Here is a 57,281-nt window from a genome sequence, read left to right on the forward strand (position 1 = left end):
GCAAGTCGACGTCGCGGCCGGACATGGTGACGAAGCGGTCGCGCACGCAGGCGAGATCGCCGCCCACCATGGCGAACAGGTAGGCGGGCTTGGGGAACGGGTCGTGCCAGACGGCGAAATGCCGATTTGTGCCGGGGATTTCGCCCGTCTCGACGAGGTTGCCGTTGCCGAGCAGCACCGGGGCGAGCGCCCGGTCGGCCTCGAGCCGGGTCGTGTAGACGGCCAGTACGTCGGGCCGATCGAGGAAGTAGGTGATCCGCCGGAAGCCTTCCGCCTCGCACTGGGTGCACCAGGTGCCGTTCGTACGATAAAGGCCCATCAGCTTGGTGTTGGCCTCGGCGTCGATCTGCGTCTCGATCTCGAGGGTGAAGGGACCGGCCGGCGGCGTATGCAGCAGGAACTGGCTGGCGGTGGCGGCGTAGGCCTCGGCGGGCAGGGCAGCGCCATCGACGGACACCCCGACCAGCGTGAGCTCGTCGCCGTCGAGCAGGAGAGGCGCCCCGTCCGGCGTACCGTCGCGCCGGCGAACGGCCAGACGGCTCTTGACGCGCGTCGCGTGCGGCGCGAAGGCGACGTCCAGCTCCACCGTGTCGATGGCGTAGGCCGTGGGCCGGTAGTCTGCGAGGCGGACAGGGTTGCCCTCGTGGCGCGTCATCGTCGATCCTGCTGCAAGTGTCGAGGCATCACGGTTCGGGGCATCGTCAGGTCCCGCCCTGGTGAGATGTAGTCCGGCGGACCGCGGATCGCCAGCGCCGCGCCGTCGGTTCGCCTTGCTGCCGCCCGGAAGGGCGTCCAGCAGAGGCGACAAGGGCGGGCGGCATCGGGCCGTGCCTGGAAGAGGGGACGTGCGGGTGGCTGGAACGGCAAAGGCGGTGGCGGAGCGCCGGCGGCGGTTCCGGATTCCGATGGTCCTGCTGCTCGGGCTCGCCTATGGCGGCCTCATGCTCGTCGCGCTCGCCTTCGTGCTGGGGCTCACGGCGTTCTCCAACTATTCCAATACGTTCGCTCTTCTGAACGAGAACTCCATCCTGACGATGCGCGCTCTCAGCGAGCGCATCGAGGCGCATATGCGGCCGGGCGAAGATGCGGTTCGCGAGATTGCCGAACTCCATGCCAACGGCACTCTGCCTCTCGACGAGTTGCAGGATCGCTTCGCCGTGGCGGCAGGCGTGCTGGCGACGTCCGATGTCTTCGACGCGCTCGTCTTCTACGACCGCGAGTTCCGCTATGACGGCATGTACCGTGACGGCGAGGGCCAACTCCACAAGATCGAGACCGACGACGTCAAGCAGGTGGACGTCCGCCGGGCCCTCGAGAACCTCAATCCAGAGCAGAGGAGCTTCTGGGGCACGCCCGTCTTCGTGGAGAACGACAGCTTCATCAATGTCGGCGCGCCGCTGGTCCGCAATGGCGTGATCACCGGCTACATCGTTGCCGCCGTCAGCACGGCCATGCTCTCCGAGGCCGTCCGCGACGTCTCGGCGGAGGGCGACGGAACAAACTTCATCCTCTACGGCCCGGACGCCGTGTTCGCGCACTCGCGCGGCCGGGCGCTCGGCCTGCAGCAGAAGCTCGGCGCGGACGAGACGGTGGTGCCACTCGCGGAAGCCGGCGACCCTGTGCTGGCCAAGCTCGGCGAGCGCGACCTCTTCGAGAACTTCGAGAAAGCGGCGGCGGTCGGCGTCGAGGTCGGCGCGGTCGAGCTCGACGACGGCCGCGACTACGTCGTGACGACCAAGGAGATGCGGCAGTTCGGGCCAGTGCCGTGGATCGTCGGGCGCTACCAGCCGCAGGAGGAAGTGATCGCCGAGATCCGCCGCCTCTACGGCTCGATCGCCATTGGCATTCTCTCCATCGCGGTCGCGGTGGTGATCGCGGTGCTGATCGCCCGCCGGATCGCCCGCTCGCTCGACCGGCTGCACGAAGTCGCCGGCCACATCGAGCGCTTCGAGATCGACGAGGCACCGGAACTGCCGCGCAGCCGCATCCAGGAACTCGACGACGTCTCCACGGCGGTCAATGGCATGCTGGCAGCACTGAAGGCCTTCGCCGTATATGTGCCGCGCAGCCTCGTGCGGCGGCTGGTGCGGCTCGGCTTCCAGGAGGCGACGCGCCTGCAGGAGCGCCAGGGGACGATCCTGTTCACCGACATCATCGGCTTCACAGCCCTGTCTGAGACGATGTCGGCTGAGGAGGTCGCCGGCCTCCTCAACGAGCACTTCTCGCTGATCGTGCGCTGCGTCGAAGACCAGCAGGGCACGGTCGACAAGTTCATGGGCGACGGCCTGATGGCCGTGTGGGTGGGCGACGACGCCGAGGAGGGCGCGGCGTGCGCGGCGCGGGCGGCGATCGCCATGGCTGAGTGCGTCGGCCGCGAGGCGGCGAAGGCGCGGGCGGCCGGGCGCGCGCCGCTGCGCATCCGCATCGGCCTGCACTTCGGGCCGGTGATCGTCGGCAATCTCGGGGCCGCCGACCGCGTCAACTACACCATCATCGGCGACACCGTGAACGTCGCGTCGCGCCTCGAAGCCCTCGGCAAGGTGGTGGCGCCCGAAGAGGACGCCGTCATTCTCGCCAGCGCCGAGGCGGTCGACGTGCTGACCGCTGTCGATCCGACCGTGAGGTGGACGGACGTCGGCACGACGGTACTGCGCGGCCGCTCGGGCGCCGTCGACGTGCGCCGCATCCTGCCGCCCGATACCGGGGCGCCGCCCGGTGCGATCGCCGCCGAGTAGGTCGGAAAGCACCCGTAGTCTCTCGGAGCTTGCGCCCTGTGGCTGTCACGATAGGAATAGGCCGTCTAGAGTAGCTTCGCAGCCGGTTGCGGCATGCGAGGGAGGGGCCTGTTTGGTGAACGTCCTGTCGATCGAGGGTCTGACGGTCGAGTTCGGCGGCGACGACGGCATCGTCCGGGCGGTGGACGACGTCTCCTTCGTCGTGCCGGCGTCGCGCACGGTCGCCCTGGTCGGCGAGTCGGGCTCGGGAAAGTCGGTGATCTCGCAGGCGATCATGGGTCTCCTGCCCAGCAAGGCCCGCATCGTCGGTGGCCGCATCCAGTTCCGCGATCCCGAGGGAGGGGAGCCGGTCGACATCGCCGGCCTCGACCGGACCGGCAGCGCCATGCGCGCCATCCGCGGCAATCGCATCGCCATCATCTTCCAGGAGCCGATGACGTCGCTGTCGCCGCTGCACACGATCGGCGACCAGATCGGCGAATCGGCGCGCCTGCACCGCGGCGTCGGGCGCGACGAGGCGCGCAACCTCACGCTCGACATGCTGCGCCTCGTGCAGTTTCCGAACCCGGGCCGCGCCGTCGACGCCTATCCGTTCGAGCTCTCCGGCGGCCTGCGCCAGCGCGCGATGATCGCGATGGCCCTGCTGTGCCGGCCGGCGCTGCTCATCGCCGATGAGCCGACGACGGCGCTGGACGTGACGATCCAGGCCGAAATCCTCAAGCTCATCAAGGATCTGCAGTCCGAGCTTGCGATGTCGGTGCTGATGGTGACGCACGACTTCGGCGTCGTCGCCAACATCGCCGACGAGGTCGTCGTGATCTATCACGGCCGCATCAAGGAATCGGGCCCGGTCGACGAGATCTTCCGCAACCCCCAGCACGACTATCTGAAGGCGCTCCTGCGCGCGGTGCCGCGCTTCCACATGGAGCCGGGCGAGAAGCTGGTGCCGATCCGGCCGATCGAGCCGCAGGCCGGCGGCTTCCTGCATGCGCACCGTGAGCCCGTCCCCGCCACTGCCGGGCCGATCCTGCAGGTCGAGGCGGTGACGAAGGCGTTCGGCCAGCGGCGCGGCACAAAGCCGGCGGAACTGCCGCGCGCGATGGACAATGTCAGCTTTTCGGTCAAGCGCGGCGAGTGCCTCGGCCTCGTCGGCGAGTCTGGCTCCGGCAAGACGACGACGGCGCTCGCCATCCTGCGCGCCGTTTCCATCGATTCCGGGCGCATCCTGTTCGACGACGGTCGCGGGCCGATCGATGTCAGCACGCTGAGGGGCGCCGACCTGCTCGCCTACCGGCGCAAGGTGCAACTGATCTTCCAGGACCCGTTCTCCTCGCTCAATCCGCGCATGTCGGTGAACGAGATCATCTCCGAGCCCTTCGTCATCCACCGCATCTGCGGTGAGGAGGAGCAGGCGCAGCGGGTGCGCGAGCTGATGCGGCTGGTCGGGCTCGATCCGCGCATGCTGCGGCGCTACCCGCATTCCTTCTCCGGCGGACAGCGCCAGCGCATCGGCATCGCCCGCGCCCTGGCGCTGCGGCCGGAACTGATCCTCTGCGACGAGCCGGTGTCGGCCCTCGACGTCTCGGTGCAGGCGCAGATCCTCAACCTTCTCAAGGATCTGCAGCGTGAGCTGCAGCTCACCTACCTGTTCGTCAGCCACAATCTGGCGGTCGTCGACTACATGGCCGACCGCGTGGCCGTGATGTGCCGCGGCCGCCTCGTCGAGCTCGCCGAGACGCGGGCGCTGGTCTCCGACCCGATCCATCCCTACACGCGCGCCCTGCTGACGGCCGTGCCGGAGGCGAGCCTCGACAACCGGCTCGACTTCGCGGCGCTGTCGGCCTCGCGTGCATCCGAACCGGCGGAATGGCCCGAGCCGTTCCGCGTCCTGCCCGGCGTTCGTCCCGACCTCGTCGAGATGCGGCCGGGCCACTTCGTCTGTGCCCCGGGTCTGGCCGTGGGCGCACCGGTCAGGGAGGCCGTGTGATGGTGGTTCGTGCTTTGGCCGCGGCGGCGCTGGCGTTGCTGTTCGCCGGTCCGGCGGCCGCGCTCGATTATGTCGAGACCCCGAGCCTGGAAGGCAAGGGACTTCCTCCGATCTCGGAGCGTCTGCCGCAGGTCCCGCTCGTCGTGGATCTCGAGGCGCAGGGCCGCAAGGTCGGCCACCCCGGCGGCGCCATCCAGACTCTCATCGGCCGCGCCAAGGATGCGCGCCTGATCAACGTCTGGGGCTACGCCCGCCTCGTTGGCTACAACGACAAGTTCGAGCTGAGGCCCGACATCCTCGAGGCTGTCGATGTCGAGGATGGTCGGATCTTCACGCTGCGGCTGCGCAAGGGCCACAAGTGGTCGGACGGTCAGCCGTTCACCAGCGAGGACATCCGCTACTGGTGGCAGGACATCGCTACCAACACCGACCTGTCGCCCTCGGGACCCGAGCCGTTCATGCTCGTGAACGGCGAGATGCCGACGTTCGAGGTGGTCGACACCGAGACGGTGAAGTTCACCTGGCCGGCGCCGAACCCGCTGTTCCTGCCGGCGCTCGCCGCCGCCGCCGACCCGTTCATCTATCGCCCGGCCCACTATCTGAAGCAGTTCCACCAGAAGTACGGCGAGGAGGGCAAGATCGCCGCGCTCGTGCAGGAGAAGCAGGTGCGCAACTGGGCGCAGCTGCACAACCAGCTCGACGAGATGTACAACGCCACCAACCCCGACCTGCCGTCGCTGCAGCCGTGGGTGCCGTCGAAGGGGGCGAGCGACCGGCGGCTGGTGATGCGGCGCAACCCGTACTTCCACCGCGTCGACACGGCCGGGCACCAGCTGCCCTACGCCGACGAGGTCGTCATGACGGTCGCCGACGGCAAGCTGATCGCCGCGAAGGCGCAGGCGGGCGAGGTCGACCTGCAGGCCCGCAATCTCGGCTTCTCGGACATCACCGTGCTGAAGAAGGGCCAGGCGAACGCCAAGTACCACACCCTGCTGTGGCCGAGCGCCAAGGCCAACCAGATCGCGATCTATCCGAACCTGACGGTCAAGGACCCGACCTGGCGCACGCTGCTGCGCGACGTCCGCTTCCGCCGCGCGCTGTCGCTCGGCATCGACCGCGACATGATCAACCGGACGCTGTTCTTCGGCTTCGGCGTGCCGAGCAACAATGCGGTGCTGGCGCAGAGCGAGCTCTTCCGCGAGGACTACCGCACCAAGTGGGCGGGCTACGACGTCGAGCAGGCGAACGCCCTCCTCGACGAGATCGGCCTGACGCAGCGGCGCAGCGACGGCATTCGGCTGATGCCGGACGGCCGCCCGCTCGAGATCATCGTCGAGACCTCCGGCGAGAGCCAGGAGGAGAGCGACGCGCTGCAGCTAGTGGCCGAGACGTGGCGCGAGATAGGCGTCGCCGCCTTCGAGAAGGCCTCGGACCGCGACAACGTCCGCAACCGGGCGCTCGGCGGCGATCTCGTGATGACGGTGTTCTCGGGCTACGACAACGGCGTCGCCACCGCAGACATGTCGCCGGCCGAGCGGGTGCCGTCGGACTCGGCCTTCCTGATCGGAATGGCCTGGGGCGCCTATGTCGACAGCAAGGGCACCAATGGCGAGAAGATCGACTACGAGCCGGCCCAGAAGCTGATGGACGCCTACAAGTCGTGGCTCGGCGCGGTTGCCGAGGCTGACCGTGACGCGGCCTGGCACGCGATCCTCGACACCCACGTCGACCAGGTGCTGACCATCGGCCTCGTCGCCGAGGTGCGCCAGCCGATCGTCGTCAAGGACAAGCTGCAGAACGTCCCGACCGACGGCGTCTGGGGCTGGGACCCGGGTGCCAATTTCGGCGTCTACGGCATGGACACCTTCTTCTTCGATGAAGCCGGCACGAACCGGAGCTGAAAGGGATGCTCCTTTTCATCGTCCGGCGCGTGCTCGGGATGATCCCGACCCTGTTCGTCATCGCCTTCCTGACGTTCTTCATCATCGAGCTGCCGCCGGGCGACTACCTGACCAACCAGATCGCGCAGCTGAAGGCCTCCGGCGAGGCCTCGGCGGCCGCGAAGATCGAGTTTCTGCGCTCGCAGTTCGCCCTCGACCGGCCGTTCCTGGAGCGCTTCGGCATCTGGGTCGGCATCTGGCCAGGTCCCGACGGCTTCAACGGGCTGCTGCAGGGCTACTGGGGCTGGTCGTTCGAGTACGAGAAGCCGGTCGCCGAGGTGGTCGGCCCGACGCTGCCGCTCACCATCGTGCTGAATGTCGCGACCGTCATTTTCGTCTACGTCGTGTCGTTCCCGATCGGCATCTACTCGGCGACACGGCAGTACAGCTGGGGTGACTACGGCTTCACCATCCTCGGCTATCTCGGCCTCGCGATCCCGAACTTCCTGCTCGGACTGATCCTGCTCTACCTGTCGAACCGCTGGTTCGGGCTGTCGATCGGTGGCCTGATGGATCCGAAGTACATCGACGCGCCGTGGTCTCTCGACAAGCTCGGCTCGATCCTCGCCCACCTGATCGTGCCGACCATCGTCATCGGCACGGCCGGTACGGCGGGCATGATCCGGCGCCTCAGGGCGAACCTTCTCGATGAATTGCACAAGCAATACGTCGTGACGGGGCGCGCCAAGGGCCTGCCGGAGCGGCGCCTGCTGCTGAAATATCCCCTGCGGATGGCGCTCAATCCGTTCATCGCCGACATCGGCAACCTGATCCCGTCGCTCGTCTCCGGCTCGGTCATCGTCTCGGTGGTGTTGAACCTGCCGACGGTCGGCCCGGTGCTGCTCGACGCGCTGCGCTCGCAGGACCAGTTCCTGTCGGGCTTCATTCTCCTGTTCGTGGCGGTGCTGACGCTCGTGGGCATGCTGGTTTCCGATCTCCTCCTCGCCGTCGTCGATCCGCGCATCCGCTTCGGGCGGCGGGGGACGGCGTGAGCGCCGAGCCGCCCCGCACGGGGCACTATGTCGATAAGGAGCCGTTCGACGCCTACGAGGCGGAGGCGCTCACGGCCGAGCAGGAGCGCTACTTCCAGGCGTCGCAGTGGCGCATCATCTGGATGCGCTTCCGCCGGCACAAGCTGGCGGTGATCTCGCTGTTCGTGCTCGGGCTGTTCTATCTGACGGTGCCGTTTGCCGAGATCATCGCGCCCTACGATCCGAACACCCGCTCGAACCAGCACCTGCACGCGCCGCCGCAGCTCATCCACCTCTTCCACGAGGGCGAGTTCGTCGGGCCGTTCGTCTACGGCATGAAGGCCGAGGTGAACCTCGAGGACATGCGCTGGGTCTACGAGGACGACCCGACCAAGGTCGAGCGGCTGCGCTTCTTCTGCCTCGGTGACGACTACGACTTCTGGGGCCTGATCCCCGGCCGCTTCCACCTCGTGTGCCCGGCGGAGGGCGGTACCTTCTTCCTGTTCGGCACCGACCGGCTCGGCCGGGACGTGCTCTCCGGCATCATCTACGGCTCGCGCATCTCGCTCACCGTCGGCCTGATCGGCGTCGCCATCTCGATCATCCTCGGCATGGTGCTCGGCGGCCTCGCCGGCTACTTCGGTGGCATCATCGACACGGTCGTCCAGCGGACGATCGAGATCCTGCGCTCGCTGCCGGAACTTCCGTTGTGGATGGCCTTGTCGGCGGCGCTGCCGGTGACGTGGAGCCCGGTGCTGATCTATCTCGGCATCACCGTGATCCTCGGGCTCCTCGACTGGCCGGGCCTCGCCCGTGCCGTTCGCTCGAAGCTGCTGGCGCTGCGCGAAGAGGACTACGCGCGGGCGGCGGTGCTGATGGGGGCCTCGCCGGGACGCATCATCGGCAAGCACCTGCTGCCGGGCTTCACCAGCCACATCATCGCCAGCGCCACTTTGTCGATCCCGGGCATGATCCTCGGCGAGACCGCGCTGTCGTTCCTCGGCCTCGGCATGCGACGCCCGGCGGTGAGCTGGGGCGTGCTCCTCAACGAGGCGCAGAACATCACGGTGGTGACGGTCTATCCGTGGCTGATGGCGCCGGTGATCCCGGTGATCATCGTCATCCTCGCCTTCAACTTCCTCGGCGACGGCCTGCGCGACGCGGCCGACCCCTACAAGTAGGCGCTGCCTAGACGCCCTCGGCTCAGCCGGGGCCGTCGAAGCCGAACAGCGCCGGTGGTGACGGCCAGCGCACGGCCGGATGACCGGCCGTCGTTGCGAGGAAGGCCTCGAGGAAGGCCCACACCGGCTCGTCGTGCGAGAGGTGGTGGCTGAGAACGCCGATCGGCACGTCGGCGGCCTCGCCCGTGCGGGCGGCGACCTGCTCGTCGAACAGCATCAGCATCCGCTCGTCGCCCATGTAGCTGCGCGTCGTCTTCCAGACGATCGGGTCGAGGTGGGGGTCCAGCCGGTGGCCGGCGCGCTCGAGCGATGTGAAGGTCGACAGGCCGGGCAGTCCGACCTCGCCGCGCCGACGCGCGACCTCGGCGTCCACCCGGTTCCACGGCGGCGTCAGCACCGGCAGGAATCGCTGGCCGAACAGGGCCGCGAGTTTCGAACGGCCTTCGGTCAACTCACCCAACACCGTCTCGACCGGGCGCGCGCCGCCGAGTTCGGCGGCGCGGGCGCCGGTTGGCTCATGGTTGGCGTGGCGCCAGCCGTGCTGAACGACGGTGACATGGACTGCGTCCGGCCGCGCGAGCCGTTCCGCCAGCGAAGGCTGCGCCGGCTCCGGGATGACGGCTAGGACGAGCGGTAGCTGCAGGCGGTCGGACAGGGCGATCAGGCGGTCGAGCGCGGGCTCGGGGAGGGCGGCGTCGTCGTCACGCCACCACAGCGAGATCGTACGGCCAGCCGCGGCGAGCGCGTCGAGCCGGCCGCGCAGGCCTTCGCCCAGGGTCGGTGCGTCAAGGTTCATCTCGCCCTCTCCGTTGGGCCGCATCGATGAGGATCGCGGCACTGCGCGTCGCCCCCGCGAGGTCGGCCTCCAGGCCGGCCGGCGGCCGCGTGAGGCAGCGATCGCACGCGGCGGCGAGGCTCTCCGGCGTGAGCGCCTCGGGGTCTACCACCTCGGCGACGCCCCGGCTCGCGAGGCTCGCCGCCCGCTGTCGCTGCTCGGTCTCAGACCCTTCCGCGAAGGGCACCAGTACCGCCGGTACGCGTGCGGCGAGAATGTCGAGGACGGTGTTGTAGCCCGCCTGGCTGACGGAGAGGCGGGCACGTTTGAGGAGGCCGGGAAAATCCGGCCGCGCCGGCTCGACGACGACGCCGTCGCCCGCCTGTGCGGCGAGCGCCGCGAGCGCCGCGAGCGTTGCCGCATCGTGGGTGCGACCGACCAGCAAGCGCCAGCAGGCGCCGCCGGCGAGCTTCGACAGGGGGCGCGCCGCCAGGGCCGCCCGCAGCAGTTCGGCACCGACCGGCCCGCCGCCGCACGAGACGACGACCTCGTCCTCGCCGTCACCGGCTGGTGGCAGCAGCCCGCTCGGCTCGTGCACGAAGCCGGTGTAGCAGACGAGATCGGCGATCTCCGCCTCGAAGGGGAAGCTGTCGGAGAGCCGCACGAGCCGCGGGTCGGCGTGGACGAGGACGAGGTCGAACAGCCGGCGTGCCGTCTCGGCCATCGCCTGCTCCTTGGCGGCGTCCTCCTTGCGCACCAGGATGTCGCGGACCGAGGCGGCGATCAGCGGCCGCGACGCGCGGTCCCGCGCGGCCTGCAGCATCGGCTCGAGTTCGAAGGCGAGCATCCGCCGGCCGAACGGGAAGGTCTCGGTGAGGATGATGTCGGGCGCCACCTCCGTCAGGAGGGCGAGCAGCTGATGTCGGCGCTCCTGCCGCCAGCCGTCGTCGATCGGTGCGCCGCTTTCCTGCAGCAGCGTCCGGAAGCTCGCGTCGGCGGCGTGCGCCGGCGGCAACTCGGCGACGGTGAGGCCCGACGTGTCGAGCGTCGGCGGCAGGCGGTTTCCGGCGACCAGCACCACCTCGACACCGGCGGCGACGAGGGCGCGGCCGAGCGCGGCGGCGCGCACGGCGTGACCCGTGCCGAGCAGGTGGTGGACATGGATCAGCGCGCGCATATGGCACGCTCCTGCCGGCTCTGCATCGCCGCGGCGAAGATCGCGTCGAGGCGTCGCGCCGCCACCGGCAGATCGTGGTGGGCTGCGATGTGGGTGGCCGCCGCGGCGCCCATGCGCGCGCGCGCCAACGGATCGGCGAGCAGCGCGGCGACGCACCCGGCGAAAGCGGTGGCGTCGCCCTCCGGGGCGAGCAGGCCGGTCTCGCCCTCGCGGACGATCTCCGGCACGCCGCCGCGGCGGGCGCCGACCACCGGCAGCCCGGCTGCCTGCGCCTCCAGGAAGACGAAGCCGTAGGCCTCGTTGATCGCCGGCCAGACGAGGACGTCGGCGCCCGCGTACACCGCCGGCATCGCCTCACTCGCCCTGGCCCCGAGGATGGAGACGCGGTCGGCACCAAGGCCGCGGGCGGCGAAGGCGGCCTCGACCTCCGGCCGGGCCGGTCCGTCACCGACGATCGACAGCCGCCAGGGCTGGTCGGCGAGACGGGCGAGGGCGTCGGCGAGGACGGCGTAGGAGCGCGCCTTGTCGCCTGGCCGCATCATGCCGACGGCGAGCAGCTGCACTGCACCTGTCGACGGCGAGCGGCCCGCTGCCGCCCGGAACGGTGCCGCGTCGAGGAACGGCGCCAGCCGGTGCAGGCGCGCTTCGGGCACCACGGCGGCGAGGCCCTCGGCGTCCTCGGCATGAATGGCGGCGACCGCGTCGGCGGCAGCGAGCGCCGTGTCGACCTCGCGGAAGCGCTCCGCCCACGGGCCCGTTGCGCGCTTCAGGGCCCGGCTCGCCTCGATTACGACGTAGGGGATGCCGAGCCGCGCCGCGACGGCCGGCCCGATGCGGTCGGGGGCCCGGTGATAGAGATGGTAGGTGAGGAAGAGGTCGGGACGCTCGGCGCTGCCGGCCTGCCATCGCTCGAGGAGGCTTTCGACCTCCACGGCGGCCTCGGCGCGCTGGCGCGCATCGGCGGCGGCATCGGGAGCCGGCAGCCAGCTCACCAGCCGCGACGCCACCTCGGTACGATGGCCGGCGAGTTCGAGCGCCCGCACGATCATCCGCACGGCCTGCCGGTCCCCGGAGGGGAGGGGATCGTCGGGCGGCTTCATCGGGGCATAGAGCGCGACGTGCATGAGCGTGGCGGCAGACACCGCCTCAGGCGGCGGCGGCGCTGCGGTCGCCCCGCAGCAGCGCCACGATGCGGTCGAGGCCGGGGGCCGTCGAAAAGCGCTGGCGGACCGCCTTCGAGCCGGCCTCGGCGAGGGCAGCGCGCGTCTTCGTATCGCAGATCAGCCGCTCGAGCGCGGCGGCGAGGGCGGTGGGGTCGCGCGGCTCGACCAGCACGCCGGTCCGGCCGTCGTCGATGACCTCGGGGATCGCCGAGACCCGCGTCGAGACGCAGGCGAGGCCGAGCGCCTGCGCCTCCATCAGCACGTTGGGCAGGCCGTCGCGGTCGCCGCTGCGCGTCACCCGGCTCGCCAGCACGAAGATGTCGGCCTCCGCGCAGGCGGCGATGACCACCGATTGCGGCTGCGCGCCGCGCCAGTCGACGCGATCCGCGATCTCGAGCCGTTCGGCGAGGGCCTTCAGGCGCGGCACGAGGGTGCCGCCGCCGATGTGGACGAACCGCCAGTCGAGCTCCGCCGGCAGACGCGCGAGTGCGCGCAGCACGTCGTCGAGCCCCTTCTTCTCGACGGCGCGGGCGACGCTGACGATCGTCACCGGCGCGTGTCGCCCGTCGCGGTCGGCCGGTTTCGCCGTCGGCGCTGGGAAGCGGGCGAAGTCGAGCCCGTGGTAGACGAGGGCGACCTTCTCGGGCCGGTCGGAAAGCGAGCGCAGCTTGGCGGCATTCACCGCCGTGCAGGTGGTGCCCCAGTCGGCGTCGGCGATCTTCTCGGCGAGCTCCCAGTCCGGCGACGTCCAGATGTCCTTGGCGTGGGCGGAGAACGACCAGGGCAGCCCCCGCATCATCGCCGCGTAGCGCGTCACCGAGGCGGGGGTGTGGAGGAAATGGACGTAGAGGCTGTCGATGTCGGCCGGCAGCTCGGCGGCAAGCACGCAGGCCTGGCCGAAGCGGCGCCGGCGGCTCGCCGAGCGGTCGCGAGCGAGGTCGCGTTCGTAGGCGGCGAGAGCATCCTCGTAGCCCGGCAGGCAGACGGCGGCGCGGCGACCGGCGGCGACACGCGGCGGGTCGTCCTTGAGATATTCGGGGAGATAGAGGACCTCGGCGCGAATCTCCCGGTGAACCGGGTGCACGGCGCCGTCGGTCGGCCGGCGCAGCGAGACGATCAGCACGTCGAGGCCGCGGCGCTCGAGCCCGAGGATCTCCTGGGCGATGAAGGTTTCCGACAGGCGCGGATAACCCTTCACCACGACGGCGATGCGGGTCATGGCCGCCGGCGCGCCCGCGGGGCCATCAGAGCAGCGCGGCGGTGCGCCGCATCCGCTGACGGTCGGCCAGGAACTCGCCGACCCGGCCCTTGATGACGTCGAGGCCGCCGAGCAGGTTCGGCGGACCGCTCTGCGACGGCGGCGCCTGACGGGGCAACTCGGCGAGTGCGTCGGTCATCAGGCCGACGTCAGGGTACTGCTCGATCGGCAGCACGCGCAGGAGCCCGACCTCTTCCGCCCGGGCGGCGCGGATCGCCTGCTCGCGGCGTGGCACGACGCGCGGCACGAGCAGCGTCGGTTTGTCGAAGGAGAGGATCTCGCAGAAGATGTTGTAGCCGCCCATGCCGACGATGGCGGTCGCGCCGTCGAGGAGGGGCTCAATCTGCGGCGTGAAGTCGATGACATGCACCTCCCGCAGGTGGCTGGCGCGCTCCATGAAGCCCGCCTGGTGCTCCGAGTCCATGAACGGGCCGAGCACGATCACGGCGGGAAACAGAGGCCGCTGCCGTGCCTCGTAGGCCCGCATCACCCAGTCGATCAGCTCGACGCCGTCACCGCCGCCGCCGGGGCTGACGAGGATGTAGGGATCCTCGCCGAACGGCGAGCGGAAGGTCGCCGCCGCCGCGTGCGGCAGCTCTCGCCTCAGATAGCCGGTGAACAGCGCCTTGCGCCTGACAGCATCGCTGACGCCGACGCCGGCGAGGGGATCGTGGATTTCCGGCAGGCCGTAGACCCAGATCTCGTCATAGAGGCTGCGCAGCGCCGCCGGCACGCCCTTGCGCGACCACTCCTCCTGCAGGAGGTCGGCGTCGTCCATGACGTCGCGCAGGCCGAGCACGCAGCGCGTGCCGATGGTGGCGAGCTTCTCGAGGGTGGCGCGCACCTCGCCGCGAAGACCCAGCGGCTCCTTGTCGACGAGGAACACGTCCGGGCGGAACACCATCGCGGTGTGCTCGATGATCGAGGCGCGGATTGCCAGCGTCTCCTCGATGTCGAGACGCAGGCTGAGCGAGGTGTAGTCGCCGTCGCGCAGCTTGATGACGCCGGGGATGCGCACGAAGTCGACGCGGGTGCGGAAATCGAAGCTGCCGATGATCGGTGAGCCCGACAGAATCAGCACCGACATGTCGGGGAACTCGTCCACCAGCGCATGCGCGATCGTGCGGCAACGGCGCAAGTGCCCGAGGCCGAACGAGTCATGGCTGTAGATGAGGACCTTCGGCGTTTTCGGGAACATTCTCTGCAGGGGTTCGGCGCGCGACCCGCAGGGGCCTCGTCGCGGCTGGGGCGATGCAAAGGGAGATGGCCGGTCCGCCGCCCCCCCGGGTCGGAATTTCCTCCGGCTGCGCCCGTCGGTCGCTGACATGCGACGGCGGGAGATTGCGTGCGCGACGCGGTCCGTTCTGCGTCGGAATGAGCCTAGTCCCGAACCGGCATCCTCGTAAAGCGCCGCCGCGCCGGGTCGGGCAAAACCTGCACCGCGCGGGGCTTCTGTTCAACGGCCGTTGCATCCTGCGGCGGGCCGGTGTCAAGGTTCGCGCCGCGGGGTGCGCAGGACCGTCGGAGTTCACCGTCGTCCAGGCCGGCCCCTCCTGCGCACCGGGTCGCCCGGTCGCTGGTGGCCGAAACGGACGACGAGTATGCAGAAGACGCTTTTCGGGTTCATCTGGCATTTCAGCTGGCGGCAGCAGCTGTTCATCCTGCTGATTACCGTCTTTTCGTTCCCACTCGTCTACATGTCGCTCGAAGTGCCGAAATGGATCGTCAACAATGCGATCCAGGGCGAGCAGTTTCCGCAGTCCTTTATGGGCTATCAGTTCGAGCAGATACCCTATCTCGTCCTTCTCTGCATGATATTCCTGGCGCTTGTCGTCGCCAACAACGTCATTAAGTATGTCCTCAACTTGTACAAGGGGATCGTCGGCGAGCGGATGCTGCGGCGCCTGCGGCACCAGCTGTATTTTCAGGTGCTTCGCTTTCGCCCGGCGCATTTCCGCAAGGTCTCGTCGGGCGAACTGATCCCGATGATCACCGCCGAGGTGGAGGATCTGGGCGGTTTCATCGGCGATGCGGTTGCGGTGCCGGCCTTCCAGGGCGGCACGCTACTCGTCTACCTGTTCTTCATCTTCATGCAGGACCCGCTGCTGGGCTTCGCTGCGATCTCGCTCTATCCTGTCCAGGCCTACATCATTCCGAAGCTGCAGCGCCGCGTGATCATCCTGTCGCGCGAGCGCATCAAGAACGTCCGCCGCATTTCCGATCGCATCGGCGAGAGCGTCGGCGGCACGATCGACGTTCACGCCAACGATACCAGCGCGTGGCATCTGTCCAATATTTCAGATCGTCTTTTTGAAAACTACAACATTCGCTTTGAGATCTACAAGCGGAAGTACATGATCAAGTTCGTGAACAATTTCATGAACCAGCTTCCGCCATTTCTTTTCTATCTCATTGGCGGCATCCTGGTGATCCAGGGTTCGATCTCGTTCGGCGCGCTGGTGGCGGTGCTCGCCGCCTACAAGGACCTCGCCAGTCCGTGGAAGGAACTGCTCGACTATTACCAGAACATGTCAAACGTGCAGGTGAAGTACGAGACGATCGTCGAGAACTTCGATCCGGTCGAGATCTACCCGCCGGATCGCCTGCTCGCCGACCCGGCGGACGATGTGGCGCTGGCCGGCCCCCTGGTGCTGGCCGGGCTGGTGGGGGGCGCCAATGCGGCGAAGCCGGAGGTGCAGGGCGTCAGCATCGAAGTGCCCGAGGGCGGTCATGTCGGCCTCGTCGGGGGCGACGGCAGCGGACGCACCGAAGTGATGCAGATGGTCGCGGGCCTGATGTCGCCGAGCGCCGGCAAGGTGGAAGTCGGTGGTCGCTCGGTCGACGGGCTGCCGGAATCCGTCCTCGGGCGGCAGGTCGCCTATGTCGGCCCGGCACCGCACGTCTTCAACGAGACGATCCGCACCAACGTCATATACGGGCTTCGCCACCGGCCGCTCGGGCCCCCGGAGGTCGAGGCGGCGGAGGCGAAGCGGCGCGCCCTGGAAGCCGCGGCGACCGACAGCACGCCCTTCGACTTCCTGTCGCCGTGGGACGATCTCTCTGCGGCCGGCGTGGAGACGACGGCCGCCCTCGACGATCTCGTGATGGAGACGCTTGCGGATGTCGGCCTCGGTGACGACATCTATCACATGGGACTGCAGGCGCGGATCGACCCGGCCGTCGATGGCGATCTCGTCGGCCGCGTGCTTTCGGCGCGGCGGGCGATCGTCGAGCGGATCGGCACGAACGGCGACGTCGGCGATCTCGTCGAGCTGTGGCACCCCGACCGGCTCAACCTCAGCGCAACCATCGCCGAGAACGTGCTGTTCGCGTTGCCGACCGAGCCGACGATGGCGATCGGTTCGATCCCCGCCGATCCGGTCGTTGCCGCGACGCTCGACGAGGCTGGCTTGTCCGACGACCTCGTCGCGCTCGGCGTGTCGGTGGCCGAGACGATGATCGAGTTGTTCTCGACCATGCGGGGCGACGACAGCCTGATCGGCACCTATTCGTTCATCGCCATGGACGAACTGCCCGCCTACGAGGCACGGCTGAAGCGGATGAAGGCGTCCGGAACGTCGTCGCTTCCGGCGGCGGACAAGGCGGCCTTCATCGGCCTCGCCTTCCGGATCGTTCCGTCCCGGCACCGCATCGCCGAGATCAGCCCGGATCTCGAAAAGAAGATCATCGCCGGGCGCGACCTGTTCCGGCGCAAGCTCGACGACGGCTCCGGGCGGTACGTTCCGTTCGACCCGGAGGTCTACATCGCGTCGCTGACGATCGAGGACAATCTCTTGTTCGGCAAGATTCGCGTCGACCGTCGCGGCGCGCGCGAGCGCATTGACGCCTTCGTCAGCGATACGGTGTCGGAACTCGGCCTGCGACAGCCGGTCGCTCGCGCCGGCCTCGAGTTCCAGGTGGGCGTCGCCGGCTCGCGGCTGACGAGCAGTCAGCGCCGGCGCATCGGCGTCGCTCGCGCCCTCGTCAAGCGACCGGTCCTGGCGCTCTTCGACGACTGCATCGACGACGCCTCGCAACTTTCCGCCGTGCGCCGGCGGCTCGAGGGCCGGACCGCCATCTTCGGCGCCAGTCAACCATTCTCGCTGAGGGGCCTCGACAGCTACTACGCGCTGCGCTTTGGTCGCTTGGTGGCCGAGGGCACATACGATACCGTCGTGTCCGCTTTCGAAGATGAACCTGCGGCGCCGCCAAACGGGGCGGGGGCGCGCCAGAAGGGGGAGGTCGAGGCGTGAGCCTGGACGGCGAGGTCGAGGCACTGCGGCGCGTGCCGCTGTTCAGGGGCATCGACCCGACGAAGCTGCGGCTGCTCGCGTTCATGAGCGAGCGGATCAGCTTCCGGCCGGGCGAGCGTCTGTGCGAGCAGGGCGAGCGCGGCGACGCCGCCTACATCATCCTGTCCGGCGAGGCGGACATCCTCGTGCGGACGCCGCAAGGCGAGCAGGCCGTCGCGAAGGTCAAGGAGAACGACATCGTCGGCGAGATCGCGATCCTGATCGACGTGCCGCGGACCGCCTCGGTGGTCGCTGCGACCGATCTCAACGCACTCGCCGTCTCGAAGGAGAGCTTCCTGAAGCTTCTCAGCCACTTCCCTGAAATGTCGCTGGAGATCATGCGCGTCCTCGCGCAGCGGCTCGAGCGCACGACGCGCGACCTCGCCCAGGTCCGCGCGGCTGCGGCCGGGCGCTGAGGCGGCAACCGGTGGCCCCAGACGATCGCCTGACCATCCGATTCTGGGGCGTGCGCGGTTCGCTGCCGGCACCAGGGCCGCTCACTGTCCGCTATGGCGGCGAGACCACCTGCCTCGAGGTGATGGTGGGCGCCGAGCGCGTCATCGTCGACTGTGGCTCGGGTGCCCGCTGGCTCGGCATGGAACTGATGCGCCAGGGCGCGGCGGGCGCCGACCTGCTGTTCACGCATTCCCACATGGACCACATCTGCGGCCTGCCGTTCTTCGTGCCGGCCTACGACCCGAACTACGACATCCGCCTGTGGGCCGGCCATGTCGCCAGCGCCGGCGCCCACCAGGACATTCTCGAGCGTCTGATGTCGCCGCCGATCTTCCCGGTGCCAACCGCGGCCCTGAAGGCGTGTCGGTTCCGCTCCTTCCACGCCGGCGAGAGCATCGACCTGCCGAGCGGCGTCCGCGTCGATACGGTTCGCCTCAATCATCCCGGCGGGGCGACGGGCTACCGCTTCGATCATGCCGGCCGGCGCCTCTGCATCATTACCGACCACGAGCATGGCGATCCGGACATCGACGCCGCCGTCACGGCCTTCGTCGAGGGGGCGGACGTGATGGTCTATGACGCGATGTACAACGAGAGCGAATATCCGAAGCGCGTCGGCTGGGGACACTCCACCTGGCAGGAGGGGCTGGCGCTCGCGGCCCGCGCCCGTGTCCGCCGCACCGTGATCTTCCATCATGACCCGGTGCGCACCGACGACGATCTCGACCGCCTGACCGAGGACGTGCAGGCTGCCGACCCTGGCGCGCTGGTGGCGCGCGAGGGGCTGGTGGTGGACGCGGCGGACTGAGGTCGCCATCCGGCGACGCAATCAAGAGAGGCGACATGGAACTCGGCAGGGACATCAGTGCCGTCGTGACCGGCGGGGCGTCGGGCCTCGGTGCGGCGACGGCCCGCACCCTGGCGGCGCGAGGCGTCCGGGTCGCGCTGTTCGATCTCGACCGCGCCCGCGGCGAGGCGGTCGCGGCGGAGATCGGCGCCGTCTTCTGCGAGGTCGACGTGACCAGCGATACGAGCGTCGCTGCCGGTTTCGAGGCGGCGCGGGCGGCGAACGGGCAGGAGCGGATCCTCGTCAACTGCGCGGGCATCGCACCCGCGGCCCGCACGTTGTCACGCTCTGGTCCGCACTCGACCGCGCTGTTCGAGAAGGTCATCCTCGTCAATCTCGGCGGCACGTTCCGTTGCCTGTCGCAGGCGGCGGCCGGCATGGCGGGGCTCGAGCCGGTGACGGCCTCTGGCGAACGCGGCGTCGTCGTCTCGACGGCCTCCGTTGCCGCCTTCGACGGCCAGATCGGCCAGGCCGCCTACGCCGCCTCGAAGGGTGGCGTCGCCGCGCTGACGCTGCCTGCCGCGCGCGACCTGTCGCAGAACGGCATCCGCGTCATGACGATCGCGCCGGGCATCTTCGAGACGCCGATGCTGGCGGCGCTGGCGGCGGAGGTGCAGGAATCTCTCGGCCGCCAGGTGCCGTTCCCGTCGCGGCTCGGACGCCCGGCCGAGTACGCCGCCCTCGTCGCGCACATCTGCGAGAACGAGATGCTGAACGGCGAGACCATCCGCCTCGACGGCGCCATCCGGATGGCGCCGCGGTAGCCGGCAGCCGGTCAGGAGCCGGGCCGGCTTGCTCCTTCGGCCAGGCCGAAGTCGTAGGGTCCCGGGAAACGCTCGACATATTGCAGGTGGCTGACGAAGCCCGTCTCCGCCGTCCAGGTGTGGGCGAAATAGGCGGGCGGCTCCATCACGAACAGCGCCGTGGCGGAATCGGCGAGATCGAGCGCCACCTGGTGGGCGACGCCCGGCACGATCATCGCCAGCGTTCCCCCGAAGGCTGCCGTGATGGCGCGGTGGACGTGGCCGCAGACGACGCGGCCGACCTGGGGGTGGCGGCGAACGACCTCGTCCATCGCCGCCCCGTCGCGCAGCAGGATCGAGTCCATATGCGACAGCCCCGTCCGGAACGGCGGGTGGTGGAGCGCGACCAGCGTCGGCCGGTCCGGCGCCGACGCCAGCGTGGCGTCGAGCCAGGCGAGGCCGTCCGCGCCGAGTTCGCCGAGCGCGCGTCCCTCGACGAGGCTGTCCAGACAGACGAGCCGCAGCGGGCCCACATCGGCGGTGTAGTTGATCGCGCCGCTGCCGCCGGGCCCGATCCAGCCGGTGTCGGCAAGGCCCGCGCGCATGGCCTCGCGCCGATCGTGGTTGCCGGGGATGACGTGGACCGGCATCGGCAGGGCCGACAGGATCTCGCGCGCCATGGCGTATTCGCGCGGATCGCCGCTGTCGGCGATGTCGCCCGTCACCAGCACCGCCGCCGGCACCGGGCGGAGCGCCAGAAGGGTCGCTACGGCACGCCGGGCGAGCGCATTGGTATCGACGAAGCCGAGCGCGGGCAGCCCGCGCGGGCGAAGGTGCAGATCGGATATCTGCGCGATCAGGATCATGTCTCACCCCGAGGTCCCGAAGCGGCGGCGGCGTGGCGTTGACGCCGCTGCAAAGCGACGGCTATCACGCAAAGGCGGCCTCGGCGAGAGGCCGAGGCGGGCCTCTCCAGCCGCTCCCCGGACGATCGGATGTCATGAGCATGAGCGGCGAGGCAGGGGTTCCCGCCGGCGGAACGGCCGTCCCGTCCGCCGCTGACGACCGGCCGGAGTGGCGGAGCGCCAACCTCACGGTCCTGATCATCATCCTCGTCGCGACCGCGGTGCGGCTCGCCTTTGCCGGCGCCATCGGCCTCGGCATCGACGAGAGCTACATGGTCGCCGCCGGGCGGACGCTCGGGTGGAGCTACTTCGACCACCCGCCGCTGTCGTGGTGGCTCTCTCGCGGGGCGGCGCTGGCGGCCTTCAGCGAAGCGCCGTTCATCGTCCGCCTGCCGTTCGTGGTGCTGTTCGCCTTCACCACCTGGTTCGTTTACCGGCTGACGGCGCTCCTCTATCGCCCGCGGGCGGGTGTCTGGGCAGCCGCCGCGCTGACGCTCGCACCGATGCTCGGCGTCACCAGCGCGACCTGGGTGCTGCCGGACGGCCCGCTCGACTTCGCGCTGGCGGGCTTCGCGCTTGCGGGCGCCCACGCGGTCCTCGGCCGCTCGGCGCGCCCGCTCGGCTGGTGGATCCTCGCGGGTCTCTGCGCCGGTCTTGCGGTGATGTCGAAGTACAGCGCCGTGCTGACGCTGGCGGGACTACCGCTCTTCCTGCTGACGTCGCCGCGCCACCGGATGTGGCTGCTGAAGCCCCACCCTTGGCTCGGCCTCGCCGCGGCCCTGGTGGTGGCGCTGCCGCTGATCGCCTGGACGCTGCAGACCGGCGCGACCTCGATCGGTTTCCAGGGCGGACGGGCCGCGTTCGAGACCTTCCGGCCGTGGGGGCCCCTTGCCGTCCTCGGCGGGGCCGCGCTGTTCCTGCTGCCGTGGATCTTCGCGGGCCTCGTGGTGGCCATGGTTGGCCTCGTACGGCGGGGCCGCGGCGACCCGAAGAGCTGGTTCCTGCTCTGCCTCGCGCTGCCGCCGATCGTGCTTTTTACGGTCGTTGCGCTGTGGTCCGGCAAGCTGCCCTTGTTCCACTGGGCGGCGCCTGGCTATCTGCTGCTGTTTGCGGCGCTGGGCGACCTGCTGGACCGCCATCGCGACGCCCTCTGGCTGCGGGCGACGGCGCTCGCCACCGCGGGCCTCGTCGTCGCCGGGCTCGCGTTCGTGTCTCTCGAGGTTCGAACCGGCATGCTGTCGCGGCTGGTGCCGGCGCTGGAGCGCGAGCAGCCGGCGCTGCAGGCGACCGACTGGACGGCCCTGCGCGAGGCGCTGCGTCGCCGCGGCATGCTGGGGCGGCCCGACCTCGTCGTGGCGGCGCCGCAATGGCACGCTGCAGGCAAGGTCGATTACGCCCTCGGGGGAGCTCTTCCCGTCTTCTGCCTGTGCAGCGACGCCCGCCAGTACGGCGTCGTCCATCCGGCCGAGAGTTTCCTGGGTGCCGAGGTGCTGATCGTGCTGCCGCCCGGCAGCCGCCGCGACCCGGTCGCGCAGTACGCCGAAGCCTTTGCCTCGATCGAGCCGTTCGGCACCGTCGATGTCGGTCCGATCGGTGGCGAAGCGGCGCGCCTGCGCCTTTTCATCGGCCGCGACTTCCGCGACCTGCCGGCACGAGACAGCGCCTCTCGCTGAACGGAGCTATGCCCGTCAGGCGTTTGCGGCCGTCTCGACAGCGACCGTGGCAGGCGTGAGTGCCGGCGCCGCAGCGTCGATCGCCGCCTGCTGGCGCAGGCAGCGGCGCTCCAGCAGCGCCATGCTCACCGTCGCCAGGAAGGGCAGGGACTGCACGATCAGCACGAGCGCGAACACGTAGATCTCGCGGACTTCGTCGCTGTTGGTGAACCAGAGCAGCGCGGCGCCGGCGACGAGGAGGGAGCCGATGATCGCCTCCCACTTCGCCGGGAAGGCGCCGACGGCGTTCTTCTTCGCGCCCTTGGCGGTGCGCAGGAAGGGCAGGGTGTCCTTGAACAGGCCGAGCGTCACGGCCCGGGCGATGGTGAGCTGCAGGCTCATCGCCGCGATCGCCGCACCGACCGCGTAGCGCATCGGCATCCGCACCCGCAGCTTATAGAGCAGCGAGAAGTGGAGGATGTTGACGAGGAAGACGATCACCACCGGCAGCGTCAGGACGGAGTCGGGCAGGGCGATGCCGGCGAAGGCGACGACGGGCACCCACATCAGGTTGAGGAGCGCAGCGGCGACGCCGAGGGTCTCCGCTCCGAGCCAGTTCATCCAGCCGATCAGATATTCCGCGCGCTGCGGTCCGGCGAGGCGCGAGCGGTTGGGCAGCAGGCGACGCCAGTGCTTGCGGCAGATCTGCAGCCCGCCATAGGCCCAGCGGTGGCGCTGGGTCTTGAACGACTGGTAGTCGTCGGGCAGCAGGCCGTGGCCATAGCGGCGGCGGGTGTAATGCGCCGTCCAGCCACGTTCGAGGATCGACAGCCCGAGATCGGTATCCTCGGTGATGGTGTCGCTCGACCAGCCGCCGGCCTCGTCGAGGGCGACGCGCCGGATCAGGCACATGGTGCCGTGCACGACGATGGCATTCGACTCGTTGCGCTGCACCATGCCGATATCGAAGAAGCCGGCATATTCGGCATTCAGCACGCGGTGGAACAGGCTGCGGGCATCGTCGCGGTGGTCCTGCGGCGCCTGGATCAGCCCGACGCGCGCGTCGGCAAAGTGCGGGACGAGGTCCTTCAGCCAATCAGGCTGCACGACATAGTCGGCATCCAGCAGCGCGACGATCTCGGCGTCCTCGGCCGTCTCGTTCAGCGCCAGGCGCAGGGCGCCGGCCTTGAAGCCGTCCACCCGCTCGGCGTTGATGAACTTGAAGCGAGGACCGAGCGCGCGGCAATGCGCCTCCACCGGCAGCACCAGCGCGGGATCGGGCGTGTTGTTGACCACCACCACGCACTCGAAGTTCGGGTAGTCGAGGGCGGCGACGGAATCGAGGGTCTGCTTCAGCATCTCCGCCGGCTCGCGGTAGGCTGGAATGTGGATCGAGACCTTCGGCAGATAGGGAGCGGCGGCCACCGAGGGGACGTCCGGCACGAGCGGCACCGTGCGCGGCTGCGGATCCGGCAGAGGCGTCGCTTCGGCCAGCAGGCGCGCCGGCTGACGGCCGAGCGCGACGGCGGCGATCTCCTCGATGCGCGCGAGCGACAACAGGGCGAGCGGCACCAGCAGGATCAGGCCGGCCACCCACATCACGGCGCTGCCGACGACGAGATAGTGCGACAGCGGGTGGGCGATCGTGATCGCGAGCCAGGCCCCGACGCACTGCGCTGCCGAGGCCATGACCATCGCCTGCAGGAAGGTCGGTCGCTTCAGCAGGAAGACGAAGAGCGACAGCAGCGTGCCGACGAGCAGGGCAGCGCCGGCGATGCGCTCCTTGTTCGGTTCGGTGATGGTGCCGGCGAGATCGAACTTGAGATTACGCTCGGCGTCGAAGAGGCCCCAATAGGCACCGACGGAGCCTTCGTTCACCTTCCAGCGCTGATCGAAGGCCTCGATGATGTTGTAGTCGATCCCGAGATCGCGGGCGCGGCTGACGAAGGCGCGAAGAATCTCCGCCTGTGCCACCGGGCCGGGCTCGGCCGCCTTCATGTTGTATCCGCCGGACGGCCACCCGAACTCTGCGACGACGATGTGCTTGCCGGGGAAGGTGGTGCGCAGCCGGTTGTAGGCTTCGACCGCATGCTCGACGACGCTCTCGCGCGGCACGCCTTCCCAGTAGCCGAGCATGTGCGCGGCGACGAAATCGACCGCGCCGGCCATCTCCGGATTTTCGAGCCACGTCGACCAGATGTCGCCCGTGGTGATCGGCACGGGGCTCTCGCCGCGGACCTTGCGCAGAAGCTCGGCCATCTCGGCGCCGGTCTTCTCGCCACGCAGGACCGTCTCGTTGCCGACGACGATGGCCTCGACGGTGTTGGGGAACTTGTTGGCGAGGTCGATCGCCGTCTTGATCTCGCGCGCGTTGCGCTCCTCGTCGAGGTCGATCCAGGCGCCGAGCGTTACCTTGATGCCGAATTCAGCGGCAATTTCAGGAACATGCTCGAGGCCGCCGGTGGCCGCATAGGTTCTGATGCGCTTGACGTAGGGAGCCACCACCGCCATGTCGGCGCGGATCTGCTCCGGCGTGACGAGGTCACCGTCTTCGGGGTTCTGAGAGGCGTCGTAGGGAGAGAAGGAAACGCTCTCGAGTTTCCCGTTGACGTCCGGCGGGGTTACTTCCTCGCCATTGATGAGCCAGATCGCGCCGTGGGCCAGGACGGCCACCACCACTGCGACGAATGCAACCGGCATCGCGCGCCGCAACTTACCGACGAAGCCCATGGATCCACCGCTCCTCGAGAGCTCGAGGCTGAGAGAACGAATTCGCGCGGCTTCGGTTCCTGCCGCTGCCGCTGCGGCCCGGAGAGGGATGCCGCAGCGAAGGAGGCAGAAAGAGCCTGAAGATATTGGAGTTTTTCGGGCGCCAGCCGCGTTTCCGGTGCCGCCTCGTGAGAAACGGCCCGGTGCCCCGCTGCAGGCCCTCGCCTAATCTCGTATCACGAATGCTGCGATGCGAGAGGAGCCGTCGATCCGCGTCACTGCGCCGCGGGCTGCTCGCCGGCCGGCTGCGCCTCCGGCGCCGGCTGTGCGTCGCTCGGCGCCTGCGCTTCGCCACCTTCGGCCGACGGTGCGGCGGCCGGTTGCAGGGAGGCTGGATCGACGGCCGGGTTGGCCCAGCAGGCGTTGGCGCGGGTTGGCAGGCCGGGATCGCCCTGCTCGGGGCTGACACCCACTTTCACGAGGCAGCGGAAGGCCGCGGGAATGTGCTCGGACGGGCAATCGAAGCGATCGTAGAGGTCGATGAAGTCCGTCGCCGTGCGGATGTCGTCCCGCCACAGCAGGCTCAGAATGCGCTCGCCCGCCCATGTGCATTCGGGGCTGTCGGGTCCGGGGAACTCGTCGTCCTGGGCGAAGGCCGGCCCGCCGAGCGCGGAGACGGAGAGGAACGCCGCAGCCGTCAGTGCGACGGTGAGAGGGGCGCGGCTGGCGAGCCCGAGTGCGTATCGGGGCAGGGGCGACGATCGCGACATTTGGGACTTCCGGTGCAGGCAGGGGTCCAGGAGTTCGGTCCGGCGCGGCGGAGGATGGCGGAAGCGCTGCGGGCTGTCCACCGCCCCCGCCGCGGGTGCATCAGAGGGCTGCGAGGTATTCCCCGGCGGTGGCGCGGAACTCCGCGCCGAGCTCCGGATGGGTCGCGGCATAGGCGAGATTGGCCATCAGGAAGCCGATCTTCGAGCCGCAGTCGTAGGTGCGGCCTTCGAACTCCAGCGCCGTCAGGGGTTGTGTCTTCATCAGCTGCAGCATCGCGTCGGTCAGCTGGATCTCGCCACCCGCTCCGGCTTCCTGCGTCTCGAGGAGGTCGAAGATCTCGGGCTGCAGCAGGTAGCGGCCGGTAATGATGAGATTGGAGGGGGAGGTGCCGCGCGGCGGCTTCTCCACCATTCCCGTTACGTCATAGACCCGGTCGCCGCCGGCACCGATCTTGACGACGCCGTACTGGTGCGTCTGGTCCTCCGGGACGGGCTCGACGGCGATGACATTACCGCCACGCTCGGCATAGACGTCCATCATCTGCGAGAGGCAGCCGCGGTCCGCCTTGATGAGGACGTCGGGCAGCAGCAGCGCGAACGGTTCCCGGCCGATGATCTCGCGCGCGCACCAAACCGCGTGCCCAAGGCCGAGCGGGGCCTGCTGCCGGGTGAAGCTCGTCTGACCCGCCAATGGCCGGGCCGCTTCGAGGATCGCCAGGGCGTCGCGCTTGTTGCGCTCGCGCAGGGTATCCTCAAGCTCGTAGGCGATGTCGAAGTGGTCCTCGATCACCGCCTTGTTGCGGCCGGTGACGAAGACGATGTGCTCGATGCCAGCCGCGCGGGCCTCGTCGAAGACGTACTGGATGACCGGACGGTCGACGACCGTCAGCATCTCCTTCGGCATCGACTTCGTCGCGGGGAGGAAACGCGTCCCGAGGCCCGCCACCGGTACCACAGCTTTCCTGATCGGTGCCTTGTTCACTCCCAGCCTCCCCTGCCGCTCTTTTCGGGTGCGATCAGCCCGTCGCACACCGTCAGCACTATCGACACCTCTGCGGCCCCCGCAAGGCCACGCCAGGAGCCAACGCTGCCGGACGGGGAGGAGTTGCCGACGTGGTGGAGACTTCGTTGCCGCGGCGCCCGGGCACCCGTCACGACGTCTCCAGAATGCGCCGGCGCGCGAAGCGCTCCGCAACCAGTCCGATGAACAGGGTCGTCACGGAGAAGCCGACGAAGTAGTAGGGATCATAGAAGGGGTATTCGTAGATGTCGTAATACCCGTTCCGGGACGCTACCACGGCATGCGCCAGCGGGTTCCAGTAGAGAATGTCCTGAACATAGCTCGGGAACGTATGCAGCGGGTGCAGCACGCCGGAGATCAGGAACAGCGGCATCATCAGGATGGCGAAGAACTTGTCCCACGGAGGGAAATACGAGCAGATCGCCGTGTTGATGAGGCCGCTGCCGAGCCCCAGCAGCGCACAAATCACCAGCGGGAAGAAGGTCGCACCCCAATCGTGCGGCAGCCCATAGCCATTGACGAGATAGTACCCGACAAAAAATACCAAATAGATGACGATATAGAGGAGCAGCTGGATGATGGCGGCGGCGATGAACGGGTCGATCGGGCGCACGATCGGGATGTACAGGCACTTCTTGTAGCGCTTGATCGAGGATCGGACTTCCTTGGCGACGCGGCGATAGGAGTTGAACGGGATGACGCCGGTGGCGAAGAAGAGGATGAAGCTGGTGCCGATCTTCGCCTGCTTGTCGATGAACGAAACGGCGAAGGAGACCGACAGCACGAAGAAGAACGGTTCGGCGAGCGCCATGAACGCGCCGAGCTTGTGGCCAAGGATCTTCGTGCGGAAATCGCGCAGCGTCAGCGCCCAGATGACACGGAACTGCGTCGCCAGCGCCGCGCCGATGCCCTCGTTGCCGCGATAGCCGGGGATCGGAAGCGTTTCGGGTGGTGTCGTCGTCTGGATCGGGGGTGCGGCGGAAACGAGGCTCATGGCCGCTCCCCCTGATGCGGGTCGACAGATGACGGCAGCGACGCCGGCTGCCGCCGCGTCGCATCGAACCATCGCGCCGCCGCATAGAGTGCGATGTCGGCGGCATTGTGGGCGAGGATCGCATCGAGTGCCGCGTCATCGAGAGGCGGGCGGCGACCTTGACGCGCGGCGGAGACATTGGCGCGGGGCCGGAGGCGGTCGACGAGGTTGGGGCGCCGGCCCATCATGTCGTCGAGAGCGGGCAGGAACGTCTCGTCCAGGGTATCGGTGGTGCCGACGGCGGCGAAGCGCGGCAGATTGGCGATGGCCGTCGCGCGCGCCTTCTCGCCGAGCTGCGAGCGCCTGCGGCGGGTGACGCCGGCGAGCTTCCGCGTCATGTAGTTGCGCGTGTAGACGGTCAACCGCGGATCCTCGCTCGTGGCGAACGCCAGGAGGTCATTCTCGGCGCAGAAGCGGACACGGAATCCGTGATCGTCGCCCGCCTCGTCGCCCATTGCCCCGAAGGCCCCAGCTTCCCGACGAAAGTGGTGATACTGCGACAGCATCCGGTCGACTGGGTCGCGAAGAACGGTCACCCAGGCCCAATCGGCGAAATGCGTCTCGAGCAGCGGCAGGCTGAGGTGGCCCACCACCGCCTTCCGATCTGCAAGCGCCGCCGGGTTCTCCCGCAGCGACGCATCGAAGGCGTGGACGTCCTTGACGTGCAGGACAGCGCTCGCGCCGAGGCGCGACCGCAGCCGTTCGATCACCGTGGTGCCGCCGCACTTGAAGAGGTGGAGGAAGACGATCCGGCGGCCGGGCTGGGGAGGCATGCCGGGCCGCTCACGTCGCCGGCATGAAGTCGGGTCGGTTGAGATCGAAGTTCGACGAATAGAACGGGTCGGTCATCAACGTCACGCCCCAGGCGGCCCGCATGTAGGCGACCTCCATCTCGTAGCGGGTGCGCTTTTCCGGCGCCATGTCGAGGCCGCGTGAGGCCGATTCGTAGTGGATCAGCCGAGCGAAGGGGGTCCAGAGGATGCGGTAGCCCTTCTGGCGGATCTTCAGGCAGAGGTCGATGTCGTTGTAGGCGACCGTCAGGTTGGTCTCGTCGAGGCCGCCGGCCTCCTCGTAGACCGCCTTGCGCATCACCATCACCGCGCCGGTGACGGCGGAGAAGTCGTGCACGACCGACAGCCGTCCGAAGTAGCCGGTGGAATCGCGCGGGAACAGGTGATGGACGTGGCCGGCGACGCCGCTGATGCCGAGGCCGACGCCGGCGTGCTGGATGCGACCGTCGGGGTAGAAGAGCTTCGCACCGACGCAGCCGATGTCCGGCCGCAGGGCGTGGCTCACCATTTCCGTCAGCCAGTCGGCGTGGGTGATCTTGACGTCATTGTTGAGGAGCCCGATCAGCGGGCTCTCCGCCAGGGCGACGGCGCGGTTGTTGAGGCGCGAGTAGTTGAACGGCGATTCGTCGCGCACCACCGTGACGTTGTCGCGTTCCCCGGCCGCCGACAGCAGCCCCAGCGCCTCGGTGTCGACGGTGCCGTTGTCGATCAGCACCAGGCTGAAGTTGGGATAGTCGGTGAGCTCGAACAGTGAGGTCAGGAACGGCCGCAGCAGGTCGGGCCGGTCGCGCGTCGGCACGATCAGCGTCACGGCCGGGGCGGGGGCGGCAACCGCGCGCCGGACCCGGTAGGAGGGGAACTCCGGCACGGCGAGCACCGAGCCCTGGATACCCGCCCGCTGCAGGTGCTCCTCGAGGGCGACGCGGCCGGCGCCGAAGGCTTCGCTCGCCGTCGAGCCCGGGGTCTCCGGACGCTGGCCGGCGTAGCGGTGGCACAGCACTTTTGGCAGGTGGACGATCGAGGCCGGGTCGACGCGCTCGATGATGCGCAACAAGAGGTCGAACTCCTGCGCCGCTTCGACGGCACGGCGGAAGCCTCCCGCCGCCCGCACCGTCGCGATGTTGAGCAGGGTCGGGCGCCCGAGATAGTTCCAGGAGCGGAACAGGTCCTCGCTCCAGGCCGGCTTGAAGTGCGGGTCGCTGCGGCCGCCGTCCTCGTCGAGGGTGTCCTCGTCGGCGTAGATCACCTCGGCATCCGGCCGGGTATCGAGCGCCAGCGCGAGCTCGGCGAGCGCATGGGGCCGCAGTCGCTCCGTTTCGCCGATGACCGCCACATGCGTGCCGGTGGCGGCGGCGAGCGCCGCGTTCGCGGCTGCCGAGACGCCCGATCCGGCGGCGACGCGGCGAACCAGGATGCGGCGATCGCGGGCGCTCCAAGTGTCGCACAGCTCCGCCACGTCCGGGTCGATGTCGCGATCAAGCGCGATCGACAGCTCCCAGTCGGGCCAGATCTGCTCGGTGACCGTGGTGATCGCCGCCTCGACCAGCGGCAGGCGGCCCGTCGACAGCGGCATCAGCAGCGAGAACCGGGGCCGCGCCGTCAGCGCCGCGGCCCGCTCGGTGACGCCCGCGCGGTGGCGGTGCTCGTCATAGTCGAAGCTCGCCTGCCAGAGATTGTAGCGGATGTCGCGGTTGCTCGAGGCCCAGTAGAGGCTCGAGGCGCTGGAGAAGTTCTCCACCCGCTTCGGCTGCATGATCGACATCGCCGCGTCGCGCACGAAGCGACGGAACCGGACGGGGTCGGCGCGGAAGTGCTTGATGGCCGAGCCGAGCGCCCGCCGTGCCACCTTCCAGAACGGGATCTTGCGCACCGCGAAGGTGTCGACGACGAAGCCGGTCGGGTGATCGCACGGCTCGAAGCGCAGGGCCTGCAGCGGCTTCGGCACGCGACAGAAGGCCGAGAACATCGGCGGATGCTCGCGGGCGAGGCGGATGGGCAGTCCTTCCGGTCCGTCGCCGAAGTCGAAGCGGACGCGCGGGCGCACCATCGGGTCGGTCTGGATACGGGCCTCGACGCGATACCAGCCGGGCACGAGCGGGGCGTTGAACCGCAGCTGAAACCACGCGCGGTGCGACAGGGCCCGGAAGCCGGAGCCGACGGGTTCGATGTCGTGGCTCTCCTCCAGCGTCGCCTGCACGGCCCACGGGGGGCGTCGTGCCGCCTCCTGGGCCTTCTGATCGACGATGAGGATGCCGGACCGCGTCCGGCGGCGGTGCACCGCCCCCCAGGGCTTCCCGGCCGGCGTCGTCTCCAGCCGGTTGATGGTCATGCCGTCGGTCTCGCCGGTCGCCCAGATGCGCAGGCGCACGACGCGCGTCGGCAGGTAGACCCAGGTGGTGTGAAGGCCGTCGGGGCTGCGGTCGAGCTTCACCCGCGTCCAGTTGTAGACGCCACCGACGAAGCCGAACGACAGTGTCACCTCGGCGCCCGCGTCGTTCTCGGCGCGCAGCACGATGCCGTGCCAGCCCCGGCGCATCGACTGGGCGAGCCGGATCGTCACGGCCGGCGCAGCCCCGGTCATGCGCAGGACCGAGCCCTCCCACTCGCAGTCCTGGCTCGCGACGATCTCGCCGGGCACCGGTCGGATCGCGCGGGCGACCCGCGGTGAGATCGTCCGGGTCGTCACCGGCCGCGTCGGATCTGCGAGGATCTCCATGCCGGAATCGAGCCGCAGCCGCTGTCCGAGCGCGCTCGTCGCCTCGATCGCCTCGAAGCGGACGTCGGTGATGCGGAAGGTTACGGCCGCTTCGCAGGGATCGATGCGAATGCGGCGGAAGCGCTTGGGCGAGCGGAACACCGCCCGCCGGGTGCCGTCGCTACCTGTCCGCAGCACCGTCCCGCTGTGCTCGCCGAAGCCCTTGCCGAGATCGACGAAGACGCGCGAAAGCGAATCGACGTCGGTCTCCACATCGAGCTCGACGAGATACCAGCCGGGCGGCTGCGGCTGGGCGAGATCACAGATGATGCGGGGGTCGTGGCCTGTGGCCCGGAACCCGTCGACGGTCTGTTCGATCTCGCGCATCGTGACGAGGCGAGCCGAAATCGACCACTGCGGTGCACCGTCCATTTCGCCCCAAAAGACCCAGGTCACAAGGCGCCCGGCGGCTCCGCATCGGGCGAACGCCGTGGGCTCACCGACCGGACGCGGCCCACCGCTGCAGCGCCGGCGCGGATCGCGGTCACGCCGATCCCCGGCGGATAATTCAAACGCCGCCCCGGCGCAACTGCGCCGTCAGGACGCCGGGCGGTAGCGGAAGTGAACCGGCAGCGCGGCAAGCCGTGGATGATGCCGGTCCTTGTCGGAGACCGTGGCCTGTTCCGACGCTACGGGCCAGGGGATCGAGAGGTCCGGATCGTCGAAGGCGAGGCCCTTGTCGGCCGCGGCATCGTAGTAGCCGGTGACCTTGTAGATCACCTCGGTGTCCGGCTCCAGCGTGCAGAACCCGTGTGCGAAACCGACCGGCACCCACATCTGGCGGCCGTTCTCGGCGGACAGCTCCGCGCTGACGAAGCGGCCGAAGCTCGGCGAGCCGTGGCGAACGTCGACAGCGACGTCGAGGATGCTGCCGCGCACGACGCGCACGAGCTTGCCCTGCGGCGACGGGTCCGTCTGGAAGTGCAGGCCGCGGATCACGCCGGCGGTACGCGACAGGGAGTGATTGTCCTGGACGAAGTCGACGTCGATGCCCGCGTCGGCGTAGACGCGCCGGCTCCAGGTCTCGACGAAGAAACCGCGCGCATCGCCGAAGCGCTTCGGCGTCAGCACCATCACGTCGGGGATCGACAGCCGTTCGACCTGCATGATTCGACCTGCATGAGACGGGGGCGCAGCCGCGGACGGCCGCTTTGTCGATCAGCGGTCGGCCCGGGTCAACCCCGCTCGCTTGACGCCCCCGGGCCGATGCGCGACACGGGCGAGGCGCGACGCGGGCGGCCGATCCGCCGCTGCGGCCGGGCGGACAAGCGGGCGGACAGAAGCGTGGACAAGCCGACGGCCGCACCGCTGGTGCTTTTCGACATCTCGCGGCTCATCGCCCGCATCGCCCGCACGGCGCCGACCGGCATCGACCGCGTCGAACTCGCCTATGCGCGCTGGCTGATCGCCGAGGTGGGTATCGAACTCCGCTTCGTCGCCGTTGCCGGCGCCCGCGTGCGCCTCGTCCCCGACAGCCTCGGCAGGGCCCTCGTCGACTTGGTCGGGCGGCGGTGGGAAGGCCGGACCGATCGCAGCGAGACCGACGCCGGCCTCGCCCGGGTGGCGCGGTTCCTCGGGGTCGACGCACCGGCGGCGGGCGGGCGCGACCCGGCGGCCTCGGAGCCCGGTGCCTTTGACAGCGCCTCCGCGATCGTGCGCTTCGCCATCGACCCGTTCGGGCGGGTGCTGCAGAACCCCGTCCAGGTGTTCGCCCGCCAGGCGCTCGAGCCGCTGATCGCCGCGGCGGCTTCGGCGGGGCGCGACGTCGTCTACGTCCACGTCTCCCATCACAACCTGCACCGCCCCGAGCCGTTTCGGCGCCTGAAGGCGGCCGGGCCGGTGCGCGCCGTGGTGTTCGTCCACGACCTGATCCCGCTCGACTATCCCGAGTACGCGCGCCCCGGCGACGACGCCAAGCACGCCCGCCGTATCGCCACCGTCGCCGAGATCGCCGACGCCATCGTCGCCAACTCGCGGGACACCGCCGAGCGGCTGGCGCCGCATCTCGTTGCCGCCGGCCGCCGGCCCGCCGCCGGGGAGCCGCCGATCGTCGTCTCCCACCTCGGCATTCCCGACGCGCCGCCGCGTCCGCCCGCCCGTCTTGCGGCCGGGGTGCCGCCCTATTTCGCGGTGATCTCGACGATCGAGGCGCGCAAGAACCACCTCCTCCTGCTCAATCTCTGGCGCCGGCTGGCCGAGCGCCACGGCGCAGCGACGCCGAAGCTCGTCATCGTCGGCCGGCGCGGCTGGGAGATCGAGAGCGTCATCGACCTCCTGGAGCGGCTGCCGGCGGCGCGCGAGCACGTGCTGGAGGCGGGGTCGCTCTCCGACGAGGCGCTGGCGGTGGTGATGGCCGGCGCGCGGGCGGTGCTGATGCCCTCGCTGGTCGAGGGCTTCGGCATGCCGGTCGCGGAGGCGCTCGCCGTCGGCGTGCCGGTGATCGCCTCGCGCATCCCCGCCCACGAGGAGATCGCCGAGGGCTATGCCGACCTGCTCGATCCGCTCGACGGCCCGGCCTGGCTCGACGCCATCGAGGACTACGCGCAGGACGGCTCCGCGCGGCGCGCGGCGCAGTGCGCGCGCATCGCCGGCTACCGGGCACCGACGTGGGCGGCCCACTTCGCGGCGGTGCGGTCCACCGTGCTCGGCCCGCTCACGCCTCCGGCTCGATGAGCCGCGCCTCCTCGGCATCGTAACGCCACGGCGTCGGCGCCGTGATGTGGGTTCCGCCGAGCCAGCGGTCGATGCCGATCAGGGCGACGCGGTCGGAGCGGCCGGCCAGCACGTCGCGGCCGGCCTCGGTGAGGCTGACGCGGGCCGTCACGAAGGCCTTGCGGCGCGCGTCGTCGTCGATCACCGCCGCGCCGAACGGCTCGGGCAGGCCGACCAGCAGTGGCGGGCGGGCAAAGGCGAGCTCGGAGAGCTGGCGGAAGAACGACCAGTCGCCGAGGAAGGCGGCTTCCTCCATGGCGAGCACGCGGGCGAACAGCATGCCGACGCGGTCGACGCCACGGTTGATCGAATAGAGGATCTGCCGGTCGGTGCGCGACAGCCCGTCGCCCGGACGCGGCAGTTCCTCGAGGGCGCGGCGCAGGGCGTCGCCCATGAACGGCAGGCCATCGGCCTCCACCTCGGCATAGTCCGCGAGATCCACCGGCGTGGCCTCGCGGAAGGCCGCCCAGCGTCGCGCGGCGTCCTCCAGCGTCTCCTCGTCCACCGGCCGCAGCCGCGCCGCCAGCGCACCGAGGCGCTCCGCCGGCAGCGGACCGAGGTGGACGCGGGCCTGCAGCGACAGGATCGGCGGTCGTGACGGCAATTCCGACAACGCGTCCAGCACCTGCAGCAGCTGCAACTGGTCTGCGAGGTCGTGCTCGAACCAGAGCTCGATGCGCTCGAAGCGGGCGGCGCCGGCGACCGTCGCGTCCCGCTGCTCGAGGTCGGCGAGAACCTCGGCCTCGCTGCGCCGGAACGCGGCCGCCAGATGGGCGGCCCGCACGCGCCGCAGCTCGGCGGCGTCCTCGGTCTCGGGTACCGGCCCCTCGTGCAGAACGTCCCGCCAGGGCAGGACTTCGGCGTCAGGGCGAAGTGCGGCGAGGGTCGAGCCTGCGACGTCGCCGTTGGTCACGATGAGTACGGTCACGGCTCTTCGGTCGGTGCGGCGATCGTGCGCGTCGTGCGCAACGTCGCGAGGGGGTGGACACGATGGCAGTGCGTGCCGTCGCGGGCAAGGGGGCGGGCTGCGAGGGCGATTCGTGGCGAGGGTCGCGCGGCGTCACTGTCCGGTCGGCGGGGCAGTGGCGAGCCGGACCGCCGCCACCACGGCGTAGAGGGCGAGGATCGCGCCCATCACCACGGCGATCCCGTGCGGTCGCCAGACGTCCATCCCGACGCCCATCGCCGCCGGCCCGACGACCACCCCGCTCGCATACATCATCACGAAGGCGGCGTTCGCCGAGACGAGGTCGAGCCCTTTGTAGCGGCTGCCGAGATGGGTGAGGCCGACGGTGTAGAGGCCGGCGACGACGCCACCCCAGACGAACAGCACCGCCGCGAGCCACAGTGGGTTTGCCGAGGCGACCGGCACGAGGGCCGCACCGGCGACGCCGACGAGGGCACAGGCGAGCAGCAGCTTGCGGCGCTCGATGCGATCCGCCAGCCAGCCGATCGGGATCTGCGAGACGACGTTGCCGAGCGCGAGCGCCGACACCATCAGTGCCGCCGTCGCCTGGCCGAACCCCACGGCGATGCCGTAGATCGGCATCAGCGCCATCGCGCCGGACTCCACCGCGCCGAAGGTGAAGGACGCGAACATGGCGAGCGGCGCCACCGCCACGAAGGCTAGGATGCGGGTCCGCCCGTGCGTCGCCACGCGCGGCTGCCACCCGCGCGCCGCCAGGATCGGCAGCGCCGTCACCGCCAGCACCGCTGCCCCCAGTCCGAACGGCAGGAAGCCCTTGGTGCCGATGACGCCGAGCATCGTCGGCCCGACGGCGAAGCCCACCGACAGCGCGGTGCCGTAGAGCCCCATCGCCAGGCCGCGGCGGCGCTCGGGCGCGGCGCTGCTGATCCAGTATTCCGACAGCACGAAGATGATGGTGAGCGCCCCGTGGAAGGCGATACGGATGAGGAACCACGCCCACAGGGCTTCGACGAGATAGAAGCCGATCAGGGCGATGGCGGCGACCGCGATGGCCGCCGCGATGCCGGCCGCGGTGCCCAACCGTCGTGCCAGCGGGACCGAGATCGGCGTCGCGGCGATCGAGGCGATGCCGGCCGTGGCCGAGTTGAGACCGATCAGGTAGGAGGGAACCCCGCGCGCCTCGAGGATCAGCGACAGCAGCGGCAGCGACAGGCTGAGCCCGACCCCGAAGGTGAAGGTGGCGACGATCGGCGCCATCAACCCGATCGACCACAGCGTGTCGGCCTCGGGAGTGCCGGGGGATCGGACGGCGGGCATGGCGGAAGGGGCTCCACGGCGGGAGCGGGAGCCTATCCGAGGGAGCAGTCGGTGTCAGCTTGGGCGGTTCGTGTGTCCGTTCGGCAAAACCGGCCACTCAGGGCCGTATTGGCCCACAGATGGCACTATCCCTCCGAAAGCCGCCAGCGGGCGCACAGGATGCCTGTCTTGTGCACACTCCTGCGCTATTTCGCGCCAAAACCCGGCCGATTGCCCGCTCGATGTGAATCCAGTACACGGAATTGCAAGCAAGACCCGCCATTCGCGCTGAAACAGCGTGGCTGGCCACCCCTCGATGTGCTGAAGCGAGCCCCCATGCCCACCATCGCCGCCCAGATCTTCCAGACCCTGGCCGATCGCATCGCCCAGGGCGACGTGGCGCCCGGTCAGAAGCTCGAGGAGAAGGCGCTGGCCGATGAATTCGGCGTGTCGCGCACGCCGGTGCGCGAGGCACTGCGGGAACTCGGCGCGCGCGGCCTCATCGAGATCAACCCGCGGCGCGGCGGTGTCGTCGCGCGCATCAGCGTGCCGCAACTCGCCGACATGCTGGAGGCTGAGTGCGAGCTGGAGGCGACCTGTGCCCGTCTCGCCGCCCAGCGCCTGACGGCGGTCGAGCGCGAGCAGCTCTACGACCTGCACCGCCGGTGCGCCGAAGCGGTGAAGGCGAAGGACCTCGAGGGCTATCTCGCCGCCAACCGCGACTTCCACGACCACATCTGCCGCGGCGCCCACAACACGACGATCGCCGCCATGGCGGTCGACCTCCGGGCCAGGCTCGCGCCGTTCCGCCAGCGTCAGGCCGGCACCATCGAGGCGCGAATGCAGCAGTCGCTCGACGAGCACCAGGGCATCGTCGACGCCATCCGCGCGAACGACGCCCGCACCGCCTTCGATGCCATGTGCGCCCACAACGCCCGCCTCAGCGCCGGCGTCATGCGGCTGTTCTCCGAGAGCATGCTGGCGAGCTGACACCCGTCTCGGCGCGAAGCGGGCCGGTCGGCCCACTCCCCTTGCACTTGACCGCGGAGCGGGCCAGTCGGCCGCTCCGGTGTCACTCGCCCGGGCTGCCTACTTGCGCAGGATCCCGAAATCCCACGACGGGTTGCGGCCGATCTGCAGCCGCACTGCCGCCCCGGACTCCACCGCCGCATAGTCGGACGCGGGGATGGTGAAGGTGACGGCGAGCCGATCCGCCTCGATCGCCGACACCGTGAACGGCCTGTCGCCGATCCACAGCACCGGCAGCACGTTGGTGATCGGGAACGGCCGCTGGCTCGTCAGCCGGAGCGTGACGCCGCCATCGGCCGTCGGGCTCGTGGCCGCAGTGCCCGCTGCGGGACGCTCGACGCTGAGGCCGTTGTTCTCGCCCGCGGGAGCGGGAAGGATCGGCAGCCGCACCTCTGCCGGTGCCGCCGTGTCCGTCCCGGCGCTCGCTACAGTGGTCGCCATGTCGCGGCTGCGCTTCGTCTTCTTGCCCCCGTCCACGGTGATGTCCGAGATCGCCACGCGGCCGCTCTCCTGGCCGGAGAAGACGAAGCGGATGGCGCGCACGTCCTTCGTCGCCGACGTCTTGAACTTCGACACCGGCACCCGGATGGTCGACAGCATTTCGTGGGCGCTGACGGCCTCCGAAGCGCTCTTGTCGATCGTCGGCCAGTCGAGCCAGCGCGCGGCCTCGACGTCGACGGCCGGCGAGACCTTGCCGTCGGAGCTGACGAGCGCCACGGCGATCTGCGGCTTGTCGTTATCTCGGAGACCCGGGCACCAGACGTCGGCCGCACAGCGCAGGGCCGCCCGGAAGTTCAACGTCTTGAAGTCCGCGAGACGCAGCGGACGACGGTCGGCGACCACCACCTCGTAGAAGTGCTTCCCGCCGCCGTCCCATTCGAGCGTCGCCCAGCGCACGCTCTCGTCGTGCGGGACCGCCCACCCGAAGTCCGGAAAGCTAGCGAGCACCGTGGAGTGTTCGACGTCGAGGCCGACGGCGCGATTGCGCGCGCCTGAATCGCTGATGCCGGATGCCTTCGTGAAGCGCTGCAGCACCTGCACCCCGTCACCGATCGGGCCCGGCAGGAAATTGCGTAGCACCGTCGCGAGCCGCCGCAGGTCCTTCGGAGGAGCCTTGCCGGCATCGAAGACGGCGTTGAGGTCCGGCTTGCGATCCGCGCCGACATTCGCCTGGAAGAACGGCACCAGCGTCTCGATCCCGGTCTTGCGCTGCTCTTCGGAGCCGAGCAGCGGCCCGAACATCGCCGGATAGCCGGCGCAGCCCGCGGCATCGCTCTGCTGCCATTCCGTGTTGTAGAAGTTGTGGTTGGCGCCGTAGACGCCGACGGTCGCCTTGATCGCGTCAACACGGTCGTTTTCGATCAGGAAGGTGCGGTCGAACACCCGCATGCCGCCGAGGTCGATGACGTCACCGTCGCAGACCGGCAGCAGGATGGCACTCGCCACGCCGTCGGCGTTGAGGACGCGGCTCGTCTGGCCATCGACCGGGCCGATCTCGAAGATCGCCCGGATGCGCACGTCGCTCACCTTGCGGGCGAGCCGGCTGTCTTCGCGCATCTGCTGCAGGGCGGCGCGAACGCCCTCGCCACCACGGCTGTGGCCCATCAGCCCGACCTGCTGGAGATCGAGATGCCCCTTCGGATCGAAGCCGAGCGACTTCGGCACGTCTCCCTTGCCCCTGTTCCAGTCGGCGAGGAGTGCGAGATGGCGCATCACCAGCCGGCCCCGCATCAGGTTGAGGCCGCCGTCACCGTCGATGCCGGCGCCGGCGGTGATGCCGCGGTTGGCGTTGATCGAAACGACGATGTAGCCGCGTTGCGCGAGCCGCCGCGCCAGATAGTCATAACCCAGGTGGTTCGGCGTCACGACGTAGCCGTCGGGGCAGGTCCCGTTGCGGGTGTAGTCGGTGCGGTCATCCACGCGGACACCGAGCTCCGGGTCGAAGCGGCCGCAGGTCCCGTGGTTTCCGTGCAGGAAGACGAGCACTGGGAACGTCTCGCGGCCCAGCTTCGCCGGTCGCCAGACGTGCGCCCAGATCTCCGTTTCGCGGTCGGTCGCCACTAGCGGATCGACGCGGGCGGGGAACTTGTAGTGACCGGTGGCGACGCCATCGGCTGCGGCAGATGCCGACGGCGCCCCGCCCGCCATGGCGAGGAGGGTGCCGAGCACCAGCGCGGCGACGACGGCGGACAGACGGCGCGCCAGAGAAACTTCGATCATGACGTTGAACCCGGAAGCATCCCCCGCACCGCCCTAGCACGAGTTTGGTGTCGGCAAAATGCCAACCGCGGCAGCGAACTGCGGGGCCGGTCGTCGCACACGCCGTCGTCGTGATGCAGACGGGTGGGAACCGCGGCCGTGATCGACTAAGCACGCGGGATCGGCGCGCCCTCCCGGCGCCCTTCGAGGCACGGCGGATGATGGGCGGTTTGCCTGAACTCGTGGATACGATGACGGGCTGCCTGCTCGGCGGGCCCATGATCGGCCAGCTGCTGGCGCTCGGCGTTCTCGCCGTGATCGTGCTGGTGGCCCTGTTCGTCGCTTCCCGTCTGCTTCGAAGCCGCCTGACGGCGCCGACGTTGCTCGTGGGCCTGGTCCTCGGAACTGGCTTCGCCGTCTATGGCATCGGCTCGATCTTCGCCGTGTTCGAGAAGGACGAGGGCGTTCTGCACCCGGGCGAATCGCACCGGTCGCGCTGCGAGCCCGCCCCGGAGGGCACGGAGGCCTCTCGAACGGGCGGGCAGCTGTTCGCCTGGACGTTGCCGGCGGGGGCAAAGGGCAGCGGTCTGTGAGGCAGACCGCAAACGCCGTGAGCAGGGTGCGCGTCGAGCGGCCTCAGGGCGTGAAGTAGGCCGGCTTCTGCGTCGCGATCTTCGGCAGCGAGGTCAGGATCTCCGACAGGTGGCGCCGCATCGCCGTCTCGGCGGCGTCCGCCGAACCCTGGCGAATGGCGTCGACGATGGCCGTGTGCTGCTCCAGGATGACGTCCAGCGGCGTCGCCTGCGGCAGCGACAGGTAGCGGACGCGGTCCATCTGCGCCTTCAGCCCCTCGAGCACCCGCCACGCGTCGTCGCAGCCCGCGCTGCGGGCGATCTGCTGGTGGAACTGCTCGTCGAGATGCAGAAAGCCTGCGTTGTCTGACGTCGCGGCCGCAGCGCGCTGCTGCTCGACCAGGGCATCAAGGGCCTGAAGGTCGGCGCCGACTGCTTCCGCGGCCGCCTTGCGGGCGATCGCCACTTCGATCGCCTCGCGGATGAAGCGCGCATTCTCCACCTCGCGCAGCGAGATCAGCCGCACGAAGGTGCCGCGCTGCGGGCGGATCTCCACGAGCCCCGCCTCCGACAGCTTGATGAACGCCTCGCGCACAGGCTGGCGGGAGACGCCGAGCTGGCGGGCGATGTCGGCCTCCGACAGCGGGTTACCCGGCTCGAGCTGCAACTGCACGATCGCCCGCCGCACCGTGTCGTAGACGCGGCCGGCGATGCTGGACTGGCGCTGCCGAAGACTCGCGTCAGGCAACACGGGGAGGGCGGTCACTTCGCTCATGTTGACGATCATATACTACCATACTAGTCTGCGGAAGCAGGTCGGAAACAAGCGGCCGCTCTCTGGGAGGAGACGATGACGATCACCCGTTTCGCACCGCTGCTTTTCGCCGGCCTGTTCGCCGTCGTCGCCGGGCCGACCCTCGCCGCCGATCAGACGCTCAGCATCAACACGGCGCTGACCACCTCCGACCCACTCTACAAGGGCCTCGAGAGCTTCCGCGACGCGGTCGCGCAGCGCTCGAACGGCACCATCGAGGTGAAGCTCTTCCCGAACTCGCAGCTCGGTCCCGACGAGGACGTGCTGGAGCAGGCCCGGGCCGGCGCGCCGGTCGCGGTCGTCGTCGACGGTGGGCGCCTCGCCGTCTTCCAGAAGGAGTTCGGCGTCCTCGGCGCGCCCTACCTCGCCTCCGGCTATGACGGCATCCGCAAGGTCGTCACCTCGCCGCTGTTCGAGGAGTGGGTCGGCAAGCTGCGCGACGCCTCCGGCCACCAGGTACTGTCGTTCAACTGGTGGCAGGGCGAGCGCGAGCTCTGGACGAACAAGCCGGTCGCCACCCCGGCCGATCTCGCCGGCGTGCGCATGCGCACCCCCGGCGCGCCGGTGTGGATGGAGACGATCAAGGCGATGGGCGCCACGCCGACGCCGATGCCGTTCGCCGAGGTCTACTCGGCGCTGCAGCAGAACGTCATCGACGCGGTCGAGGCGCAGCTTCCCGCCGGCCAGGGCGCCAAGCTGCCCGAGGTGACGAAGAACCTGACGAAGACCGGCCACATCAACCTCATCACCGGCCTCGTCACCAGCGCCGCCTGGTTCGACAGCCTCACCCCCGAGCAGCAGACGATCCTGCGCGAGGAGGCGCTGAAGGCCGGCGACGTCGCCTCCTACGGCACGCGCGACTCGCTCGCCGCCATCGAGGCCGACCTGAAGGCCCAGGGCATGACGGTGGCGGAGATCGACGTCACGCCGTTCAGGGAAGCGACCGCCGGCGTCTACGACACCCTCGGCTACGGTGACCTGCGCGACCAGCTGCAGGCGATCGCCGCCGGCCAGTAGGCCCGACCCTCGCGTCCCCCCTTGCGGTCCGGCACGCGCCGGGCCGCCCCGCCGCCCGAACCGAGGAAAACGCCCATGACCCGGCGCCTCGCGCAGCTCGAGCTCGCCATCGGGGCGGCCCTGCTCGCCATCATCGTCGCTTTGGTGTTCTCGGCGGCGATCATGCGCTTCTTCGGCACGCCGCTGATCTGGTCTGTCGACCTCGCGCAGCTCCTGTTCATCTGGCTGTGCTTCCTCGGCGCCACCAAGGCGATGCGCGAGAAGGCGCACATCGGCATCGACCTCGTCGTCCGCCTGCTCGGCCACCGCACGCGGCTTGCGGTCGAGATCGTCGTGACGGCGATCGTGCTGGTCTTCCTCGGGCTGCTCGCGGTGGAGGGATACAAGCTGACGATGCTCAACCGGCAGCGGCTGTTCGGCGACAGCGGCCTCTCCTACGCCTTCGTCACCTCGGCTGTGCCGATCGGCAGCCTCATGCTCGCCGGGGCACTCGTCTTCAATCTCGTCGGCGCCTGGCGCCGGCGCCGCGACGGCCACACGCTCGTCTATTCGCGCTCCGATCCGCTCGCCCCCGCGGAAACGGAGCTCTGAGATGGCGCTGATCGCCGTCGTCTTCTTCGCTCTGATGTTCATCGGCGCACCCGTCGCCTTCGCCATCGGCATCTCCGGCTTCGTCTTCTTCATGACGGACACGACGATGCCGATGTCGATCGCGGTGCAGAAGATCGCGACGATGAGCCAGAGCTTCCCGCTGCTCGCCGTGCCGTTCTTCGTCCTCGCCGGCCACCTGATGAACGAGAGCGGCATCACCGACCGGCTGTTCCGCTTCTCCCACGTCGCTGTCGGCTGGATGGCCGGCGGGCTCGCCCAGGTGGCGATCGTGCTGTCGACGGTGATGGGCGGCGTCTCCGGCTCGGCCGTCGCCGACGCCGCGATGGAAGCACGCATCCTCGGCCCGACGATGATCGCCAAGGGCTACGGCAAGGGCTTTTCGGCCGCCGCCATCGCCGTCGGCTCGCTGATCACCGCGACGATCCCGCCCTCGATCGGGCTCATCCTCTACGGCTATGTCGGCAACGTCTCGATCGGGCGGCTGTTCGTCGCCGGCATCATCCCGGGCCTTCTGATGATGGTGGCGCTGATGGCGACCACCTACGTCATCGCCCGCCGCCGCGGCTACGTCGTCACGGACGCCGAGCGACCCACCTGGCGGGCGCTCGCCGCCGCCACCTGGGGCGCGAAATGGGCGCTGCTGTTCCCGGTCGCCCTCGTGCTGACGATCCGGGGCGGCGTCTTCACGCCCTCGGAAGTGGGGGCATTCGCGGTCGTCTATGCGCTCGCCGTCGGCGTCCTCGCCCACCGGGAGCTCACCTTCGAGAAGACGCTGCGGGCGTTCGGCCACGCCATCTCCGACATCGGCCTGATCATGATCATCATCCTGATGTCGGGCATGGTCGGCTTCGCGATCATCTACCTGCAAGTGCCGCAGGGCATCTCGACGTGGATGCTCGACGGCCTGCAGGATCCGCGGCTGATCGTGATGGTCGTGCTCCTGTTCCTGCTCGTCGCCGGTTGCTTCATCGAGAGCACGGTGCTGGTGCTGCTGCTGACGCCGATCTTCGTGCCGATCGTGACGCAGGTCGGGATCGACCCCGTGCACTTCGGCATCCTGATGATGTCGATCGTCACCCTCGGCGGCATGACCCCGCCGGTGGGGGTGGCGATGTTCGCGGTGTGCTCGCTGATGAATGTGCGCGTGGAGGAGTACACCCTCGAGGCGCTGCCCTTCCTGGCGACGATCATTGCGTTGATCGTCGCGCTGCTGTTCCTTCCCGGCCTCGTGCTGTGGCTGCCGAACCTTGCCTTCGGGTGAGGCGGCGGCGCCCCGCCTTTTTCAATTTCGGAGCTCTCGATGAGACACGTCTGGCGCTGGTTCGGCCCGGTCGACAAGGTGACGATCGCCGATGCCCGGCAGGCGGGCGCGCAGGGCATCGTCACCGCGCTCCACCACGTGCCGAACGGTGTCGTCTGGACGCCGGAGGAAATTGCCAAGCGCCAGCGCGAGGTCGCGACCCTGCCGGACGGCGGGCCGAGCGGCCTCGCCTGGGAGGTGGTGGAGAGCCTGCCGGTCTCCGAGGCCATCAAGACGCAGACCGGCGCCTTCCGCGATCACTTCGCCGCCTACCGCACCTCGCTCGAGCACCTCGCGAGCGCCGGCATCGAGGTCGTCTGCTACAACTTCATGCCCGTGCTCGACTGGACGCGCACGGACCTCGCCTGGCGGGTGGCGCACGGCGGCACGACGATGCGCTTCGATCTCGTCGCCTTCGCCGCCTTCGACATCCACATCCTGCAGCGGCGCGGCGCGGCGGAGACCTTCGACACCGCCCTCGTCGACGCGGCAGCCGAGCGGTTCGCCGCCATGACGGAAGCCGAGCGCGACACGCTCGCCCGCAGCGTCAGCGCCGGCCTGCCGGGCGCGGAGGAACACTGGTCGCTCGACGGCCTGCGGGCGCAACTCGCCCACTATGCCGGCGTCGATGCCGGCCGGCTGCGGCAGAACCTCATCGATTTCCTCTCCGAGGTGGTGCCGACCGCCGAGCGCCTCGGTATCCGGCTCTGCTGCCACCCGGACGACCCGCCGTTCCCGCTGCTCGGCCTGCCGCGCGTGATGTCGACGGAGGCGGACTACGTCACCGTGCTCGCCGCCGTCGACGGCCCCGCGAACGGCGTGACGCTGTGCACGGGCTCGCTCGGCGCCCGCCCCGACGTCGACCTGGCGGGCATGATCGAGCGTCTCGGTGACCGCATCCATTTCCTGCACCTGCGCAACGTCACGCGCGAGACCCCCGGCACTCCGTGTTCCTTCCATGAGGCCGAGCACCTCGACGGCGATACCGACATGGTGGCGGTGATCGCCGCCGTGGTGCGAGAGGAGGCGCGGCGCAAGGCGGAGGGCAGGGGGGACGCGCAGATCCCGATGCGGCCCGACCACGGCCAGGACATCCTCGACGACCTCGCGCGGGGTGCGCAGCCGGGCTATCCGGCGATCGGCCGCCTGAAGGGGCTCGCCGAACTGCGCGGCGTCGAGCGCGCGCTTCGCCCCGTCGCGCGCTGACGGCTGAGGAAGGCCCGGAGACAGGCGGGCCCAGAGACGGATGGAACGCTTCGGCGGGTGCGGGGTTCTGCACGAACTAGGTGCCGAACCGGGGTGACCATCTTGAGTCTCGTGAGCGAGCGACGTCCGGTGGATGCCGGCGTGGCAGACGCTGTCTTCGATCCGCCGCGAAATGCCTGGCGCGTCGTCCGCGCCGAGGCGGCGCATGTGCTCGTCGATGCCGCCGACTATTTCGGCGCGCTGCGGCGCGCCATGCTCGCCGCCCGCCGCCGCATCGTCATCGTCGGCTGGGACGTCGACAGCCGGACCAGGCTCGTCGGCGCGGAGCCGCCCAACGACGACCTGCCGGAAGAGCTCGGCCCGTTCCTGACCGCGCTCGTCGAGCGCACACCCGACCTCCGCATCAAGATTCTCGTCTGGAAGAGCCCGCTGTTCTACACGCTCGACCGGCAGGCGGAGGTCGAGGTCGTCCTGCAATGGGGCACTCCGGCCGCGATCGAATTCGCCTTCGACGACGAACTGCCATCGGGAAGCGCCCAGCACCAGAAGATCGTCGTCGTCGATGACGCCATCGCCTTCTCCGGCGGCCTCGACCTGACGATCCGCCGCTGGGACACCCGCGATCACGACCTCGACGACGCCCGCCGCGTCGACCCGGCCGGCAAGCCCTATCCGCCCTTCCACGATGTCCAGATGGCGGTGACGGGAGAGGCGGCGGAGGCCGTCGCAGAGCTCGTCGCCGAGCGCTGGCGGGCGGCGACGCACGAGACGCTGCAGCCTCTCGGCCGACCGGCCCTGACGGCGCCGAAGATGGGCATCGCCGAACCGCACTTCCGTGACGTCTCCGTCGCCATCGCCCGCACGATGCCGTCCGACAGCGAGGAAGCCGGTGTTCGGGAGGTCGAGGCGCTCTTCGCCGACATGATCGATGTGGCGGAGCGGGCCGTCTACATCGAGAACCAGTTCCTCACCTGCCTGCCGGTCGCCGAGCGGCTGGTGCGCCGCATGCTCGAGCGTCCGGCGCTCGAGGTCCTGGTGGTGGCGCCGCTGAAGCACCACACCTGGATCGAGCACACGACGATGCAGAACGGCCGCGTCCGCTTCATCGACGTGTTTCGTCAGGCGGGCTTGAGCGATCGCATCGCGCTGCTCGCCTGCGAGGTCGGCGACGACGAGCGCCGCGAGGCGAAGATGATCCACGCCAAGGTGATGATCGTCGATGACCGATACCTGCGCGTCGGCTCGGCCAATCTCGCCAACCGCTCGATGGGCGCCGACAGCGAGTGCGACCTCGTCGTCGCGGCGGAGCGGCCGGCGGACCGCGCTATGGTCCGACGCATTCGAGACGAGCTGATCGCCGAGCACTGCGGCTGCACGGTGGATGTCGTCGGCCGCGCCATCGACGAGAAGGGCTCGCTTCTCGCCGCCGTCGCCGGCGCCGGCAAGGGCTGCCGCCTCGTCGATGTCGACGAGGAGGAGGCCACGGCCGTCGGCATGGAGTGGATCGCCGATCCCGATCGGCCCCTCACGGACATCGAGCCGATCGCCGGACTGAGTGGCGGCCGGGGCCGGCACCAGTGGCGGTGGCTCGCCGCCGGCGCGCTGGTCATCGCGGTCGTGCTCGCCGGCCTCGCCTGGCGGTACAGCGGTGCCGTGGGCGTCGCCGATCCGCGCGAACTCGCCAATGTCATGGAGACGTTCCCGGGCGGCGTCGTCGGCGGCGTCCTCGTCGCCGGCCTGTTCGTGCTCGCCGGCCTTGTCGCTTTCCCCGTGACGCTGCTGATCGGCGCCACCGCCATCGCCTTCGGGGCCTGGCCGGGCCTTCCGTACGCCGCCGGCGGAGCGCTCGCGAGCGCGCTCACGACCTACGGGATCGGCCGGCTGATCGGGCCGGACGTGCTACGGCGCCGGATGGGGCCACGGATGACGCGACTGCGCGAGGCGGTCAGCGAGCGTGGCGTCCTTGCCGTCGCCGGAGTCCGCCTGTTGCCGGTGGCGCCGTTCTCGATCGTCAATCTGATCGCCGGGGCCTTCCGCATCCCTGTCGTCGACTACACGGTCGGCACCCTGCTCGGTCTTGCGCCGGGCCTCGTGCTCCTCACCGCCCTCGGCGACCGGCTCGTCGCGGCGATCCGGGAGCCGACCTTGTGGCGCGTGCTCCTGCTCGTCGCCGTGCTCGTCGCCTGGGCCCTGACGTCGTTCGGCCTGCAGGTGCTGATCTCCCGATGGCGTCGACGCTGACCGGACGCCCGCCGGTCGACCAGATCCGCTGCATGACCTGGAACGTGCATCGCGGCATCGGTCCGGACGGACGCTACGATTTCCAGCGGGTCGTCGCCCTGATCGAGAGGCACGCCCCCGATGTCCTCGCCTTGCAGGAGCTCGACACCCGCGGCATCCAGGACCTCGAGAAGCAGCCGCTCTCGATCCTGTCGCGGGCGTTCGGGCTGCACGCCGTCGAGGCGCGCACCATCGTCGCCCCGGATGGCCACTACGGCCATGCCCTCCTTTGCCGCTGGCCGATCCTCGCCGACGAGCGGCTCGACCTGACGGTGCGCTCGCGCGAGCCGCGCTGCGCCATTGGCGGACTGGTCGAGACACCGCTCGGACGGTTGCACGTCCGCGCCATCCACTTCGGCCTCGACCCCTTCGAGCGGCGCGAGCAGGTGCGGCGCGTCTGCGCGTCGAGCCCCCCCGGCGAGGCCGCGGTCCTGCTCGGCGACTTCAACGACTGGCTCGGCGTCGGCTTCGTCCGCTCGCAACTGCGCACCACCTACGGGGCTGCCGCCGCCCGGCCGACCTTTCCCGCCGGCCTGCCGCTGCTGTCGCTGGACCGCATCTATGCCCGGCCGCCGCTCACGGTGGCGCGGACGTGGACGGATGCCGAGGCGCGCCACGCCTCCGACCACCTGCCGCTGATCGCCGATCTCGCTCTGCAGGGCGGGTGAGACCGCCTCTGTGGCGCCACGCGGGGCCGGCCGCGGAACGGCCCCTGCTTCTCCACGTTGACACTCCGACCGCAACAAGCACAGGAGTGGCCCGATGCGCCTCCTCTTAGCCGTAGCCCTTGGCGCCGCCCTCGCTTCGCCGAGCCTCGCGCAACAGACCAACCCCCTCGACACCCGCATGTGCCCCGACGGCAGCGCGACACTGCCCGACGGCTCGCCGTGCCCGCCGATCGCCACCCAGCAGGGGGGCTCAACACCGGGCGAGGTGCCGGGTGCCGGCGGCAACGCCTCCCGCAACAACAACAACACCGGTGGCTCCCCGATCCAGAGCGGTCAGGGTGGCGAGGCCGATGGCATGAGTTCCGGAAGTGGCGCAACATCGCCCGGCGGAGACTGAGCGAGCACAGACGGTCGTCGCGGCCGAAACGAAAAAGGAGCCGAGGCAACTCGGCTCCTTCTGTTTGTCGGACACATTCGGGACGCGGGCGCGCTGTCGCTGCCCCGAACCCTCAGCGTCGGGCGGCGCGTCCGGCCTTCTCGCGCGCAGGCGGGGCGGCGGACACCGGCTCGGGCGCGGGGACGCGCTCCGGAACGTGGGGCGTCTCTTCCCCCTGATCCGCAAGGCCCGGGAACTCTCCCTGGTTGGTGATGGCGATGGCGGGCTCGCTCTCGTCACCCGCTCCACCGATCGGCAGAAGGGTGGAGCGCAGGCTGTCCTCCGTCGCCACCATTTCCCGCGCCATGGTCCAGTGCGCCTCGGCGAGCCCGTGCGGCTCGCCCTCCGACTGCCAGAGTTCGTAGGCCTTGGCGCGGATGCGCTCCTCGTCTTCGTTGGGCGAAGCCTGGTCTTCCGGCATGTTCACTCTCCTGCCATGCGGTCGCGATCGGGGGCGTAGTCCTCGGCGGCGCGCCGCGTCGCTTCCTCGGTTTCGTCGAGGCCGTCGATGGTCTCGAACGTGGTGCCAGGGTCAGGGCGCCCCGTCACTTCGCTCATCGGTTGCGCGTCGATGGGGATGGCGCGGGCTTCCGCCTCGACGGGATTGCCGCCGCCCTCCAGCATCGCGCCGTCCTCGTGGCCGAAGGCTGTGTCCAGAAGGGGCTCGTCCGCCGGATCGATCGATGCCGTGTCGGCATATCGGCTCGGTCGGCCGACGCCCGGGTCTCGTCCGGCCTCGGCCGCTCTGTCGCGATGGCGCATCCGTCTCTCCTCTCGTCCGTGTCCGGGGACGAGAGGGAATGCGCCGGCGGTCGGTAACGTTCCAGCCGCCTCAGGCGGCGTGCCCGGCCTCGGAGAGGTCGAAGGCGATGGTCGCCCGGACGCCGTCCGGGGCGTAGTCGATTTCGACCACCGGGTTCAGGTTCGACGGCAGGATCCGCCGCATCAGCTTCGAGCCGAAGCCCTTGCGGCTGGGCGGTGCGACCGGTGGACCACCGCTCTCGACCCAGTTGAGGACGATGCGGGGAGGCGGTCCGTCATGCAGCGTCCACCGGATGGCGACGCGACCGGCTGGAAGCCTCAGCGCGCCGTACTTTGCAGCGTTGGTCGCCAGTTCGTGCAGCGCCAGCGACAGGCCGACCACGGACTGCGCGGGCAGGGCGGCGTCCGGTCCGCCGAACGAGAACCGTACGCCGTCACCGCTGCGGTGGGGCCGGACCGCCGCCTCGATCGTCTCGTGCAGACCGGCCCCGGTCCAGTTCGAGGCGACGAGGAGGTCGAACGAGCCTGCGAGAGCGACGAGCCGCTCGGCGAACCGGGCGGATTGCTCGGGGGCGGCACCGGCGAAGGTCTGCGAGGCGATCGCCTGCACTAGCGCCAGCGTGTTCTTGGCGCGATGGCTGAGTTCGCGGGCCAGAAGGGTTCTCTGCTCGCTCGCCTGTTGCCGCTCGATGTCGCGCTGCTGCAGAGCCGCCATCATGCCGTCGAGGGCGGCGGCCAGGGTCTCGAACTCGCCGTGATCGCCTCCCATGCCGGTGCGGGCGCCGAGATCGCCGGTGCGCCAGGCGCCGCTGACGGTCAGCAGGCGGTCGATCGGCCGCTGGATGACGCGCTGGCCGACGAGCCAGGCGATGCCGAAGGCGAGTGCGGCCCCGGCCAACATCGCGGCGGCGCTGGTCGCGGTCGCCCGGTTGATGGCCGCGAAGGCCCGCTCGGTGGAGACCCCGGCGCTGACATAGAGGCCGTTCGTCATCGTCGCCGGCAGGTAGCCGATGACACGCAGCGTTCCGTCCTGGCTGCGCACCTCCAGGCTGCCGGAGGCATCGGCAGCGACGAGGTCGACATAGGGCGGCGGGATGCGGGTGCCGACGAAGCGTTCGGCCAGCGGGACGCGCGCGACGATCACCCCGTCGCGGTCGGCGATCGTCAGCGCGTCGCCGGGTGCCAGGGCACGGGCCTGAAGCTCCTTTCCGAGCCAATCCAGCCGGATGTGCGCGACCGCGATCACGCGCCTCCCGTCGGTCCCGATCGTGTGCGGTACTGCGACGGGCAGCAGGGCCGGCGCCGTGGCGTCGCTGCGGCGATAGCGACCGATCGCAACGTCCTTCTTCGCCAAGGCCTCGCGCGCCAGCGCGTCGACACCGGCGATGCCGTCACCCGGCCCGTCGCACTCCTTCTCCCCGGTGTCGGGGTCGAAAAAGGCGATCGATGCGACCTGCTCGCCCTGGTTCGCCACGATGTCGACGAAAGCGCGGCACTCCGCCGAGGTGAAGAGCCCGGCGTGGTGTGCCGTGGCCGTCGCCCGCAACAGGTCCGCCAGGCTGTCGACGATGCGGCGCATCTCCGAGCTCGCCAGCCGGGCCTGCCGCAGGGCCTGCGCGTGGATGTCCGCTGTGCGCTCCTGGCGCAGTTGGTACTCGGTGATGCCGAACGCCACGAGAGCCGGAGTCAGCGCGGCTGCTGTCAGAAGGAAGAGCCGCTGCCGGATTGTCAGGCGCATCCGTGGAGCCTCACCACCACCCGGCAGCCACTGTGCCGAGCGTGCGCGGCGGAGACAAGGCCGGCGGCCCGTCTTGCGCCCTGCAGCGAGCGTCCGGTCGGATCAGGCGAGTGATACCACGGCGACAGTGACCGCTCCGGCAATCATCAACCCAGCGAGCACCCAGACCCATGCGGGTATCCCGCGGCCCTCTCGAAGCCGCGTGGGAACCCGTTCGTGGACGTCGGCCGGCGCATCGGCGGGCGGACGGGAGAGTTCGTGGGCGGCGGCCTGGGCGACATCCGAGCGCGTGGGTGGTGTTCCGGCGGCCTCGTCGTCGGTCCCGAGCGGGGATGCGGCGGGGTCGGGAAAATCCACCTTGTCGCTGCCGTCGCCGCGGTCGATGCGGCTGCGCAAGGCATCGGCGGTCGTGACGGGTCCCCGGGGTTCGGGGGGTGGTTGCACCTGCGTCGTCATTGTGGCCTCCGGCTGTGCACCGGCGGGCATCCCGATGCACCCGACCGCGACGGGCATCGCAGCCGGGCTAGTGGAACCCTCCCTCACACAGATCGTTCCGGTGAGACTTCCCCATCGCTTCTCGTGGGGAAGAGGCATGGCAGACGCGAACGACATGACAGATCCGAAGGGCGGCGTTCGTGCGGAGATTTTGGAGCTGCTGCCGGCGCTGCGGGCCTTCGCCTTCAGCCTGACCAATCAGCGAGCCGATGCCGACGATCTCGTCCAGGACACACTGGTGCGCGCGATCCAGAGCCTCCACCAATACACGCCCGGGACGCGCCTGAAGTCTTGGCTTTTCACGATCATGCGCAACAGCCAGCGTTCCGCCTACATCGTTCACCGCCGGGAGAACACCACCAACTACGAGGCCTTGGCCGCCACCCTCCAGACGAGGCCCGAGCAGGACGGAGTGGTCGACCTCAACGACCTTCGCAGCCTGTTGTCCGTACTGCCCCCGGAGCAGCAGGAAGTGCTCGTCCTCGTCGGGGGGTTGGGTTTCTCCTACGAGGAGGCGGCAGAGGTGATCGGCTGTGCCGTCGGCACGATCAAGAGCCGCCTCGGCCGCGGCCGCGAACGCCTGGAGCGGCTGATGGCGACGCTCCCCTCAGAGGCAGACGGTAGCGCTGGCACGCATCCCCCGGTCGCCTCCAGTGTCGTGCTGAGAGGCAAGGTGGCGCCGGCCGCCCGCCAGAGCCCCGGATCCGTCACCCAGCGGTTCGTTCCCCCCGAAGACGGTCTCGCAGGGTCACGCCCAGTCCATCAAGGAGAGTGAGAAGATGCCCGCACCGCTCGCCCGCGCTCTCGTGTCCGGGACGGTCGCCAGTCTCGCGACCACGGTGGCTCTTGCACTGTTCTCGCGGGCCGCCGGGCGGCCTGCGGTCGCGCCCGTCAACGCCACGAGCCACTGGCTGCACGGCGACGACGCGGCACGGAGGCCGGGGCCGGATGTCGGCCGCACCCTCGTCGGCTACGCCACCCACCACGCCTCGTCGATCTTCTGGGCCTACCTCTTCGAGCGCCTCGCCGGGTTGCGCGGGCGCCCGGGAGCCCCGGTCCTCTTCCGCAATGCCGCAGCCATCACGGCGATCGCCGCGGTCGTCGACTACGGCGTAATGCCGAAACGGCTGACCCCGGGCTGGGAGCTGGTGCTGCCCAAGCGCAGCGTCGCCACAACCTACGCCGTCCTCGCGCTCGGTCTCGCCGTCGGCGGCTGGCTGTCGGAGCGGCCGCGCCGCTGACGGACGACGCGGCCCATCGGTGCCGCGACGGCGGCGTCAGGAACCTCTCCGGTCGGTCTCGGACGGCGCAGGGGTGGCCGTGCGTCCTGCTCCGCTGCCGGCCGCGGAGGCGGGAGCAGTAGCCTCGTCCGCGCGCCGGGCCGCCCGCATCTCCTGGGAATGCTCGACCCCGCCGTGAAAACCCCGCACGGCCACATCCAGCCCGGTGCTATGGGGCGGTACCGCGCTCTCGACGACGTTCGAGGACTGATCCGGCGTGAGCCGGTTCTCGATGTCGCGAGCCGGCCGGTCGACGACGTCCAGGACGGGTGGGCGCGGGCCGTTGGGTTCGCCGGACGTCCGCGCGGCGCGCTCGCGTCCTCCGACGGGCCCCAGCGGCGGCCTTGCTGCATCGGACATCTGGTTCTCCTTCTGTCTGTTCGAACACGAACCGGCAGGAGGACGAGATGTTCCGATGCGCAGAGGTCCCGCGGCGGCTCAGCGCCAGCCGAGGGGCGGCGCGACGTGGGTGAGGATCGCCTCGATGACGTGGGCGTTGTAGTCGACGCCGAGCTGGTTCGGCACCGTCAGGAGCAGCGTGTCCGCCTCGGCGATCGCCTCGTCCTGGCGCAGCTGCTCGACGAGCTTGTCCGGCTCGGCCGCATAGCTGCGGCCGAAGACGGCGCGGGTCTTCTCGTCGATGAAGCCGATCGTGTCGCCCTCCTCGCCGCTGCCGCCGAAGTAGGCGCGGTCGCGATCGTCGACGAGAGCGAAGATGCTGCGGCTCACCGAGACGCGCGGCGTGCGGGTGTGGCCGGCCGCCGCCCAGGCCTCGCGATAGGCGCGGATCTGCTTCGCCTGCTGGATGTGCAGCGGCTCGCCGGTCTCGTCGTCCTTGAGCGTCGAGCTCTGCAGGTTCATGCCGCGCTCGGCCGCCCAGACGGCGGTGGCGTTCGACGAGGCGCCCCACCAGATGCGCTCGCGCAGGCCCGCCGAATGGGGCTCGAGGCGCAGTGGCCCTGGCGGATTGGGGAACATCGGCCGCGGATTGGGCGTGGCGAAGCCCTCGCCGCCGAGCACGCCGAGGAACACCTCGGCATGGCGCCGCGCCATGTCGCCCGGGCTCTCCTCGGGGCCGGGCTGGTAGCCGAAGTAGCGCCAGCCGTCGATCACCTGCTCGGGCGAGCCGCGGCTGATGCCGAGCTGCAGGCGGCCGCCGGCGATGAGGTCGGCGGCGCCGGCGTCCTCGGCCATGTAGAGCGGGTTCTCGTAGCGCATGTCGATGACGGCGGTGCCGATCTCGATTTTCCGCGTGCGGGCGCCGACCGCGGCCAAGAGCGGAAACGGCGAGGCGAGCTGGCGGGCGAAATGGTGGACGCGGAAATAGGCGCCGTCGGCGCCGAGCTCCTCCGCCGCGACGGCGAGGTCGATCGACTGCAGGAGCGCGTCGGCGGCCGAGCGCGTGCCGGAGCGGGGCGACGGGTTCCAGTGGCCGAACGAAAGAAAGCCGATGGTCTTCACGCGTCACTCCGTGGACGGGAAAAGGGGCGCGGCGAGGGGGAGGAGGGGGCGCGCCGTCGCCGCCGCAGGTGGGCGCTCCGGCTGCCGGCGTCAACCCGCGTCGAAGCGGGGACCCGGCGCGTCGACGGTGATGAGGTGGCGGACGAGCGGCGGCTCCTCGCCGATGTGGAATGCTGTCGCCGCGCGCTGCACGTCCGCATCGGCCACCGAGACGCGCTGGTGCTGGCGCAGGTGCTCGTCCCAGGATTCCACCATGAACCACTCGACGATCCGCTCGGCGTCGGCGGCGTCCTCGGTGACGCCCCAGGCGTAGGCGCCGTCGCGGCGGCGCTCTCCGGCGAGGCGGCCGAGAGCGGCGAGGAAGGCCGAACGATCGTCGGGGCGGATGCGATATTCGATCTGCACCATCACTGGCCCGCGGTCGCCCTCGATCGGCGCCGCCGTCAGCGGCTCGGGCCAGTGGTTGGAAGCGACGAGGTCGGCCTCTCCCACCGGCAGCGGCACGCGGTGAAGGAGGAAGCCGGCGACGAGCAGCCCCGCCGCCGACAGCGCCAGCGCCCCGGCGATGCCGGCCTGCTGCGCAATGAGGCCCCAGGCTAGGCTGCCGCCGGCCATCGCGCCGTTGAAGACGGTGAGGTAGACGGCGAGCGCGCGGCCGCGCACCCAGTTCGGCAGGATCGCCTGGGCGGTGCCGTTCAGCGTCGTCAGCGCGACGATCCAGGCGATGCCGAGGCAGAACAGCACGCCGACCGCGACCGGCTGCGGGGGTGCGAGCGCCAGCGCCGCCATCGCCGCCGCGGTGACGACGGCCGCCGCCAGCATCAGCCCGTCGGAGCCGAGGCGCGCCCGCAGCCGCGGCAGCGCCAGCGCCCCGGCGATGGCGCCTGCCCCGACCGCGCCGAGGAGCAGCCCGTAGAAACCGGCGCCGCCACCGAGCAGCGTGCGCGCCACCAGCGGCAGCAGTGCCCAGACGGCGCTGGCGAAGGCGAAGAACACCACCGCCCGCAACAGCACGACGTGCAGCGGCCGGCTCGCCCGCGCATAGCGCAGCCCCGCCCGGAAGGCGCCGAAGAACTGCTCGGAGAGCCCATCGTCGGCGCCCGCCGGCCGCTTCCACCACAGGAGCGCTGCGATGACGACAACATAGCTCGCGACATCGATGCCGTAGGTGACGGCGGCGCCGAACGCGGCGACCAGCGCGCCGCCGGCCGCCGGCCCGATGGCGCGGGCGATGTTGATGCCGAGCGAATTGAGGGCGACGGCGTTCTTCAGCTCCGCCCGCGGCACCAGTTCCGGCACGATCGACTGCCAGGTCGGCGCCATCAGCGCGGCCCCGACGCCGCCGGCGAAGGTCAGCGCCACCAGGGCGGAGACCGTCATCAGCCCGCTCTGGGCGATGAGCAGCAGCGCCAGGCTGACGGCCGCCAGCATCATCTGCACGAGGATCAGGAACTTGCGCCGGTCGAGGATGTCGGAGAGCACGCCGGCCGGAATGGCGAGCAGGAAGACCGGCAGCGTGCCCGCCACCTGGATCATCGCAACGGCAGTCGGAGATGCCGAGAGATCGGTGACGAGCCACGCGCTCGCCACGTCGCGCATGAACGAGCCGGTGTTGCCGAGCACGGTGGCCGCCCACAGCACCGCGAACACCGGCCGCGCCAGCGGCGCGAAGCTGCCGGGCACGGGCTTTGCGGCGGCCGGGTCGGGAGGTGGCGTCACGGCTCGACCTTCAGTCGGGAGGGGAGGGGTGCTCGGGCGTTCCCCCTCCTACATCACCGCCCCGATCTGCCACGGCACGAACTCGGCGTCACCGTAGCCGAGCTCCTCCGACTTCGTCCGCTCGCCCGACGCCACCCGCAGCATCGCGGCGAAGATCTCCTCGCCCTTCGCCGCGATCGACACGCCGTCGAGGATGTCGCCGCAGTCGATGTCCATGTCGTCGATCATGCGACGGTAGATGTCGGAGTTGGTGGCGAGCTTGATCGATGGCGTCGGCTTGCAGCCATAGGCGGAACCGCGGCCGGTGGTGAAGCAGAGGAGGTTGGCGCCCCCCGCCACCTGGCCGGTCGCGGCGACAGGGTCGTAGCCGGGCGTGTCCATGAACACGAAGCCCTTGGCGGTCACTTGCTCGGCATAGTGGTAGACGGCGTTGAGCGTCGTCGAGCCGCCCTTGGCCGCGGCGCCGAGCGACTTCTCGAGGATGGTGGTGAGGCCGCCCGCCTTGTTGCCGGGGGAAGGGTTGTTGTCCATCGAGCCGCGATTGCGCGCCGTGTACTCCTCCCACCAGCGGATGATCTCGACGAGCTTCTCGCCGACCTCGCGCGTCGCGGCGCGGCGGGTGAGAAGGTGCTCGGCGCCGTAGATCTCCGGCGTCTCCGACAGGATCGCCGTGCCGCCGTGGTGGACAAGCCGGTCGACGGCGGCGCCGAGCGCCGGGTTGGCGGTGATGCCCGAATAGCCGTCCGAGCCGCCGCACTGCAGGGCAACGAGCAGTTCCGACGCCGGCACCGTCTCGCGGCGGGCGCGGTCCACCACCGGCAGCATCTCGGCGATCGCCGCGACGCCGGCGGCGACCGTCTTCTTCGTGCCGCCAACCTCCTGGATGGTGAAGGTTCGGAAGGTGTCGCTGTGCTTCAGCCCGTAGGCTTCCATGAAGCGGTCGATCTGGAACGCCTCGCAGCCGAGCCCGACCATGACGACGCCGCCCATGTTGGGGTTCGCCGCATAGCCCCACTGGGTGCGCTTCAGGACCTCGTAGCCCTCACCCTTGAGATCCATGGCGCAGCCGGTGCCGTGAACGAGCGGGATGACGCCGTCGATGTGCGGGTAGGCGTCGAGCATGCCCGACCGCTCCACCTCCGCCGCGATGAAGCGGGCGACGGTGGCCGAGCAGTTCACCGAGGTGAGCACGCCGATGTAGTTGCGCGTGCCGACCTTGCCGCTCGCGCGGCGGAAGCCCTCGAAGGTCGCCTGCTCGGCGACCGGCAGCACGTGCTCATCCTTCGCCTCGCTCGCATAGGCGTAGTCGCGGGCGAAGGCGGCGAAGGCACAGTTGTGGGTGTGGACGTGGTCGCCCGGCGCGATCGCCTCGGTGGCGAAGCCGATCACCTGGCCGTACTTGCGCACCGGCTCGCCGGCGGCGATCGGGGCGACGGCCATCTTGTGGCCCCGCATGACGCGGGCGCGTGCCGTGATGCCCGCCGCCACCGCACCGGCGGCGATGGCGTCGACGGCGACGACGACGTTGTCGGTCTCGGCGAGGCGCAGGGTGCGCGGGCCGGCGGGGAGGGTGGCGGAGGTGGGGGTGTCCATCTC

At 70.0% G+C, this 57,281-nt stretch carries 49 protein-coding genes (2 of these 49 only partly in view); 22 read left to right on the forward strand and 27 right to left on the reverse strand.

The genetic code is table 11. From position 1 onward, the window contains the following. Positions 1-655 carry the beginning of an aminopeptidase N gene (pepN, locus tag RUR49_RS20075; protein WP_409148202.1) on the reverse strand. Its footprint begins 1,991 nt before the window's first position, so only the first 655 of its 2,646 coding nucleotides appear in the window; its start codon is at positions 653-655; its stop codon lies off the left edge, out of view. 196 nt (positions 656-851) lie between these two features. Here pepN and RUR49_RS20080 point away from each other — a divergent pair, with 196 nt between their 5' ends. From RUR49_RS20080 to RUR49_RS20100, 5 genes are all read left to right on the forward strand, one after another. Next, complete coding sequence (locus RUR49_RS20080; protein ID WP_409148204.1) at positions 852-2,735, forward strand: adenylate/guanylate cyclase domain-containing protein; 1,884 nt, start codon at positions 852-854, stop codon at positions 2,733-2,735. 115 nt (positions 2,736-2,850) lie between these two features. Next, positions 2,851-4,722 (forward strand): dipeptide ABC transporter ATP-binding protein, encoded by a 1,872-nt coding sequence (locus RUR49_RS20085; protein ID WP_409148205.1) that lies wholly within the window; start codon positions 2,851-2,853, stop codon positions 4,720-4,722. Then, complete coding sequence (locus RUR49_RS20090; protein WP_409148207.1) at positions 4,722-6,623, forward strand: ABC transporter substrate-binding protein; 1,902 nt, start codon at positions 4,722-4,724, stop codon at positions 6,621-6,623. The genes RUR49_RS20085 and RUR49_RS20090 overlap by 1 nt, the downstream gene beginning before the upstream one ends. A 5-nt stretch (positions 6,624-6,628) precedes the next feature. Beyond that, positions 6,629-7,654, forward strand: coding sequence for an ABC transporter permease (locus RUR49_RS20095; RefSeq protein WP_409148209.1), 1,026 nt, complete (start codon positions 6,629-6,631; stop codon positions 7,652-7,654). Next, entirely contained in the window at positions 7,651-8,814 is a 1,164-nt protein-coding gene (locus tag RUR49_RS20100; protein WP_409148211.1) for an ABC transporter permease, read from the forward strand. The genes RUR49_RS20095 and RUR49_RS20100 overlap by 4 nt, the downstream gene beginning before the upstream one ends. 22 nt (positions 8,815-8,836) lie before the next feature. On the opposite strand, the gene RUR49_RS20105 is transcribed toward RUR49_RS20100, so the two are convergent. The 5 genes from RUR49_RS20105 to RUR49_RS20125 are packed head-to-tail and all read right to left on the reverse strand — an operon-like array spanning position 8,837 to position 14,385. Beyond that, on the reverse strand, positions 8,837-9,610 hold the full coding sequence (locus tag RUR49_RS20105; RefSeq protein ID WP_409148213.1) for a polysaccharide deacetylase family protein: 774 nt from the start codon (positions 9,608-9,610) through the stop codon (positions 8,837-8,839). Next, positions 9,600-10,766, reverse strand: coding sequence for a glycosyltransferase family protein (locus RUR49_RS20110; protein ID WP_409148215.1), 1,167 nt, complete (start codon positions 10,764-10,766; stop codon positions 9,600-9,602). Before RUR49_RS20110 ends, RUR49_RS20105 begins: the two co-directional genes overlap by 11 nt. Next, entirely contained in the window at positions 10,754-11,908 is a 1,155-nt protein-coding gene (locus tag RUR49_RS20115; RefSeq protein ID WP_409148216.1) for a glycosyltransferase family 4 protein, read from the reverse strand. Before RUR49_RS20115 ends, RUR49_RS20110 begins: the two co-directional genes overlap by 13 nt. A gap of 4 nt (positions 11,909-11,912) precedes the next feature. Further along, positions 11,913-13,148, reverse strand: coding sequence for a glycosyltransferase family 4 protein (locus tag RUR49_RS20120; RefSeq protein WP_409148217.1), 1,236 nt, complete (start codon positions 13,146-13,148; stop codon positions 11,913-11,915). 25 nt (positions 13,149-13,173) lie between these two features. Beyond that, complete coding sequence (locus tag RUR49_RS20125) at positions 13,174-14,385, reverse strand: glycosyltransferase family protein (RefSeq protein WP_409148218.1); 1,212 nt, start codon at positions 14,383-14,385, stop codon at positions 13,174-13,176. A gap of 403 nt (positions 14,386-14,788) precedes the next feature. Between RUR49_RS20125 and RUR49_RS20130 the strand changes: the two genes are divergently transcribed. The 4 genes from RUR49_RS20130 to RUR49_RS20145 are packed head-to-tail and all read left to right on the forward strand — an operon-like array spanning position 14,789 to position 19,546. Next, entirely contained in the window at positions 14,789-17,440 is a 2,652-nt protein-coding gene (locus tag RUR49_RS20130) for an ATP-binding cassette domain-containing protein (protein ID WP_409148219.1), read from the forward strand. Next, positions 17,437-17,895 carry a cyclic nucleotide-binding domain-containing protein gene (locus RUR49_RS20135; protein WP_409148220.1) on the forward strand — a complete coding sequence of 153 codons (459 nt, stop codon included), beginning with the start codon at positions 17,437-17,439 and terminating at the stop codon, positions 17,893-17,895. Before RUR49_RS20130 ends, RUR49_RS20135 begins: the two co-directional genes overlap by 4 nt. Positions 17,896-17,906: 11 nt before the next feature. Further along, positions 17,907-18,743: an MBL fold metallo-hydrolase gene (locus RUR49_RS20140; RefSeq protein WP_409148221.1), complete on the forward strand. Its 837-nt coding sequence runs from the start codon at positions 17,907-17,909 to the stop codon at positions 18,741-18,743. A 35-nt stretch (positions 18,744-18,778) separates the two neighbouring features. Then, the gene (locus RUR49_RS20145) at positions 18,779-19,546 is read left to right on the forward strand and encodes an SDR family NAD(P)-dependent oxidoreductase (RefSeq protein ID WP_409148222.1); all 768 of its coding nucleotides are present in this window, start codon (positions 18,779-18,781) and stop codon (positions 19,544-19,546) included. An 11-nt stretch (positions 19,547-19,557) separates the two neighbouring features. Here the strand turns inward: RUR49_RS20145 and RUR49_RS20150 are convergent, their stop codons facing one another. Then, positions 19,558-20,391 (reverse strand): phosphodiesterase, encoded by an 834-nt coding sequence (locus tag RUR49_RS20150; protein WP_409148223.1) that lies wholly within the window; start codon positions 20,389-20,391, stop codon positions 19,558-19,560. 140 nt (positions 20,392-20,531) lie between these two features. Here RUR49_RS20150 and RUR49_RS20155 point away from each other — a divergent pair, with 140 nt between their 5' ends. Then, the gene (locus RUR49_RS20155) at positions 20,532-22,103 is read left to right on the forward strand and encodes an ArnT family glycosyltransferase (protein ID WP_409148224.1); all 1,572 of its coding nucleotides are present in this window, start codon (positions 20,532-20,534) and stop codon (positions 22,101-22,103) included. A gap of 15 nt (positions 22,104-22,118) precedes the next feature. Here the strand turns inward: RUR49_RS20155 and RUR49_RS20160 are convergent, their stop codons facing one another. From RUR49_RS20160 to rfbC, 7 genes are all read right to left on the reverse strand, one after another. Next, positions 22,119-24,812: a glycosyltransferase family 2 protein gene (locus RUR49_RS20160; RefSeq protein WP_409148225.1), complete on the reverse strand. Its 2,694-nt coding sequence runs from the start codon at positions 24,810-24,812 to the stop codon at positions 22,119-22,121. A gap of 254 nt (positions 24,813-25,066) precedes the next feature. Next, positions 25,067-25,561 (reverse strand): hypothetical protein, encoded by a 495-nt coding sequence (locus tag RUR49_RS20165; protein ID WP_409148226.1) that lies wholly within the window; start codon positions 25,559-25,561, stop codon positions 25,067-25,069. A 100-nt stretch (positions 25,562-25,661) separates the two neighbouring features. After that, positions 25,662-26,543: a UTP--glucose-1-phosphate uridylyltransferase GalU gene (gene galU / locus RUR49_RS20170; RefSeq protein WP_409148227.1), complete on the reverse strand. Its 882-nt coding sequence runs from the start codon at positions 26,541-26,543 to the stop codon at positions 25,662-25,664. Between the two features lie 169 nt (positions 26,544-26,712). Then, on the reverse strand, positions 26,713-27,576 hold the full coding sequence (locus RUR49_RS20175; protein ID WP_409148228.1) for an ABC transporter permease: 864 nt from the start codon (positions 27,574-27,576) through the stop codon (positions 26,713-26,715). Beyond that, positions 27,573-28,388 (reverse strand): hypothetical protein, encoded by an 816-nt coding sequence (locus tag RUR49_RS20180; protein WP_409148229.1) that lies wholly within the window; start codon positions 28,386-28,388, stop codon positions 27,573-27,575. The genes RUR49_RS20175 and RUR49_RS20180 overlap by 4 nt, the downstream gene beginning before the upstream one ends. 10 nt (positions 28,389-28,398) lie before the next feature. After that, positions 28,399-31,557 (reverse strand): glycosyltransferase family 2 protein, encoded by a 3,159-nt coding sequence (locus RUR49_RS20185; protein WP_409148230.1) that lies wholly within the window; start codon positions 31,555-31,557, stop codon positions 28,399-28,401. 141 nt (positions 31,558-31,698) lie between these two features. Then, the gene (gene rfbC / locus RUR49_RS20190) at positions 31,699-32,268 is read right to left on the reverse strand and encodes a dTDP-4-dehydrorhamnose 3,5-epimerase (RefSeq protein ID WP_409148231.1); all 570 of its coding nucleotides are present in this window, start codon (positions 32,266-32,268) and stop codon (positions 31,699-31,701) included. A gap of 177 nt (positions 32,269-32,445) precedes the next feature. On the opposite strand from rfbC, the gene RUR49_RS20195 reads away from it, so the two are divergent. Continuing rightward, the gene (locus tag RUR49_RS20195; RefSeq protein ID WP_409148232.1) at positions 32,446-33,834 is read left to right on the forward strand and encodes a glycosyltransferase family 4 protein; all 1,389 of its coding nucleotides are present in this window, start codon (positions 32,446-32,448) and stop codon (positions 33,832-33,834) included. On the opposite strand, the gene RUR49_RS20200 is transcribed toward RUR49_RS20195, so the two are convergent. After that, positions 33,815-34,801: a DUF1835 domain-containing protein gene (locus RUR49_RS20200; protein ID WP_409148233.1), complete on the reverse strand. Its 987-nt coding sequence runs from the start codon at positions 34,799-34,801 to the stop codon at positions 33,815-33,817. The two genes, RUR49_RS20195 and RUR49_RS20200, sit on opposite strands and share 20 nt — an antisense overlap. Before the next feature lie 132 nt (positions 34,802-34,933). Next, positions 34,934-36,118 carry an MFS transporter gene (locus RUR49_RS20205; protein ID WP_409148234.1) on the reverse strand — a complete coding sequence of 395 codons (1,185 nt, stop codon included), beginning with the start codon at positions 36,116-36,118 and terminating at the stop codon, positions 34,934-34,936. 315 nt (positions 36,119-36,433) lie between these two features. Between RUR49_RS20205 and RUR49_RS20210 the strand changes: the two genes are divergently transcribed. Continuing rightward, the gene (locus RUR49_RS20210) at positions 36,434-37,087 is read left to right on the forward strand and encodes a GntR family transcriptional regulator (protein WP_409148235.1); all 654 of its coding nucleotides are present in this window, start codon (positions 36,434-36,436) and stop codon (positions 37,085-37,087) included. Positions 37,088-37,186: 99 nt separating this feature from the next. Here the strand turns inward: RUR49_RS20210 and RUR49_RS20215 are convergent, their stop codons facing one another. After that, positions 37,187-39,346, reverse strand: coding sequence for a hypothetical protein (locus RUR49_RS20215; protein WP_409148236.1), 2,160 nt, complete (start codon positions 39,344-39,346; stop codon positions 37,187-37,189). 197 nt (positions 39,347-39,543) lie between these two features. On the opposite strand from RUR49_RS20215, the gene RUR49_RS20220 reads away from it, so the two are divergent. Then, positions 39,544-39,918, forward strand: coding sequence for a hypothetical protein (locus tag RUR49_RS20220; protein ID WP_409148237.1), 375 nt, complete (start codon positions 39,544-39,546; stop codon positions 39,916-39,918). Positions 39,919-39,961: 43 nt separating this feature from the next. Here RUR49_RS20220 and RUR49_RS20225 read toward each other — a convergent pair whose 3' ends face one another. Next, positions 39,962-40,672: a GntR family transcriptional regulator gene (locus RUR49_RS20225; RefSeq protein ID WP_409148238.1), complete on the reverse strand. Its 711-nt coding sequence runs from the start codon at positions 40,670-40,672 to the stop codon at positions 39,962-39,964. A gap of 75 nt (positions 40,673-40,747) precedes the next feature. On the opposite strand from RUR49_RS20225, the gene RUR49_RS20230 reads away from it, so the two are divergent. From RUR49_RS20230 to RUR49_RS20260, 7 genes are all read left to right on the forward strand, one after another. Beyond that, the gene (locus RUR49_RS20230) at positions 40,748-41,728 is read left to right on the forward strand and encodes a C4-dicarboxylate TRAP transporter substrate-binding protein (protein ID WP_409148239.1); all 981 of its coding nucleotides are present in this window, start codon (positions 40,748-40,750) and stop codon (positions 41,726-41,728) included. 75 nt (positions 41,729-41,803) lie between these two features. Beyond that, complete coding sequence (locus RUR49_RS20235; protein ID WP_409148240.1) at positions 41,804-42,319, forward strand: TRAP transporter small permease; 516 nt, start codon at positions 41,804-41,806, stop codon at positions 42,317-42,319. 1 nt (position 42,320) lies between these two features. Beyond that, positions 42,321-43,601, forward strand: a complete 1,281-nt coding sequence (locus tag RUR49_RS20240; protein ID WP_409148241.1) for a TRAP transporter large permease — start codon at positions 42,321-42,323, stop codon at positions 43,599-43,601. A 39-nt stretch (positions 43,602-43,640) separates the two neighbouring features. After that, positions 43,641-44,846, forward strand: a complete 1,206-nt coding sequence (gene uxuA, locus RUR49_RS20245) for a mannonate dehydratase (protein ID WP_409148242.1) — start codon at positions 43,641-43,643, stop codon at positions 44,844-44,846. Between the two features lie 141 nt (positions 44,847-44,987). Beyond that, on the forward strand, positions 44,988-47,087 hold the full coding sequence (locus RUR49_RS20250) for a VTT domain-containing protein (protein WP_409148243.1): 2,100 nt from the start codon (positions 44,988-44,990) through the stop codon (positions 47,085-47,087). Continuing rightward, positions 47,072-47,794: an endonuclease/exonuclease/phosphatase family protein gene (locus RUR49_RS20255; RefSeq protein WP_409148244.1), complete on the forward strand. Its 723-nt coding sequence runs from the start codon at positions 47,072-47,074 to the stop codon at positions 47,792-47,794. Before RUR49_RS20250 ends, RUR49_RS20255 begins: the two co-directional genes overlap by 16 nt. Before the next feature lie 94 nt (positions 47,795-47,888). After that, entirely contained in the window at positions 47,889-48,191 is a 303-nt protein-coding gene (locus tag RUR49_RS20260; RefSeq protein ID WP_409148245.1) for a hypothetical protein, read from the forward strand. Between the two features lie 112 nt (positions 48,192-48,303). On the opposite strand, the gene RUR49_RS20265 is transcribed toward RUR49_RS20260, so the two are convergent. The 4 genes from RUR49_RS20265 to RUR49_RS20280 form a co-directional block, all read right to left on the reverse strand. Beyond that, the gene (locus RUR49_RS20265; RefSeq protein ID WP_409148246.1) at positions 48,304-48,651 is read right to left on the reverse strand and encodes a DUF2934 domain-containing protein; all 348 of its coding nucleotides are present in this window, start codon (positions 48,649-48,651) and stop codon (positions 48,304-48,306) included. A gap of 2 nt (positions 48,652-48,653) precedes the next feature. After that, positions 48,654-48,992, reverse strand: a complete 339-nt coding sequence (locus tag RUR49_RS20270) for a hypothetical protein (protein ID WP_409148247.1) — start codon at positions 48,990-48,992, stop codon at positions 48,654-48,656. 70 nt (positions 48,993-49,062) lie between these two features. Next, a complete protein-coding gene (locus RUR49_RS20275; RefSeq protein WP_409148248.1) occupies positions 49,063-50,730 on the reverse strand; it encodes a sensor histidine kinase in 1,668 nt (555 codons plus the stop codon). Between the two features lie 102 nt (positions 50,731-50,832). Then, on the reverse strand, positions 50,833-51,186 hold the full coding sequence (locus tag RUR49_RS20280; protein WP_409148249.1) for a hypothetical protein: 354 nt from the start codon (positions 51,184-51,186) through the stop codon (positions 50,833-50,835). Positions 51,187-51,322: 136 nt separating this feature from the next. Between RUR49_RS20280 and RUR49_RS20285 the strand changes: the two genes are divergently transcribed. Both RUR49_RS20285 and RUR49_RS20290 read left to right on the forward strand, forming a co-directional pair. After that, entirely contained in the window at positions 51,323-52,000 is a 678-nt protein-coding gene (locus RUR49_RS20285; RefSeq protein ID WP_409148250.1) for a sigma-70 family RNA polymerase sigma factor, read from the forward strand. A 4-nt stretch (positions 52,001-52,004) separates the two neighbouring features. Beyond that, positions 52,005-52,466, forward strand: a complete 462-nt coding sequence (locus RUR49_RS20290) for a hypothetical protein (protein ID WP_409148251.1) — start codon at positions 52,005-52,007, stop codon at positions 52,464-52,466. 36 nt (positions 52,467-52,502) lie between these two features. On the opposite strand, the gene RUR49_RS20295 is transcribed toward RUR49_RS20290, so the two are convergent. The 5 genes from RUR49_RS20295 to RUR49_RS20315 all read right to left on the reverse strand — a co-directional run. Continuing rightward, positions 52,503-52,865: a hypothetical protein gene (locus RUR49_RS20295; protein ID WP_409148252.1), complete on the reverse strand. Its 363-nt coding sequence runs from the start codon at positions 52,863-52,865 to the stop codon at positions 52,503-52,505. A gap of 78 nt (positions 52,866-52,943) precedes the next feature. Beyond that, positions 52,944-53,966: an LLM class flavin-dependent oxidoreductase gene (locus RUR49_RS20300; RefSeq protein WP_409148253.1), complete on the reverse strand. Its 1,023-nt coding sequence runs from the start codon at positions 53,964-53,966 to the stop codon at positions 52,944-52,946. Between the two features lie 90 nt (positions 53,967-54,056). Then, a complete protein-coding gene (locus RUR49_RS20305) occupies positions 54,057-55,685 on the reverse strand; it encodes an MFS transporter (RefSeq protein WP_409148254.1) in 1,629 nt (542 codons plus the stop codon). Between the two features lie 48 nt (positions 55,686-55,733). Further along, entirely contained in the window at positions 55,734-57,278 is a 1,545-nt protein-coding gene (locus RUR49_RS20310) for a UxaA family hydrolase (protein ID WP_409148255.1), read from the reverse strand. Position 57,279: 1 nt separating this feature from the next. After that, a protein-coding gene (locus RUR49_RS20315; protein WP_409148256.1) for an aldo/keto reductase crosses the window boundary here: on the reverse strand, positions 57,280-57,281 show a 2-nt sliver of it. The gene runs 856 nt beyond the window's last position; just 2 of its 858 coding nucleotides fall inside the window; its start codon lies beyond the right edge, outside the window; its stop codon straddles the right edge of the window (only 2 of its three bases are visible, at positions 57,280-57,281).

The sequence above is a fragment of the Pseudoxanthobacter sp. M-2 genome (assembly GCF_046156265.1).
Lineage (GTDB): Bacteria > Pseudomonadota > Alphaproteobacteria > Rhizobiales > Segnochrobactraceae > CAMDHY01.

What these genes read in the sequence shown, in the direction of transcription:
- RUR49_RS20090 (WP_409148207.1), top strand. Translation starts at nt 4,722, where the DNA reads ATGGTGGTTCGTGCTTTGGCCGCGGCGGCGCTGGCGTTGCTGTTCGCC.
- RUR49_RS20095 (WP_409148209.1), top strand. Translation starts at nt 6,629, where the DNA reads ATGCTCCTTTTCATCGTCCGGCGCGTGCTCGGGATGATCCCGACCCTG.
- RUR49_RS20105 (WP_409148213.1), bottom strand. Translation starts at nt 9,610, where the DNA reads ATGAACCTTGACGCACCGACCCTGGGCGAAGGCCTGCGCGGCCGGCTC.
- RUR49_RS20110 (WP_409148215.1), bottom strand. Translation starts at nt 10,766, where the DNA reads ATGCGCGCGCTGATCCATGTCCACCACCTGCTCGGCACGGGTCACGCC.
- RUR49_RS20120 (WP_409148217.1), bottom strand. Translation starts at nt 13,148, where the DNA reads ATGACCCGCATCGCCGTCGTGGTGAAGGGTTATCCGCGCCTGTCGGAA.
- RUR49_RS20125 (WP_409148218.1), bottom strand. Translation starts at nt 14,385, where the DNA reads ATGTTCCCGAAAACGCCGAAGGTCCTCATCTACAGCCATGACTCGTTC.
- RUR49_RS20130 (WP_409148219.1), top strand. Translation starts at nt 14,789, where the DNA reads ATGCAGAAGACGCTTTTCGGGTTCATCTGGCATTTCAGCTGGCGGCAG.
- RUR49_RS20145 (WP_409148222.1), top strand. Translation starts at nt 18,779, where the DNA reads ATGGAACTCGGCAGGGACATCAGTGCCGTCGTGACCGGCGGGGCGTCG.
- RUR49_RS20150 (WP_409148223.1), bottom strand. Translation starts at nt 20,391, where the DNA reads ATGATCCTGATCGCGCAGATATCCGATCTGCACCTTCGCCCGCGCGGG.
- RUR49_RS20155 (WP_409148224.1), top strand. Translation starts at nt 20,532, where the DNA reads ATGAGCGGCGAGGCAGGGGTTCCCGCCGGCGGAACGGCCGTCCCGTCC.
- RUR49_RS20160 (WP_409148225.1), bottom strand. Translation starts at nt 24,812, where the DNA reads ATGGGCTTCGTCGGTAAGTTGCGGCGCGCGATGCCGGTTGCATTCGTC.
- RUR49_RS20165 (WP_409148226.1), bottom strand. Translation starts at nt 25,561, where the DNA reads ATGTCGCGATCGTCGCCCCTGCCCCGATACGCACTCGGGCTCGCCAGC.
- RUR49_RS20175 (WP_409148228.1), bottom strand. Translation starts at nt 27,576, where the DNA reads ATGAGCCTCGTTTCCGCCGCACCCCCGATCCAGACGACGACACCACCC.
- RUR49_RS20180 (WP_409148229.1), bottom strand. Translation starts at nt 28,388, where the DNA reads ATGCCTCCCCAGCCCGGCCGCCGGATCGTCTTCCTCCACCTCTTCAAG.
- rfbC (WP_409148231.1), bottom strand. Translation starts at nt 32,268, where the DNA reads ATGCAGGTCGAACGGCTGTCGATCCCCGACGTGATGGTGCTGACGCCG.
- RUR49_RS20205 (WP_409148234.1), bottom strand. Translation starts at nt 36,118, where the DNA reads ATGCCCGCCGTCCGATCCCCCGGCACTCCCGAGGCCGACACGCTGTGG.
- RUR49_RS20210 (WP_409148235.1), top strand. Translation starts at nt 36,434, where the DNA reads ATGCCCACCATCGCCGCCCAGATCTTCCAGACCCTGGCCGATCGCATC.
- RUR49_RS20215 (WP_409148236.1), bottom strand. Translation starts at nt 39,346, where the DNA reads ATGATCGAAGTTTCTCTGGCGCGCCGTCTGTCCGCCGTCGTCGCCGCG.
- RUR49_RS20220 (WP_409148237.1), top strand. Translation starts at nt 39,544, where the DNA reads ATGATGGGCGGTTTGCCTGAACTCGTGGATACGATGACGGGCTGCCTG.
- RUR49_RS20225 (WP_409148238.1), bottom strand. Translation starts at nt 40,672, where the DNA reads ATGAGCGAAGTGACCGCCCTCCCCGTGTTGCCTGACGCGAGTCTTCGG.
- RUR49_RS20230 (WP_409148239.1), top strand. Translation starts at nt 40,748, where the DNA reads ATGACGATCACCCGTTTCGCACCGCTGCTTTTCGCCGGCCTGTTCGCC.
- RUR49_RS20235 (WP_409148240.1), top strand. Translation starts at nt 41,804, where the DNA reads ATGACCCGGCGCCTCGCGCAGCTCGAGCTCGCCATCGGGGCGGCCCTG.
- RUR49_RS20240 (WP_409148241.1), top strand. Translation starts at nt 42,321, where the DNA reads ATGGCGCTGATCGCCGTCGTCTTCTTCGCTCTGATGTTCATCGGCGCA.
- uxuA (WP_409148242.1), top strand. Translation starts at nt 43,641, where the DNA reads ATGAGACACGTCTGGCGCTGGTTCGGCCCGGTCGACAAGGTGACGATC.
- RUR49_RS20255 (WP_409148244.1), top strand. Translation starts at nt 47,072, where the DNA reads ATGGCGTCGACGCTGACCGGACGCCCGCCGGTCGACCAGATCCGCTGC.
- RUR49_RS20260 (WP_409148245.1), top strand. Translation starts at nt 47,889, where the DNA reads ATGCGCCTCCTCTTAGCCGTAGCCCTTGGCGCCGCCCTCGCTTCGCCG.
- RUR49_RS20265 (WP_409148246.1), bottom strand. Translation starts at nt 48,651, where the DNA reads ATGCCGGAAGACCAGGCTTCGCCCAACGAAGACGAGGAGCGCATCCGC.
- RUR49_RS20270 (WP_409148247.1), bottom strand. Translation starts at nt 48,992, where the DNA reads ATGCGCCATCGCGACAGAGCGGCCGAGGCCGGACGAGACCCGGGCGTC.
- RUR49_RS20275 (WP_409148248.1), bottom strand. Translation starts at nt 50,730, where the DNA reads ATGCGCCTGACAATCCGGCAGCGGCTCTTCCTTCTGACAGCAGCCGCG.
- RUR49_RS20280 (WP_409148249.1), bottom strand. Translation starts at nt 51,186, where the DNA reads ATGACGACGCAGGTGCAACCACCCCCCGAACCCCGGGGACCCGTCACG.
- RUR49_RS20285 (WP_409148250.1), top strand. Translation starts at nt 51,323, where the DNA reads ATGGCAGACGCGAACGACATGACAGATCCGAAGGGCGGCGTTCGTGCG.
- RUR49_RS20290 (WP_409148251.1), top strand. Translation starts at nt 52,005, where the DNA reads ATGCCCGCACCGCTCGCCCGCGCTCTCGTGTCCGGGACGGTCGCCAGT.
- RUR49_RS20295 (WP_409148252.1), bottom strand. Translation starts at nt 52,865, where the DNA reads ATGTCCGATGCAGCAAGGCCGCCGCTGGGGCCCGTCGGAGGACGCGAG.
- RUR49_RS20310 (WP_409148255.1), bottom strand. Translation starts at nt 57,278, where the DNA reads ATGGACACCCCCACCTCCGCCACCCTCCCCGCCGGCCCGCGCACCCTG.